The sequence below is a fragment of the Nonomuraea sp. NPDC049486 genome (assembly GCF_040676925.1).
In the GTDB taxonomy this organism is placed as follows: domain Bacteria; phylum Actinomycetota; class Actinomycetes; order Streptosporangiales; family Streptosporangiaceae; genus Nonomuraea; species Nonomuraea ferruginea.
Map to the genome: position 1 here is coordinate 1 of NZ_JBFAPV010000001.1, position 54,506 is coordinate 54,506.

At 69.2% G+C, this 54,506-nt stretch carries 68 protein-coding genes (1 of these 68 running past the window's edge); 56 read left to right on the top strand and 12 right to left on the bottom strand.

The window, feature by feature from the left end; all coding sequences use genetic code 11:
- The 40 genes from AB0K05_RS00005 to truA form a co-directional block, all read left to right on the top strand.
- Positions 1 to 208 (top strand): hypothetical protein (locus AB0K05_RS00005; protein WP_364225122.1); only part of this gene is annotated, 208 nt, incomplete at its 5' end.
- A gap of 17 nt (positions 209 to 225) precedes the next feature.
- Entirely contained in the window at positions 226 to 4,101 is a 3,876-nt protein-coding gene (locus tag AB0K05_RS00010) for a DNA-directed RNA polymerase subunit beta' (protein ID WP_271274679.1), read from the top strand.
- Between the two features lie 509 nt (positions 4,102 to 4,610).
- Positions 4,611 to 4,985 (top strand): 30S ribosomal protein S12, encoded by a 375-nt coding sequence (gene rpsL, locus AB0K05_RS00015; RefSeq protein ID WP_020542315.1) that lies wholly within the window; start codon positions 4,611 to 4,613, stop codon positions 4,983 to 4,985.
- 2 nt (positions 4,986 to 4,987) lie between these two features.
- On the top strand, positions 4,988 to 5,458 hold the full coding sequence (rpsG, locus tag AB0K05_RS00020) for a 30S ribosomal protein S7 (protein ID WP_055505082.1): 471 nt from the start codon (positions 4,988 to 4,990) through the stop codon (positions 5,456 to 5,458).
- A 39-nt stretch (positions 5,459 to 5,497) separates the two neighbouring features.
- The gene (gene fusA / locus AB0K05_RS00025) at positions 5,498 to 7,597 is read left to right on the top strand and encodes an elongation factor G (protein ID WP_148036776.1); all 2,100 of its coding nucleotides are present in this window, start codon (positions 5,498 to 5,500) and stop codon (positions 7,595 to 7,597) included.
- A gap of 110 nt (positions 7,598 to 7,707) precedes the next feature.
- A complete protein-coding gene (gene tuf, locus AB0K05_RS00030) occupies positions 7,708 to 8,901 on the top strand; it encodes an elongation factor Tu (protein WP_219545096.1) in 1,194 nt (397 codons plus the stop codon).
- Positions 8,902 to 9,162: 261 nt separating this feature from the next.
- Positions 9,163 to 9,471 carry a 30S ribosomal protein S10 gene (gene rpsJ / locus AB0K05_RS00035; RefSeq protein WP_030912931.1) on the top strand — a complete coding sequence of 103 codons (309 nt, stop codon included), beginning with the start codon at positions 9,163 to 9,165 and terminating at the stop codon, positions 9,469 to 9,471.
- 14 nt (positions 9,472 to 9,485) lie between these two features.
- On the top strand, positions 9,486 to 10,139 hold the full coding sequence (gene rplC / locus AB0K05_RS00040) for a 50S ribosomal protein L3 (RefSeq protein ID WP_148036778.1): 654 nt from the start codon (positions 9,486 to 9,488) through the stop codon (positions 10,137 to 10,139).
- Entirely contained in the window at positions 10,136 to 10,792 is a 657-nt protein-coding gene (gene rplD / locus AB0K05_RS00045; RefSeq protein ID WP_148036779.1) for a 50S ribosomal protein L4, read from the top strand. The genes rplC and rplD overlap by 4 nt, the downstream gene beginning before the upstream one ends.
- A gap of 38 nt (positions 10,793 to 10,830) precedes the next feature.
- Entirely contained in the window at positions 10,831 to 11,133 is a 303-nt protein-coding gene (gene rplW / locus AB0K05_RS00050) for a 50S ribosomal protein L23 (protein ID WP_148037290.1), read from the top strand.
- Positions 11,134 to 11,320: 187 nt separating this feature from the next.
- Positions 11,321 to 12,154: a 50S ribosomal protein L2 gene (gene rplB / locus AB0K05_RS00055; RefSeq protein WP_148036780.1), complete on the top strand. Its 834-nt coding sequence runs from the start codon at positions 11,321 to 11,323 to the stop codon at positions 12,152 to 12,154.
- Positions 12,155 to 12,165: 11 nt separating this feature from the next.
- Positions 12,166 to 12,444 (top strand): 30S ribosomal protein S19, encoded by a 279-nt coding sequence (rpsS, locus tag AB0K05_RS00060; RefSeq protein ID WP_030451498.1) that lies wholly within the window; start codon positions 12,166 to 12,168, stop codon positions 12,442 to 12,444.
- 29 nt (positions 12,445 to 12,473) lie between these two features.
- On the top strand, positions 12,474 to 12,827 hold the full coding sequence (gene rplV / locus AB0K05_RS00065) for a 50S ribosomal protein L22 (RefSeq protein ID WP_148036781.1): 354 nt from the start codon (positions 12,474 to 12,476) through the stop codon (positions 12,825 to 12,827).
- Positions 12,827 to 13,660, top strand: coding sequence for a 30S ribosomal protein S3 (gene rpsC, locus AB0K05_RS00070; protein ID WP_148036782.1), 834 nt, complete (start codon positions 12,827 to 12,829; stop codon positions 13,658 to 13,660). The genes rplV and rpsC overlap by 1 nt, the downstream gene beginning before the upstream one ends.
- Before the next feature lie 2 nt (positions 13,661 to 13,662).
- Entirely contained in the window at positions 13,663 to 14,082 is a 420-nt protein-coding gene (gene rplP, locus AB0K05_RS00075) for a 50S ribosomal protein L16 (protein WP_148036783.1), read from the top strand.
- Positions 14,082 to 14,318 carry a 50S ribosomal protein L29 gene (gene rpmC, locus AB0K05_RS00080; RefSeq protein WP_080047279.1) on the top strand — a complete coding sequence of 79 codons (237 nt, stop codon included), beginning with the start codon at positions 14,082 to 14,084 and terminating at the stop codon, positions 14,316 to 14,318. Before rplP ends, rpmC begins: the two co-directional genes overlap by 1 nt.
- Complete coding sequence (gene rpsQ / locus AB0K05_RS00085) at positions 14,311 to 14,610, top strand: 30S ribosomal protein S17 (protein ID WP_148036784.1); 300 nt, start codon at positions 14,311 to 14,313, stop codon at positions 14,608 to 14,610. Before rpmC ends, rpsQ begins: the two co-directional genes overlap by 8 nt.
- A 257-nt stretch (positions 14,611 to 14,867) precedes the next feature.
- Complete coding sequence (gene rplN, locus AB0K05_RS00090) at positions 14,868 to 15,239, top strand: 50S ribosomal protein L14 (protein WP_148036785.1); 372 nt, start codon at positions 14,868 to 14,870, stop codon at positions 15,237 to 15,239.
- Positions 15,240 to 15,247: 8 nt separating this feature from the next.
- On the top strand, positions 15,248 to 15,547 hold the full coding sequence (rplX, locus tag AB0K05_RS00095; RefSeq protein WP_219545196.1) for a 50S ribosomal protein L24: 300 nt from the start codon (positions 15,248 to 15,250) through the stop codon (positions 15,545 to 15,547).
- Positions 15,547 to 16,122 carry a 50S ribosomal protein L5 gene (gene rplE, locus AB0K05_RS00100; protein WP_148036787.1) on the top strand — a complete coding sequence of 192 codons (576 nt, stop codon included), beginning with the start codon at positions 15,547 to 15,549 and terminating at the stop codon, positions 16,120 to 16,122. The genes rplX and rplE overlap by 1 nt, the downstream gene beginning before the upstream one ends.
- A 5-nt stretch (positions 16,123 to 16,127) precedes the next feature.
- Positions 16,128 to 16,313 (top strand): type Z 30S ribosomal protein S14, encoded by a 186-nt coding sequence (locus tag AB0K05_RS00105; protein ID WP_132337023.1) that lies wholly within the window; start codon positions 16,128 to 16,130, stop codon positions 16,311 to 16,313.
- A gap of 186 nt (positions 16,314 to 16,499) precedes the next feature.
- Positions 16,500 to 16,898, top strand: coding sequence for a 30S ribosomal protein S8 (gene rpsH, locus AB0K05_RS00110; protein ID WP_148036788.1), 399 nt, complete (start codon positions 16,500 to 16,502; stop codon positions 16,896 to 16,898).
- A gap of 16 nt (positions 16,899 to 16,914) precedes the next feature.
- A complete protein-coding gene (gene rplF, locus AB0K05_RS00115; protein WP_148036789.1) occupies positions 16,915 to 17,457 on the top strand; it encodes a 50S ribosomal protein L6 in 543 nt (180 codons plus the stop codon).
- A gap of 2 nt (positions 17,458 to 17,459) precedes the next feature.
- Positions 17,460 to 17,843: a 50S ribosomal protein L18 gene (gene rplR, locus AB0K05_RS00120; RefSeq protein WP_148036790.1), complete on the top strand. Its 384-nt coding sequence runs from the start codon at positions 17,460 to 17,462 to the stop codon at positions 17,841 to 17,843.
- Between the two features lie 25 nt (positions 17,844 to 17,868).
- The gene (gene rpsE, locus AB0K05_RS00125) at positions 17,869 to 18,498 is read left to right on the top strand and encodes a 30S ribosomal protein S5 (protein ID WP_132509678.1); all 630 of its coding nucleotides are present in this window, start codon (positions 17,869 to 17,871) and stop codon (positions 18,496 to 18,498) included.
- Between the two features lie 2 nt (positions 18,499 to 18,500).
- Entirely contained in the window at positions 18,501 to 18,683 is a 183-nt protein-coding gene (gene rpmD / locus AB0K05_RS00130) for a 50S ribosomal protein L30 (protein ID WP_080043226.1), read from the top strand.
- A gap of 2 nt (positions 18,684 to 18,685) precedes the next feature.
- Complete coding sequence (rplO, locus tag AB0K05_RS00135) at positions 18,686 to 19,141, top strand: 50S ribosomal protein L15 (RefSeq protein ID WP_148036791.1); 456 nt, start codon at positions 18,686 to 18,688, stop codon at positions 19,139 to 19,141.
- A 167-nt stretch (positions 19,142 to 19,308) separates the two neighbouring features.
- Positions 19,309 to 20,619, top strand: coding sequence for a preprotein translocase subunit SecY (gene secY / locus AB0K05_RS00140; protein ID WP_148036792.1), 1,311 nt, complete (start codon positions 19,309 to 19,311; stop codon positions 20,617 to 20,619).
- A complete protein-coding gene (locus tag AB0K05_RS00145) occupies positions 20,619 to 21,269 on the top strand; it encodes an adenylate kinase (protein ID WP_148036793.1) in 651 nt (216 codons plus the stop codon). The genes secY and AB0K05_RS00145 overlap by 1 nt, the downstream gene beginning before the upstream one ends.
- Before the next feature lie 109 nt (positions 21,270 to 21,378).
- On the top strand, positions 21,379 to 22,182 hold the full coding sequence (gene map / locus AB0K05_RS00150) for a type I methionyl aminopeptidase (protein WP_364225142.1): 804 nt from the start codon (positions 21,379 to 21,381) through the stop codon (positions 22,180 to 22,182).
- Between the two features lie 20 nt (positions 22,183 to 22,202).
- The gene (locus AB0K05_RS00155) at positions 22,203 to 22,628 is read left to right on the top strand and encodes a DUF1707 domain-containing protein (RefSeq protein ID WP_219545098.1); all 426 of its coding nucleotides are present in this window, start codon (positions 22,203 to 22,205) and stop codon (positions 22,626 to 22,628) included.
- Positions 22,629 to 22,737: 109 nt separating this feature from the next.
- Complete coding sequence (locus AB0K05_RS00160) at positions 22,738 to 23,151, top strand: hypothetical protein (RefSeq protein ID WP_364225145.1); 414 nt, start codon at positions 22,738 to 22,740, stop codon at positions 23,149 to 23,151.
- Between the two features lie 310 nt (positions 23,152 to 23,461).
- A complete protein-coding gene (gene infA, locus AB0K05_RS00165) occupies positions 23,462 to 23,683 on the top strand; it encodes a translation initiation factor IF-1 (RefSeq protein ID WP_012887858.1) in 222 nt (73 codons plus the stop codon).
- A 23-nt stretch (positions 23,684 to 23,706) separates the two neighbouring features.
- Complete coding sequence (gene rpmJ / locus AB0K05_RS00170; RefSeq protein ID WP_003956441.1) at positions 23,707 to 23,820, top strand: 50S ribosomal protein L36; 114 nt, start codon at positions 23,707 to 23,709, stop codon at positions 23,818 to 23,820.
- A 218-nt stretch (positions 23,821 to 24,038) separates the two neighbouring features.
- Positions 24,039 to 24,419 (top strand): 30S ribosomal protein S13, encoded by a 381-nt coding sequence (rpsM, locus tag AB0K05_RS00175; protein WP_148036797.1) that lies wholly within the window; start codon positions 24,039 to 24,041, stop codon positions 24,417 to 24,419.
- Between the two features lie 43 nt (positions 24,420 to 24,462).
- On the top strand, positions 24,463 to 24,867 hold the full coding sequence (rpsK, locus tag AB0K05_RS00180) for a 30S ribosomal protein S11 (RefSeq protein ID WP_020542285.1): 405 nt from the start codon (positions 24,463 to 24,465) through the stop codon (positions 24,865 to 24,867).
- 23 nt (positions 24,868 to 24,890) lie between these two features.
- Positions 24,891 to 25,517, top strand: a complete 627-nt coding sequence (rpsD, locus tag AB0K05_RS00185) for a 30S ribosomal protein S4 (RefSeq protein ID WP_364225148.1) — start codon at positions 24,891 to 24,893, stop codon at positions 25,515 to 25,517.
- Positions 25,518 to 25,622: 105 nt separating this feature from the next.
- The gene (locus AB0K05_RS00190; protein WP_055506403.1) at positions 25,623 to 26,639 is read left to right on the top strand and encodes a DNA-directed RNA polymerase subunit alpha; all 1,017 of its coding nucleotides are present in this window, start codon (positions 25,623 to 25,625) and stop codon (positions 26,637 to 26,639) included.
- 181 nt (positions 26,640 to 26,820) lie between these two features.
- A complete protein-coding gene (gene rplQ / locus AB0K05_RS00195; RefSeq protein ID WP_148036799.1) occupies positions 26,821 to 27,345 on the top strand; it encodes a 50S ribosomal protein L17 in 525 nt (174 codons plus the stop codon).
- A gap of 67 nt (positions 27,346 to 27,412) precedes the next feature.
- Complete coding sequence (gene truA / locus AB0K05_RS00200; RefSeq protein WP_364225152.1) at positions 27,413 to 28,276, top strand: tRNA pseudouridine(38-40) synthase TruA; 864 nt, start codon at positions 27,413 to 27,415, stop codon at positions 28,274 to 28,276.
- Here truA and AB0K05_RS00205 read toward each other — a convergent pair whose 3' ends face one another.
- Positions 28,277 to 29,134 (bottom strand): hypothetical protein, encoded by an 858-nt coding sequence (locus AB0K05_RS00205; RefSeq protein ID WP_219545102.1) that lies wholly within the window; start codon positions 29,132 to 29,134, stop codon positions 28,277 to 28,279.
- A 1,783-nt stretch (positions 29,135 to 30,917) separates the two neighbouring features.
- Here AB0K05_RS00205 and AB0K05_RS00210 point away from each other — a divergent pair.
- The gene (locus tag AB0K05_RS00210) at positions 30,918 to 31,166 is read left to right on the top strand and encodes a hypothetical protein (RefSeq protein ID WP_148036801.1); all 249 of its coding nucleotides are present in this window, start codon (positions 30,918 to 30,920) and stop codon (positions 31,164 to 31,166) included.
- Positions 31,167 to 31,633: 467 nt separating this feature from the next.
- Here the strand turns inward: AB0K05_RS00210 and AB0K05_RS00215 are convergent, their stop codons facing one another.
- Positions 31,634 to 33,046: a hypothetical protein gene (locus AB0K05_RS00215; protein ID WP_364225157.1), complete on the bottom strand. Its 1,413-nt coding sequence runs from the start codon at positions 33,044 to 33,046 to the stop codon at positions 31,634 to 31,636.
- 24 nt (positions 33,047 to 33,070) lie between these two features.
- Positions 33,071 to 33,763, bottom strand: coding sequence for a CAP domain-containing protein (locus AB0K05_RS00220; protein ID WP_364225160.1), 693 nt, complete (start codon positions 33,761 to 33,763; stop codon positions 33,071 to 33,073).
- Between the two features lie 388 nt (positions 33,764 to 34,151).
- Here AB0K05_RS00220 and rplM point away from each other — a divergent pair, with 388 nt between their 5' ends.
- From rplM to glmM, 3 genes are all read left to right on the top strand, one after another.
- The gene (rplM, locus tag AB0K05_RS00225) at positions 34,152 to 34,595 is read left to right on the top strand and encodes a 50S ribosomal protein L13 (protein WP_148036804.1); all 444 of its coding nucleotides are present in this window, start codon (positions 34,152 to 34,154) and stop codon (positions 34,593 to 34,595) included.
- A gap of 119 nt (positions 34,596 to 34,714) precedes the next feature.
- The gene (gene rpsI / locus AB0K05_RS00230) at positions 34,715 to 35,236 is read left to right on the top strand and encodes a 30S ribosomal protein S9 (RefSeq protein ID WP_148036805.1); all 522 of its coding nucleotides are present in this window, start codon (positions 34,715 to 34,717) and stop codon (positions 35,234 to 35,236) included.
- Position 35,237: 1 nt separating this feature from the next.
- Positions 35,238 to 36,590, top strand: coding sequence for a phosphoglucosamine mutase (gene glmM / locus AB0K05_RS00235; RefSeq protein ID WP_148036806.1), 1,353 nt, complete (start codon positions 35,238 to 35,240; stop codon positions 36,588 to 36,590).
- A gap of 36 nt (positions 36,591 to 36,626) precedes the next feature.
- Here the strand turns inward: glmM and AB0K05_RS00240 are convergent, their stop codons facing one another.
- The 7 genes from AB0K05_RS00240 to coaA all read right to left on the bottom strand — a co-directional run bounded on the left by AB0K05_RS00240 (position 36,627) and on the right by coaA (position 42,905).
- Positions 36,627 to 37,094: a hypothetical protein gene (locus tag AB0K05_RS00240; protein ID WP_219545107.1), complete on the bottom strand. Its 468-nt coding sequence runs from the start codon at positions 37,092 to 37,094 to the stop codon at positions 36,627 to 36,629.
- Between the two features lie 2 nt (positions 37,095 to 37,096).
- Positions 37,097 to 38,452 carry an ATP-binding protein gene (locus AB0K05_RS00245; RefSeq protein WP_271274684.1) on the bottom strand — a complete coding sequence of 452 codons (1,356 nt, stop codon included), beginning with the start codon at positions 38,450 to 38,452 and terminating at the stop codon, positions 37,097 to 37,099.
- A 39-nt stretch (positions 38,453 to 38,491) separates the two neighbouring features.
- On the bottom strand, positions 38,492 to 39,208 hold the full coding sequence (locus tag AB0K05_RS00250; protein WP_148036808.1) for an ABC transporter permease: 717 nt from the start codon (positions 39,206 to 39,208) through the stop codon (positions 38,492 to 38,494).
- A 1-nt stretch (position 39,209) separates the two neighbouring features.
- Complete coding sequence (locus tag AB0K05_RS00255) at positions 39,210 to 40,124, bottom strand: ABC transporter ATP-binding protein (RefSeq protein ID WP_148036809.1); 915 nt, start codon at positions 40,122 to 40,124, stop codon at positions 39,210 to 39,212.
- A complete protein-coding gene (locus AB0K05_RS00260; RefSeq protein WP_364225167.1) occupies positions 40,121 to 40,978 on the bottom strand; it encodes an ABC transporter permease in 858 nt (285 codons plus the stop codon). The genes AB0K05_RS00255 and AB0K05_RS00260 overlap by 4 nt, the downstream gene beginning before the upstream one ends.
- The gene (locus AB0K05_RS00265) at positions 40,971 to 41,879 is read right to left on the bottom strand and encodes an ABC transporter ATP-binding protein (RefSeq protein WP_364225170.1); all 909 of its coding nucleotides are present in this window, start codon (positions 41,877 to 41,879) and stop codon (positions 40,971 to 40,973) included. Before AB0K05_RS00265 ends, AB0K05_RS00260 begins: the two co-directional genes overlap by 8 nt.
- 108 nt (positions 41,880 to 41,987) lie before the next feature.
- Positions 41,988 to 42,905 (bottom strand): type I pantothenate kinase, encoded by a 918-nt coding sequence (gene coaA, locus AB0K05_RS00270; protein ID WP_148036812.1) that lies wholly within the window; start codon positions 42,903 to 42,905, stop codon positions 41,988 to 41,990.
- A gap of 172 nt (positions 42,906 to 43,077) precedes the next feature.
- On the opposite strand from coaA, the gene AB0K05_RS00275 reads away from it, so the two are divergent.
- From AB0K05_RS00275 to tsaD, 12 genes are all read left to right on the top strand, one after another.
- Complete coding sequence (locus tag AB0K05_RS00275) at positions 43,078 to 44,490, top strand: alkaline phosphatase PhoX (protein ID WP_364225173.1); 1,413 nt, start codon at positions 43,078 to 43,080, stop codon at positions 44,488 to 44,490.
- Positions 44,491 to 44,530: 40 nt separating this feature from the next.
- Positions 44,531 to 44,881 (top strand): holo-ACP synthase, encoded by a 351-nt coding sequence (locus AB0K05_RS00280; RefSeq protein ID WP_148036814.1) that lies wholly within the window; start codon positions 44,531 to 44,533, stop codon positions 44,879 to 44,881.
- A gap of 10 nt (positions 44,882 to 44,891) precedes the next feature.
- Positions 44,892 to 46,379, top strand: coding sequence for an NAD(P)H-hydrate dehydratase (locus AB0K05_RS00285; protein ID WP_364225177.1), 1,488 nt, complete (start codon positions 44,892 to 44,894; stop codon positions 46,377 to 46,379).
- A gap of 100 nt (positions 46,380 to 46,479) precedes the next feature.
- Positions 46,480 to 47,610, top strand: coding sequence for an alanine racemase (gene alr, locus AB0K05_RS00290; protein WP_364226695.1), 1,131 nt, complete (start codon positions 46,480 to 46,482; stop codon positions 47,608 to 47,610).
- Positions 47,607 to 48,695: an alpha/beta hydrolase gene (locus AB0K05_RS00295; protein ID WP_364225180.1), complete on the top strand. Its 1,089-nt coding sequence runs from the start codon at positions 47,607 to 47,609 to the stop codon at positions 48,693 to 48,695. Before alr ends, AB0K05_RS00295 begins: the two co-directional genes overlap by 4 nt.
- Complete coding sequence (gene tsaE, locus AB0K05_RS00300; protein ID WP_148036817.1) at positions 48,692 to 49,150, top strand: tRNA (adenosine(37)-N6)-threonylcarbamoyltransferase complex ATPase subunit type 1 TsaE; 459 nt, start codon at positions 48,692 to 48,694, stop codon at positions 49,148 to 49,150. Before AB0K05_RS00295 ends, tsaE begins: the two co-directional genes overlap by 4 nt.
- 206 nt (positions 49,151 to 49,356) lie before the next feature.
- Positions 49,357 to 49,992, top strand: a complete 636-nt coding sequence (locus AB0K05_RS00305; RefSeq protein ID WP_364225184.1) for a hypothetical protein — start codon at positions 49,357 to 49,359, stop codon at positions 49,990 to 49,992.
- A 2-nt stretch (positions 49,993 to 49,994) separates the two neighbouring features.
- A complete protein-coding gene (locus AB0K05_RS00310; RefSeq protein WP_187281616.1) occupies positions 49,995 to 50,528 on the top strand; it encodes a class F sortase in 534 nt (177 codons plus the stop codon).
- Positions 50,529 to 50,559: 31 nt separating this feature from the next.
- Entirely contained in the window at positions 50,560 to 51,489 is a 930-nt protein-coding gene (locus AB0K05_RS00315; RefSeq protein WP_364225187.1) for a hypothetical protein, read from the top strand.
- 51 nt (positions 51,490 to 51,540) lie between these two features.
- Positions 51,541 to 52,185, top strand: coding sequence for a tRNA (adenosine(37)-N6)-threonylcarbamoyltransferase complex dimerization subunit type 1 TsaB (gene tsaB / locus AB0K05_RS00320; protein ID WP_148036821.1), 645 nt, complete (start codon positions 51,541 to 51,543; stop codon positions 52,183 to 52,185).
- 11 nt (positions 52,186 to 52,196) lie between these two features.
- Entirely contained in the window at positions 52,197 to 52,628 is a 432-nt protein-coding gene (rimI, locus tag AB0K05_RS00325; protein ID WP_271274761.1) for a ribosomal protein S18-alanine N-acetyltransferase, read from the top strand.
- Positions 52,621 to 53,652, top strand: a complete 1,032-nt coding sequence (gene tsaD, locus AB0K05_RS00330) for a tRNA (adenosine(37)-N6)-threonylcarbamoyltransferase complex transferase subunit TsaD (RefSeq protein WP_364225191.1) — start codon at positions 52,621 to 52,623, stop codon at positions 53,650 to 53,652. Before rimI ends, tsaD begins: the two co-directional genes overlap by 8 nt.
- A gap of 14 nt (positions 53,653 to 53,666) precedes the next feature.
- On the opposite strand, the gene AB0K05_RS00335 is transcribed toward tsaD, so the two are convergent.
- Together AB0K05_RS00335 and AB0K05_RS00340 are read right to left on the bottom strand one after the other, a co-directional pair.
- Positions 53,667 to 54,131: a tetratricopeptide repeat protein gene (locus tag AB0K05_RS00335; protein WP_364225194.1), complete on the bottom strand. Its 465-nt coding sequence runs from the start codon at positions 54,129 to 54,131 to the stop codon at positions 53,667 to 53,669.
- Between the two features lie 95 nt (positions 54,132 to 54,226).
- Positions 54,227 to 54,506, bottom strand: the 3' portion of a protein-coding gene (locus AB0K05_RS00340) for a hypothetical protein (RefSeq protein WP_364225197.1). 1,340 nt of this gene lie beyond the right edge of the window; only the last 280 of its 1,620 coding nucleotides appear in the window; the start codon falls outside the window, past its right edge; its stop codon occupies positions 54,227 to 54,229.

Below are 54,506 nucleotides of genomic sequence, written 5' to 3' on the forward strand. Positions count from 1 at the left end.
GGGCGAGAACATCCCCGAGCCCGGCATCCCGGAGTCCTTCAAGGTGCTGATCAAGGAGATGCAGTCGCTCTGCCTCAACGTCGAGGTGCTCTCCAGCGACGGCATGTCCATCGAGATGCGCGACACCGACGAGGACGTCTTCCGCGCCGCGGAGGAGCTCGGCATCGACCTGTCCCGGCGTGAGCCGAGCAGCGTGGAAGAAGTCTGAGGGGGAGATCGCACAAAATGCTAGACGTCAACTTCTTCGACGAGCTTCGGATCGGGCTGGCGACGGCCGACGACATCCGTCAGTGGTCGCACGGCGAGGTCAAGAAGCCCGAGACCATCAACTACCGGACCCTCAAGCCGGAAAAGGACGGGCTCTTCTGCGAGAAGATCTTCGGCCCGACCCGCGACTGGGAGTGCTACTGCGGTAAGTACAAGCGCGTCCGGTTCAAGGGCATCATCTGTGAGCGCTGCGGCGTCGAGGTGACCCGTGCCAAGGTGCGCCGTGAGCGGATGGGCCACATCGAGCTGGCCGCTCCGGTCACGCACATCTGGTACTTCAAGGGCGTTCCCTCGCGCCTCGGCTACCTGCTCGACCTGGCCCCGAAGGACCTGGAGAAGGTCATCTACTTCGCGGCCTACATGATCACGCAGGTCGACACCGAGATGCGTGAGCGTGACCTGCCCTCGCTGGAGGCGAAGATCTCCGTCGAGCGGCAGCACATCGAGCAGCGGCGAGACGCCGACATCGAGGCCAGGCAGAAGAAGCTCGAAGGCGACCTGGCCGAGCTGGAGGCCGCCGGCGCCAAGGGCGACCAGCGCCGCAAGGTCCGTGAGGGCGCCGAGCGCGAGATGCGCCAGCTCCGTGACCGGGCCCAGCGTGAGCTGGACCGGCTGGAGGAGGTCTGGAGCCGCTTCAAGAACCTCAAGGTCCAGGACCTCGAGGGCGACGAGCTGCTCTACCGCGAGATGCGCGACCGCTTCGGCCGCTACTTCAAGGGCGGCATGGGCGCGCAGGCCATCCAGGACCGGCTCGTCAGCTTCGACCTCGACGCCGAGGCCGAGAACCTGCGCGAGACCATCCGCAGCGGCAAGGGCCAGAAGAAGGCCCGTGCGCTCAAGCGGCTCAAGGTGGTGTCGGCGTTCCTCAACACCACCAACTCGCCGCGCGGCATGGTCCTCGACTGCATCCCGGTCATCCCGCCGGACCTGCGCCCGATGGTGCAGCTCGACGGTGGCCGGTTCGCGACCTCCGACCTGAACGACCTGTACCGCCGGGTCATCAACCGCAACAACCGCCTCAAGCGGCTTCTCGACCTCGGCGCGCCCGAGATCATCGTGAACAACGAGAAGCGGATGCTGCAGGAGGCCGTCGACGCGCTGTTCGACAACGGCCGTCGCGGCCGCCCGGTCACCGGTCCCGGCAACCGGCCACTCAAGTCCCTCAGCGACATGCTGAAGGGCAAGCAGGGTCGGTTCCGCCAGAACCTCCTGGGCAAGCGCGTCGACTACTCCGGCCGTTCGGTCATCGTCGTCGGCCCGCAGCTCAAGCTCCACCAGTGCGGCCTGCCCAAGCAGATGGCGCTGGAGCTGTTCAAGCCGTTCGTGATGAAGCGGCTGGTCGACCTCAACCACGCCCAGAACATCAAGTCCGCCAAGCGGATGGTCGAGCGCGCCCGCCCGGTCGTGTGGGACGTGCTCGAAGAGGTCATCACCGAGCACCCGGTGCTGCTCAACCGCGCGCCCACGCTCCACCGTCTGGGCATCCAGGCGTTCGAGCCGCAGCTCGTGGAGGGCAAGGCCATCCAGATCCACCCGCTCGTCTGCACCGCGTTCAACGCGGACTTCGACGGCGACCAGATGGCCGTGCACCTGCCGCTGTCGGCTGAGGCCCAGGCCGAGGCACGCATCCTGATGCTCTCGACCAACAACATCCTCAAGCCGGCCGACGGCAAGCCCGTGACGATGCCCACCCAGGACATGGTCATCGGCCTCTACTGGCTGACCACCATGAAGGAGGGCGCGCTGGGCGAGGGCCGCGTGTTCGGCTCCGTCGCCGAGGCGCAGATGGCTTTCGACCGCAGCGAGCTCGACATCCAGGCCAAGATTCAGATCAGGCTCAAGGATGTCCTGCCGCCGCGTGACTGGGTCGCGCCCGAGGGCTGGGAGCAGGGCGACCCGATCCGTCTGGAGACGACGTTCGGCCGCTGCCTGTTCAACCAGACGCTGCCGATGAGCTACCCGTTCGTCAACTTCCAGGTCGGCAAGAAGCAGCTGTCCACGATCGTCAACGAGCTGGCCGAGACCTACCCGAAGATCGAGGTCGCCAACTCGCTCGACGCGCTCAAGGACGCCGGCTTCCGCTGGGCGACCCGCTCCGGCGTCACGATCTCGATCGAGGACGTCGTCGCGCCGCCCAACAAGACCGACATCATGGAGAACTACGAGCGCCGCGCCGACAAGGTGCAGCGTGAGTACGAGCGCGGTCTGATCACCGACGAGGAGCGCCGCCAGGAGCTCATCGAGATCTGGACCCACGCCACGGCCGACGTCGAGACCGACATGGTCAACGCCTTCCCGGCGACCAACCCGGTCTGGATGATGGTCAACTCCGGCGCCCGCGGTAACAAGATGCAGGTGCGTCAGATCGCCGGCATCCGCGGCCTGGTGTCCAACACCAAGGGTGAGACGATCCCGCGGCCGATCAAGGCCTCGTTCCGCGAGGGCCTGTCGGTGCTGGAGTACTTCATCTCCACCCACGGACAGCGGAAGGGTCTGGCCGACACCGCGCTGCGCACCGCCGACTCGGGTTACCTCACCCGGCGTCTGGTGGACGTGGCGCAGGACGTCATCGTCCGCGAGATCGACTGCGGCACCGACCGTGCTGTCCCGCTGGCCGTCGGCGAGCGCGACATCTCGGGCAACCTGGTCAAGGCCGAGAACGCCGAGTCCAACGTGCACGGCCGCATCCTGGCCGAGGACGTCGAGGTCGACGGCAAGGTCGTCGTGGCGGCGGGTGTCGACATCAACGACATCCACGTCACCAAGCTGGTCGAGGCCGGCGTCGAGACCGTCCGCACCCGCAGCGCGCTCGTCTGCGAGGCGAAGATCGGTGTCTGCGCCACCTGCTACGGCCGCTCGCTGGCGACCGGCAAGCTCGTGGACGTCGGCGAGGCGGTCGGCATCATCGCCGCCCAGTCGATCGGTGAGCCCGGCACGCAGCTGACGATGCGTACCTTCCACACCGGTGGTGTGGCGGGCGCCGACATCACCCACGGTCTGCCCCGAGTCCAGGAGCTGTTCGAGGCGCGCATCCCCAAGGGTGTCGCCCCGATCTCCGAGGCGGAGGGCCGGGTCCGCATCGACGAGACCGACAAGGCGCGCAAGGTCGTCATCGTCCCGGACGACGGCTCCGAGGAGATCGCCTACCCGGTGTCGATGCGGTCGCGTCTGCTGGTCTCCGAGGGCGAGCGCGTCAAGGTCGGCCAGCAGCTGGTGGCCGGTGCGGTCAACCCCAACGAGGTGCTGCGCATCCTCGGCCCGCGGGCCGTGCAGCTGCACCTGGTGGCGGAGGTCCAGCAGGTCTACCGCTCGCAGGGTGTGTCGATCCACGACAAGCACATCGAGATCATCGTGCGGCAGATGCTCAAGCGCGTGAACGTGCTCGAGTCCGGTGACACCGACCTGCTGCCCGGAGAGCTCGTCGAGCGGCCGCGGTTCGAGCTCATCAACCGCGAGACCGTCGCCGAGGGCGGCGGCCCGGCGGCCGGACGCCCGGTGCTCATGGGCATCACCAAGGCGTCGCTGGCCACCGAGTCCTGGCTGTCGGCGGCCTCCTTCCAGGAGACCACCAGGGTCCTGACGGACGCGGCGATCCACGCCAAGTCCGACTCGCTCCTGGGCCTGAAGGAGAACGTCATCATCGGTAAGCTCATCCCGGCCGGCACGGGCATGCCCCAGTACCGCAACATCCGGGTCGAGCCGACCGAGGAGGCCAAGGCCGCCATGTACACCGTGGGCGGCTACGACGGCTCCGCGGCCGACTACACGTTCGGCACCGGCAGCGGCGAGGCAGTGCCGCTGGAGGAGTACGACTTCGGTCAGTACAACCGGTAACGAGCCACAGGCGAGCGCCCGGGCCCCTCGAAGGAGGGCCCGGGCGCTCGCTCGTTCCCGCCCTCTTCCCCCGCACGGAGGGTCGCGCGTACGGGGGAGCGCGAAGTCGTCATCTGCCCGTCGGGGGATGTTCTTGGTATGGTCGGCAGCAGACCAGATCTCGCTATATCATGAGGCGCGAGCAGTAGCCGGGCCTCTGGTGGGATGGACCGCGCGACACCCGGAGCGACAAGGCTTCCGAGCCTAGTCGCGGCGTTTTGACGTGTCGCGAGGTCCTGGTAACCTGGACCATCGTGCCCGTAGTTTGCGGGCTCTCGATCGTGCGCTCTTCAATGGCAGCGCAGGTCGGCTTCCTAGCTCGTAGTCCTCGTGGATGTGTCGGTGCGAACAGCGCGACACGCCCGAGCGCGGGGGCGTGGAGGCAAGGACAATTCGCAGGTCATGACACCGGCAGCACCTGCGAATTGCACAACTGACGTAACACCGGCCAGGCACGAAACGGAGTGGCAGTGCCCACTATTCAGCAGTTGGTCCGCAAGGGCCGGCAGGACAAGGTCTCCAAGACCAAGACTCCTGCCCTCAAGGGGAGTCCGCAGCGGCGCGGTGTGTGCCAGCGCGTTTACACCACGACCCCGAAGAAGCCCAACTCGGCCCTGCGCAAGGTGGCCCGTGTGCGGCTCACCAACGGCATCGAGGTCACGGCCTACATCCCCGGTGTGGGCCACAACCTGCAGGAGCACTCCATCGTGCTCGTGCGTGGCGGTCGTGTGAAGGACCTGCCGGGTGTTCGCTACAAGATCATCCGTGGTTCGCTCGACACCCAGGGTGTCCGCAACCGCAAGCAGGCCCGTAGCCGCTACGGCGCGAAGAAGGAGAAGAGCTAACTATGCCTCGCAAGGGTTCTCCTGGCCGCCGTCAGCTCATGGCTGACCCGGTTTACAGCTCCCCGCTGGTCACCGCCCTGATCAACAAGGTGCTTCTTGACGGCAAGCGCTCCATCGCGCAGTCGATCGTCTACGGCGCCCTTGAGGGCTGCAGGGACAAGACGGGCAACGACCCGGTCGTCACCCTCAAGCGTGCGCTCGACAACGTCAAGCCCACCCTCGAGGTTCGCAGCCGCCGCGTCGGTGGCGCGACCTACCAGGTGCCGGTCGAGGTGCGCGCCGCGCGCAGCACCACCCTGGCGCTGCGCTGGCTGGTGCAGTACTCCCGGGCCCGCCGCGAGAAGACCATGACCGAGCGCCTGATGAACGAGCTCCTCGATGCCAGCAACGGTCTCGGGGCGAGCGTGAAGAAGCGCGAGGACACCCACAAGATGGCCGAGTCCAACAAGGCCTTCGCCCACTACCGCTGGTAACCCCGGCGGGTTCGACGAGACGACGAGGACGCGAAGAAAGTGGCCACCACGACCGCACTTGACCTGGCCAAGGTCCGCAACATCGGGATCATGGCCCATATCGACGCGGGCAAGACCACCACGACCGAGCGCATCCTGTTCTACACCGGCATCAACTACAAGATCGGCGAGACCCACGAGGGCTCGGCGACGATGGACTGGATGGAGCAGGAGCAGGAGCGCGGCATCACGATCACGTCCGCCGCGACCACCTGTAGCTGGGACGGTCACACGATCAACATCATCGACACCCCGGGCCACGTCGACTTCACCATCGAGGTGGAGCGTTCGCTGCGTGTCCTCGACGGCGCCGTGGCCGTTTTCGACGGTGTCGCGGGTGTCGAGCCCCAGTCGGAGACGGTGTGGCGTCAGGCAGACGGCTACAACGTCCCCCGCATCTGTTTCGTGAACAAGATGGACCGCGTCGGCGCGGAGTTCCACCGCTGCGTCGACATGATGATCACCCGGCTGGCCGCGACGCCGGCCGTCGTCCAGCTTCCGTGGGGCGTCGAGGCCGACTTCAAGGGCGTCATCGACATCATCAGGATGAAGGGCCTCATCTGGAGCGCCGAGGCGGCCAAGGGCGAGATGTACGACACCGTCGACATCCCGGCCGACCACGCCGAGGCCGCTCGTGAGTGGCGCGACAAGCTGGTCGAGACCGTCGCGGAGAACGACGACGAGCTGATGGAGCTCTACCTCGAGGGCACCGAGCCCACCGAGGAGCAGCTGGTGGCGGCGCTGCGCCGCGCCACGCTGTCGGGCGCCGTCAACCCGGTGCTGTGCGGCACCGCGTTCAAGAACAAGGGCGTGCAGCCCCTGCTCGACGCGATCGTCGCCTACCTGCCGGCGCCGACCGACATCCCCGCCATCAAGGGCCACGCGGTCGGCGACGAGAGCACCGCGGTCGAGCGTCACGCCGACCCGAAGGAGCCGTTCTCGGCTCTGGCGTTCAAGATCGCCAGCGACCCGCACCTGGGGAAGATCACCTACATCCGCATCTACTCGGGCACGCTCGAGGCCGGTTCACAGGTCGTCAACTCTGTGAAGGGCAAGAAGGAGCGGATCGGCAAGATCTACCAGATGCACGCCAACAAGCGCGAGGAGCGCTCGTCGGCGATCGCCGGGCAGATCGTCGCGGTGATGGGCCTGAAGGACACCACCACCGGCGACACCCTGTCCGACCCGGTCAAGCAGGTCGTGCTCGAGTCGATGACGTTCCCGGCTCCGGTCATCAACGTCGCGATCGAGCCCAAGACCAAGGGCGACCAGGAGAAGCTGTCGACCGCGATCCAGCGGCTGGCCGAGGAGGACCCGTCCTTCCAGGTCCGCCGTGACGAGGAGACCGGCCAGACCGTCATCTGGGGGATGGGCGAGCTCCACCTCGAGATCCTGGTCGACCGGATGCGCCGCGAGTTCAAGGTCGAGGCGAACGTCGGCCGTCCGCAGGTCGCCTACCGCGAGACCATCCGCCGCAAGGTGGAGAAGGTCGACTACACCCACAAGAAGCAGACCGGTGGTTCCGGTCAGTTCGCGCGGGTCATCATCGACCTGGAGCCGCTGGGCGAGGGCAACGACGGTTACGAGTTCGAGAACAAGGTCACGGGTGGTCGCGTGCCGCGGGAGTACATCCCGTCGGTCGACGCGGGCGCCCAGGAGGCCGCCGAGTTCGGCGTGCTGGCCGGCTACCCGATGGTGGGCGTGAAGGTGACGCTCCAGGACGGTGCCGCGCACGACGTCGACTCCTCGGAGATGGCGTTCAAGATCGCCGGCTCGATGGCCTTCAAGGAGGCCGCGCGCAAGGCTGATGCCGTGCTCCTCGAGCCGATGATGGCCGTCGAGGTCACCACGCCCGAGGACTACATGGGTGACGTCATCGGTGACCTCAACGGTCGCCGGGGGCAGATCCAGGCGATGGACGAGCGGGCCGGCGCCCGCGTCGTCAAGGCGCTCGTGCCGCTGTCTGAGATGTTCGGCTACGTGGGTGACCTGCGTAGCAAGACGCAGGGGCGGGCGAGCTACAGCATGCAGTTCGACTCCTACTCGGAGGTGCCCCCGGGCATCGCCAAGGAGATCGTCGCGAAGGCCCGGGGCGAATAGTTCCCGGTCCCTGGCGGGACGGTGCGAGCCGTCCCGCCGCCTAGGGGTTCGGGAACACCCGGGCCCGAGTGTGCAGACGAAAGTCAGTCAGATTCTCAAGGAGAGAACCAGTGGGCAAGGCCAAGTTCGAGCGGACAAAGCCGCACATGAACATCGGCACCATTGGGCATATCGACCACGGTAAGACCACACTGACCGCGGCGATCACCAAGGTGCTCCACGACCGTTTCCCCGAGCTGAACGCCGCGACGCCGTTCGACAAGATCGACAAGGCGCCGGAGGAGAAGGCCCGCGGCATCACGATCTCGATCTCGCACGTCGAGTACCAGACCGAGAAGCGCCACTACGCGCACGTCGACTGCCCCGGTCACGCGGACTACGTGAAGAACATGATCACCGGTGCCGCTCAGATGGACGGCGCCATCCTCGTGGTCGCCGCCACCGACGGCCCGATGCCGCAGACGAAGGAGCACGTCCTCCTGGCCCGCCAGGTCGGCGTCCCCTACATCGTCGTGGCCCTCAACAAGTCCGACATGGTGGACGACGAGGAGATCCTGGAGCTCGTCGAGCTCGAGGTGCGCGAGCTCCTGTCCGCTCAGGAGTTCCCCGGCGACGACCTGCCCGTCATCCGCGTCTCCGCGCTCAAGGCTCTTGAGGGCGACGAGAAGTGGGCCGACAGCATCGTCGAGCTGATGAACGCCGTCGACGAGAACGTCCCCGAGCCCCCGCGTGAGACGGAGAAGCCGTTCCTCATGCCGGTCGAGGACGTCTTCTCGATCACCGGTCGCGGTACCGTCGTCACCGGTCGTATCGAGCGCGGCATCGTCAAGGTCAACGAGCAGGTCGACATCATCGGCATCAAGCCGGAGAAGACGACCACCACCGTCACCAGCATCGAGATGTTCAACAAGATGCTCGACGAGGGCCACGCCGGTGACAACGCCGCGCTGCTGCTCCGCGGCATCAAGCGCGACGACGTCGAGCGCGGCCAGTGCATCATCAAGCCGGGCACGACCACCCCGCACACCGAGTTCACCGGCCAGGTCTACATCCTGTCCAAGGACGAGGGCGGCCGCCACACGCCGTTCTTCAACAACTACCGCCCGCAGTTCTACTTCCGTACGACTGACGTGACCGGTGTGGTGAACCTCCCCGAGGGCACCGAGATGGTCATGCCGGGCGACAACACCGAAATGCGCGTTGAGCTGATCCAGCCCATCGCCATGGAGGAAGGCCTGAAGTTCGCGATCCGTGAGGGTGGCCGCACCGTCGGCGCCGGCCGGGTCGTGAAGATCATCAAGTAGCACGACCGCGGGGCGGCGGCCGGCCTCCTGGAGGGGCCGGCCGCCACACCACGAACGGGGCGGGCGGCCGCGAGGCGGCCCGGCCCGGGCACCACGGGAAAGCCGTGATTCAGCAGTGGCTTCGGGGCAACGACCGAAGTAACTGCCGGATCACGGAAGAAAAGGCAGATCACACGCGTCTGCTCGTGGGGCCACGCACTGAACAGCGGCACAAGCCGCACGATACTTTTTCTGACGACAGCGAAGGACACCGAGGCCACTATGGCGGGACAGAAGATCCGCATCCGGCTTAAGGCCTATGACCACGAGGTCATCGACGTTTCGGCCAAGAAGATCGTCGAGACGGTGACGCGGACTGGCGCGAAGGTCGCGGGCCCGGTGCCGCTGCCGACCGAGAAGAACGTGTACTGCGTCATCCGCTCGCCGCACAAGTACAAGGACAGCCGCGAGCACTTCGAGATGCGTACGCACAAGCGGTTGATTGACATCATCGACCCGACGCCCAAGACCGTCGACTCGCTCATGCGGCTCGACCTCCCCGCGGGCGTCGACATTTCGATCAAGCTCTGAGGGAACGCACTGACATGGCTAAGACGATCAAGGGCGTCCTGGGCAAGAAGCTCGGCATGACCCAGGTCTTCGACACGGACAACCGGCTGGTTCCGGTGACCGTGGTCGAGGCCGGTCCGTGCGTGGTGACCCGCGTCCGCAGCGCCGAGAAGGACGGCTACTCCGCCATCCAGCTCGGTTACGGGCAGGTCGACCCGCGGAAGGTCAACAAGCCGCTCGGCGACTACCTGCGTAAGCACGACATCACCCCGCGCCGTTACTTCGCGGAGATCCGCACCGACGACGCGAGCGACTACACCCTCGGCCAGGAGCTGCTGGCCGACACCTTCGAAGCCGGCCAGTTCGTCGACGTGACGGGCAAGAGCAAGGGCAAGGGCTTCGCCGGTGTGATGAAGCGTCACGGCTTCGGTGGTCTGGGCGCGTCGCACGGTACGCAGCGCAAGCACCGTTCGCCGGGTTCCATCGGTGGCTGCGCCACCCCGGGCCGTGTATTCAAGGGCCTGCGCATGGCGGGGCGGATGGGTAACGTCCGCACGACTGTGCAGAGCCTCAAGGTTCACGCCGTGGACGCCGAGAAGGGTCTCATCCTGATCAAGGGTGCGATTCCGGGCGCCAACGGCAGCCTGGTCCTCGTCCGCACCGCTGCCAAGAAGGGGGCCGCGAAGTGACCAGCATCGACGTGCTCGACGCGAGCGGCGCCAAGACCGGCTCCGTCGAGTTGCCTGACGAGATCTTCGGCGCGAAGGTCAACATCCCGCTGATCCACCAGGTCGTGGTGGCCCAGCAGGCGGCGCGCCGGCAGGGCACTCACAAGGCCAAGAGCCGCGGCGAGGTTCGCGGTGGCGGCAAGAAGCCGTACCGGCAGAAGGGCACCGGCCGCGCCCGTCAGGGCTCGACCCGTGCGCCGCAGTTCACCGGCGGTGGCGTCGTCCACGGTCCGGTGCCGCGCGACTACTCGCAGCGGACGCCCAAGAAGATGAAGGCCGCCGCGCTGCGTGGTGCCCTGTCCGACAGGGCGGCCGCGGGCCGCGTCCACGTGGTGAGCAGCCTGGTCGACGGCGAGACGCCGAAGACCAAGGCGGCCCTGCAGGCGCTGCGCGCCATCACCGAGGCCAGGTCCGTGCTCGTCGTGGTCGACGAGGACGACGAGATGACCTGGCTGAGCCTGCGCAACGCGCCGGAGGTCCACCTGCTGGACTCCGGGCAGCTCAACACCTACGACGTGCTCTGCAACGACGCCGTGGTCTTCACGCAGGAGGCGTACGACCAGGTCGTGGCCCGGCTGTCGGAGGGCGCTCGCACTGAGAAGGAAGACGCCTGATGGACAACACCGGTCAGCCGGTCGCCCGTAAGACGACCATGGAGCGGGTCTCCGACCCGCGCGACGTCATCATCAAGCCGGTGGTCTCCGAGAAGAGCTACGGCCTGATCGACGAGAACAACAAGTACACGTTCCTGGTGAGGAACACCGCGAACAAGACGCAGATCAAGATCGCGGTGGAGAAGATCTTCGGGGTCAAGGTCACCGGGGTGAACACGATCAACCGGCAGGGCAAGCGCAAGCGGACCCGCACCGGTTTCGGTAAGCGTCCCGACACCAAGCGCGCGATCGTGAGCTTGGCCGAGGGCGATCGGATCGACATCTTCGGTCAGATCGGCTGACCCGCGGGGGGCGCTGCTCCCCGCGATCCCCCCGGGGTCGCCGTCGGCGACGCGGGTGGGGTGCTCTGCACGTATCGCCGGTTCGAGACCCGCGGCTTCGAGGTTCGGGGCCGCGGGCGGGAACCGGCGGTGACACAAGAGATCCAGTTCTCTGGAGCTGGATTCCGACGAAGGATGAACGAAAAAGATGGGCATCCGTAAGTACAAGCCGACGACTCCGGGTCGCCGCGGGGCGAGTGTCTCGGACTTTTCCGAGATCACCCGCAGCACGCCCGAGAAGTCGCTGCTTGCACCCCTTCACGGTAAGGGCGGCCGTAACGTACACGGCCGGGTCACCGCTCGCCACCAGGGCGGCGGTCACAAGCGCGCCTACCGGATCATCGACTTCCGCAGGCATGACAAGGACGGCATTCCGGCCAAGGTCGCTCACATCGAGTACGACCCCAACCGCACCGCCAATATCGCGCTGCTGCACTACGCCGACGGCGAGAAGCGCTACATCATCGCGCCGACCGGCCTCAAGCAGGGCGACCGCATCGAGAACGGCCCCGGGGCCGACATCAAGCCGGGCAACTGCCTGCCGCTGCGCAACATCCCGACGGGTACTTTCATCCACGCGGTGGAGCTCCGTCCGGGCGGCGGCGCCAAGCTCGGCCGCTCCGCCGGCGCGCAGATCCAGCTGCTCGCCAAGGAGGGCCAGTACGCCACGCTGCGTATGCCCTCGGGCGAGATGCGCATGGTCGACGTGCGCTGCCGCGCGACGGTGGGTCAGGTCGGCAACGCCGAGCAGGCCAACATCAACTGGGGCAAGGCCGGCCGCATGCGGTGGAAGGGCAAGCGCCCGACCGTCCGCGGTGTCGCCATGAACCCCGTCGACCACCCGCACGGTGGTGGTGAGGGCAAGACCTCCGGTGGTCGCCACCCGGTGAACCCCAAGGGCAAGCCCGAGGGCCGCACCCGCCAGCCCAACAAGGCCAGCGACCGCCTGATCATTCGCCGGCGTAGCAAGAAGAAGCGGTAGGAGCAGCCAGAATGCCACGTAGCCTTAAGAAGGGTCCCTTCGTCGACGATCACCTTCAGAAGAAGGTGGACGCGCAGAACGAGAAGGGCACCAAGAACGTCATCAAGACGTGGTCGCGGCGCTCCATGATCGTTCCCGACATGCTCGGGCACACGATCGCCGTGCACGACGGCCGCAAGCACGTCCCGGTGTTCGTCACCGAGTCGATGATCGGCCACAAGCTCGGAGAGTTCGCCCCGACGCGGACCTTCCGCAGCCACGTCAAGGAAGACCGCCGCAGCCGGCGATAGACAGCCTTCAGAAGTCAGAGGAGTAAGCGATGGAAGCCAGGGCTCAGGCGCGGTTCGTCCGCGTCACGCCCCAGAAGGCCCGCCGCGTGGTGGACCTTATTCGCGGGCTGCCCGCTTCGGAGGCGCAGGCCGTGCTGCAGTTCGCTCCCCAGTCGGCGAGCGAGCCGATCTACAAGGTGCTCTCGAGCGCGGTGGCGAACGCGGAGCACAATTTCGATCTCGACCCTCAGACGCTGGTCGTCAGCCGCGCGTGGGTCGACGAGGGCCCGACGCTGAAGCGGTTCCGTCCGCGTGCTCAGGGTCGTGCCTATCGGATCAACAAGCGGACGAGCCACATCACCGTGATCGTGGAGTCCCGCGAGCCGAAGGGAAGGACCCGATAGTGGGCCAGAAGGTTAACCCGCACGGGTTCCGCCTCGGCATCACGACCGACTTCAAGAGCCGGTGGTACGCCGACAAGCTTTACAAGTCGTACGTGGCCGAGGACGTGGCGATCCGTCGCATGCTGCAGAAGGGCATGGAGCGGGCCGGCATCTCCAAGGTGGAGATCGAGCGTACGACCGACCGCGTCCAGGTCGACATCCACACCGCGCGTCCGGGCATCGTCATCGGCCGCCGCGGCGCGGAGGCCGACCGCATCCGCGGCGACCTGGAGAAGCTGACCAAGAAGCAGGTCCAGCTCAACATCCTCGAGGTGAAGAACCCCGAGACCGACGCCCAGCTCGTCGCGCAGGGCGTGGCCGAGCAGCTGTCCAGCCGCGTCTCGTTCCGTCGTGCCATGCGCAAGGCCATGCAGTCGGCGATGAAGAGCGGCGCCAAGGGCATCCGGGTGCAGTGCTCGGGCCGTCTCGGCGGTGCTGAGATGTCGAGGTCGGAGTTCTACCGCGAGGGCCGGGTGCCGCTGCACACGCTCCGCGCGGACATCGACTACGGCTTCTACGAGGCCCGTACCACCTTCGGCCGGATCGGCGTGAAGGTGTGGATCTACAAGGGCGAGGCGGCGACCAGTCGCGCCGAGCGTGAGGCCGCCGCTGCCGGCGCCCGCGCCGGTCAGCGCCGCGAGCGGGACGACCGCAGGGGCGGCGGCGACCGTCCGCGTCGTTCCGGTGGTGCCCGTCGCGGTGGCCGTGGCGACCGCGCCCCCAGGACTGAGGCGGCCGCGCAGGCTGCCCCCGAGACCGGCCCGGCCGCGCAGCCGGGTGCTGAAGGGAGCTGACCATGCTGATCCCGCGCAGGGTCAAGCACCGCAAGCAGCACCGGCCTGACCGCAGCGGAGCCGCCAAGGGCGGCACCAGGGTCGTGTTCGGCGAGTACGGCATTCAGGCGATTGAGCACTCTTACGTGACCAACCGCCAGATCGAGTCCGCTCGTATCGCCATGACCCGTCACATCCGCCGTGGTGGGAAGGTGTGGATCAACATCTACCCCGACCGTCCCCTCACCAAGAAGCCTGCCGAGACCCGCATGGGTTCCGGTAAGGGTTCGCCGGAGTGGTGGATCGCCAACGTCAAGCCCGGACGCGTGATGTTCGAGCTGTCCGGCGTGGGCGAGACGGTCGCGCGTGAGGCGCTTCAGCGCGCGATCCACAAGCTGCCGATGAAGTGCAAGATTGTTAAGCGTGAAGTGGGTGAGGCGTGATGGCTAAGGGCCTGACCGCCGGAGAGCTGCGTGTGGAGGACCAGGACACCCTGGTCCAGAAGCTGAAGGAGGCGAAGGAGGAACTGTTCAACCTCCGCTTCCAGGCGGCGACCGGTCAGTTGGAGAGCCACGGGCGGCTGCGTGCCGTCCGCCGCGAGATCGCCCGTATCTACACCGTGATGCGCGAGCGCGAGCTGGGCATCGTCACGGTCGAGAAGGAGACGAGCGATGGCTGAGACCGAGACCACCGGCACCACCGAGACGGACGCCGAGCGCGACCGCAACTTCCGTAAGGTCCGTGAGGGCCTGGTCGTCAGCGACAAGATGGACAAGACCGTCGTCGTCGCCGTCGAGGACCGGGTCAAGCACCGCCTGTACGGCAAGGTCATCCGCCGTACGACCAAGTACAAGGCGCACGACGAGTCCAACGCCTGCGGCGTGGGCGACCGTGTGCTTCTGATGGAGACCCGCCCCCTCTCCGCCACCAAGCGGTGGAGGGTCGTGGAGATCCTCGAGAAGGCCAAGTAGGTTTTCTCGGATATACCGCGCCTCGTGGGGGTCACTCCCCATGACGGCGTCCAAGGACGCGAGGCCGTCAGGCCTCGCGTCGCCTGCGGTGCGGCCCCAGGAGCGGCTGCTCCGGGCTTCTGAACCTGAGGGTTCAGGGGGTCCGGGGCGCGGCCCTGCGGGTTCGTGGCCGGGGGACCAAGACCATATCGGGTTCCGCCAGGCTCGGGCGGGGGCTTGCCTCCGTCCGAGAACCGGCGCGACTAACAGGAGTCAACGTGATCCAGCAGGAGTCGCGGCTCAAGGTCGCCGACAACACGGGTGCCAAGGAGATTCTCTGCATCCGTGTGCTCGGCGGCTCGGGCCGACGCTACGCCGGTATCGGCGACGTCATCGTCGCCACTGTCAAGGACGCCCTCCCGGGCAGCACGGGCGTCAAGAAGGGCGATGTCGTCAGGGCCGTCATCGTCCGCACCGCCAAGGAGCGCCGCCGGCCCGACGGCTCCTACATCCGCTTCGACGAGAACGCCGCCGTCATCATCAAGGACAGCGGCGACCCTCGTGGCACCCGTATCTTCGGCCCGGTCGGCCGTGAGCTGCGCGACAAGAAGTTCATGCGCATCATCTCGCTCGCTCCGGAGGTGCTGTAATGCCGAAGCTGCATGTGAAGAAGGGTGACCTCGTCGCCGTCATCGCCGGCAAGGACAAGGGCGCCAAGGGCCGGATCATCGCCACGCTCCCGCGCGAGGACCGTGTGGTGGTCGAGGGCGTCAACATGATCAAGAAGCACACCAAGGAGACCAACCAGGGTCCGCGTGGCGCCAAGTCTGGCGGCGTGCAGACCATGGAGGCTCCCATCCACGTGAGCAACGTGAAGAAGCTCAAGGACGACAGCCCGAAGGACAAGCCCGCCGACAAGAAGGCCGAGCAGGCCGACGAGACGGGTGAGGACAGCTGATGACTGCTACGACCACCGAGACCGAGCGCCCGACGCCGCGCCTCAAGACGAAGTACCGCGAGGAGATCGCGGCCAAGCTTCGCGAGGAGTTCGGCATCGAGAACGTCATGCAGATCCCCGGCCTGGTGAAGATCAAGGTCAACATGGGTGTCGGCGAGGCGGCCCGCGACTCGAAGCTGATCGAGGGCGCCGTCCGCGACCTGACCGTGATCACCGGCCAGAAGCCGGCCGTCGTCCGGGCCCGCAAGTCCATCGCCCAGTTCAAGCTGCGCGAGGGCATGCCGATCGGCGCGCACGTCACTCTCCGCGGTGACCGCATGTGGGAGTTCCTCGACCGGCTGCTGTCGCTGGCGCTGCCGCGCATCAGGGACTTCCGCGGCCTGTCGCCGAAGCAGTTCGACGGCAACGGCAACTACACGTTCGGCCTGACCGAGCAGGTCATGTTCCACGAGGTCGACCAGGACAAGGTCGACCGGCCCAGGGGCATGGACATCACGGTCGTGACCACCGCGAAGAACGACGACCAGGGCCGGGCGCTGCTCAAGCTTCTCGGCTTCCCCTTCAAGGAGGCCTGATCCAGATGGCGAAGAAGTCGCTGATCGCCAAGGCAGGGCGCAAGCCGAAGTTCCAGGTGCGCGCCTACACCCGCTGCTCGCGCTGCGGGCGTCCGCGCGCCGTCTACCGGAAGTTCGGCCTGTGCCGCGTGTGCTTCCGTGAGATGGCCCACCGGGGCGAGCTGCCTGGCATCACCAAGTCCAGCTGGTAGTTACCCTTGGGGGGCGGCGCGTGAGTCGCCCCCTTCGGGCGACCGCCCGCCGCACATATCTGTAAACATCAAAATCGGGAGCTCTCGCCGAGAGTTCCCATGACCACGCCGAAGGTCCACCGGCAGAGCAGTGCACTCCACTGACACTCGGCCGACTGGAAACCGCGGCGAGGAAGGCCACTGGCCATGACGATGACCGACCCGATCGCAGACATGCTCACACGTCTGCGTAATGCGAACTCGGCTTACCACGACAGCGTGTCGATGCCGTACTCGAAGATCAAGGCGCACATCGCCGAGATCCTCCAGCAGGAGGGCTACATCCAGGCCTGGAGCGTCGAAGACGCCAAGGTCGGCAAGAACCTCGTGGTGGAGCTCAAGTTCGGGCCGAGCCGTGAGCGTTCGCTGGCGGGCCTGCGCCGGGTTTCCAAGCCTGGCCTGCGGGTCTATGCGAAGAAGGACAACCTGCCTCGAGTCCTGGGCGGACTGGGCGTCGCGATCATCTCGACGTCCCACGGTCTCATGACCGACAAGCAGGCCGGCAAGCGTGGTGTGGGCGGGGAAGTCCTCGCCTACGTCTGGTAGAGGGGAGGAACACAGCATGTCACGTATCGGACGGCTGCCCATCCCTGTGCCCAGTGGCGTAGACATCACGATCGACGGCCAGGATGTCCAGGTCAAGGGCCCGAAGGGCACGCTCACTCACACGGTCGCGGAGCCCATCAAGGTGGGCCGCGACGACGACGGCGCCATCCAGGTCTCCCGTCCCAACGACGAGAACAAGGTCCGCGCTCTGCACGGGCTGTCGCGGACGCTGATCGCCAACATGGTGCAGGGCGTCACGCAGGGCTACTCCAAGTCCCTGGAGATCGTCGGCGTCGGTTACCGCGTCCAGGCCAAGGGCCCGACGCAGCTGGAGTTCTCGCTGGGCTTCAGCCACCCGGTCATCGTGGACGCCCCCCAGGGCGTCACCTTCCGCGTCGAGAAGCCGACCCTGTTCCACGTGGACGGCATCGACAAGCAGAAGGTCGGCGAGGTCGCCGCCAACATCCGCAAGCTGCGCAAGCCCGACCCGTACAAGGGCAAGGGCGTGCGCTACCAGGGCGAACAGATCCGCCGCAAGGTCGGAAAGGCTGGTAAGTAGGCATGGCTCCGAAGACTGCGTTCGGCAAGCACACGGCTGCCCGCACCGTCTCGCGGGCCCGCCGTCACCGCCGCGTCCGCAAGCAGGTCGTCGGTACGACCCAGCGTCCGCGCCTGGTCGTCAACCGCTCGACCCGCCACATGTTCGTCCAGATCGTGGACGACACCGTCGGGCACACGCTGGTGAGCGCGTCCACCATGGACCCCTCGCTGCGTGCGCTGGAGGCGGACAAGACCGAGAAGGCGAAGAAGGTCGGCGAGCTCCTCGCTCAGCGGGCCAAGGAAGCCGGGATCACCGCTGTCGTGTTCGACCGCGGTGGCAACCGCTACGCCGGCCGCATCGCGGCTCTGGCGGACAGCGCTCGCGAAGGCGGGCTCGAGTTCTGATGGCAACTGAGAAGAGGAACCACTGATGGCTGCAGCTCCGCGTCGCGGTGGCGGCACCGGTGGCGAGCGGCGGGACCGTCGTGACGACCGCCGCGGCGGCGCCGCCGACAAGGGCGTCTCGTACATCGAGCGCGTAGTGAAGATCAACCGAGTGGCCAAGGTCGTGAAGGGTGGTCGTCGCTTCAGCTTCACCGCCCTCGTCGTCGTCGGCGACGGCAACGGCATGGTCGGCGTCGGCTATGGCAAGGCCAAGGAAGTCCCGGCCGCCATCGCCAAGGGCGTCGAGGAGGCGAAGAAGCACTTCTTCAAGGTGCCTCGGATCCAGGGCACGATCCCGCACACGGTGCAGGGCGAGGAGGCGGCCGGTGTCGTCTTCCTGCGGCCGGCGTCCGCCGGTACCGGCGTCATCGCCGGTGGCCCGGTGCGCGCGGTCCTGGAGTGCGCCGGCATCCACGACGTGCTGTCGAAGTCGCTCGGCTCCGACAACCCGATCAACATCGTGCACGCCACCGTGGCGGCTCTGAAGGGCCTTTCCCGGCCCGAGGAGATCGCCGCCCGTCGTGGCCTGCCGATCGAGGACGTGGCTCCGGCTCGCATGCTCAAGGCCCAGCGCGAGGGTATCGCCGAGGCCGCGGCAGCGAAGGCGGTGAGCTAGTCGTGGCACGCCTGAAGATCACTCAGGTTCGCTCGAAGATCGGTGGCAAGCAGAACCAGCGTGACTCGCTGCGTTCGCTTGGCCTGAAGCGGATCGGCGACGTCGTCGTCAAGGAGGACAGGCCCGAGATTCGCGGCATGGTCTCCGTGGTGACGCACCTCGTCGAGGTGGAAGAGGTCGACTAGTCATGACTGACAAGGCTCCGCTCAAGATTCACGACCTGCGTCCTGCTCCCGGTGCCAACAAGCCGAAGACCCGCAAGGGCCGCGGCGAGGCGTCGAAGGGCAAGACCGCCGGTCGCGGCACCAAGGGCAGTCGCGCCCGCACGACCGTCCCCCTCGGTTTCGAGGGTGGTCAGGTGCCGCTGCAGAGGCGTCTGCCGAAGCTCAAGGGCTTCTCCAACGCCCTGTTCAAGACGACCTACCAGGTCGTCAACCTGGACAAGCTCGGTGAGCTGTTCCCCGAGGGTGGCGACGTCACCGTCGAGGCGCTGGTGGCCAAGGGCGCTGTCCGCAAGAACCAGCCGGTCAAGGTGCTGGGCACCGGGGAGATCTCGGTCGCGGTGAACGTGCAGGCGCATGCCTTCTCGAACACCGCGAAGGAGAAGATCGCCGCTGCCGGTGGCTCCGTGACCGAGCTGTAAGAGCAATTACGAGGCGTGGGGGCTCTGACAATGGGCCCCCACGCGCGTAGTGCGTTAGAGTTCGCGAGACGGCAGGATTCTGTCCTGCTCGATTGACCTGAGACTCAGATGGCAGACCCCCGCTCCATCGCATACTCACATCGCCTTATAGGCGCGCAGGAGGGACCGTGCTGACCGCGTTTACCCGGGCGTTCCGGACGCCGGACCTGCGCAAGAAGTTGCTCTTCACCCTGGGCATCATCGCGCTGTTCCGTCTCGGCTCGGTTCTTCCGACTCCGGGCGTTCACGTTCAGAATCTGGCGGCCTGCTTCGACCAGGCCCGTGAAGGCGCCAACGGAAACATCTACGGAATGGTGCAGCTGTTCAGCGGCGGCGCCCTTCTGAAACTTTCGGTGTTCGCTCTCGGCATCATGCCGTACATCACCGCGAGCATCATCCTGCAGCTGCTGGTGGTCGTGATCCCACGACTGGAAGCGCTGAAGAAGGAAGGCCAGTCAGGCCAGACGAAGATCACTCAGTACACCCGTTACCTGACCGTCGGTCTCGGTGTCCTGCAGTCGACCGCCTTCATCGCCCTGGCCCGCTCCGGTCAGCTGTTCCCGAACTGCCAGTCGAACGTCCTCATCAACCCCGACAACGTCTTCCAGATCGTGACCATGGTCCTCATCATGACCGCGGGCACGTCTGTGATCATGTGGCTGGGCGAGCTCATCACCGACCGCGGTGTCGGCAACGGCATGTCCGTGCTGATCTTCGCCTCGGTCGTCGCCATCTTCCCGTCGGAGATGGCCAACATCTTCCAGGCGAACAAGTTCACCTTCGCGGCCGTGCTCGTGATCGGTGTGTTCATCGTCGCCGCGGTCGTCTTCGTCGAGCAGGCGCAGCGCCGCATCCCGGTGCAGTACGCCAAGCGGATGGTCGGGCGCCGCATGTACGGCGGCACGTCCACCTACATCCCGCTGAAGGTCAACCAGGCCGGCATCATCCCGCTCATCTTCGCGTCCTCGCTGCTCTACCTGCCGCAGCTGGTCGTCTCGCTGTTCGCGAACGCGGAGGAGCCCAACACGGTCGTGCAGTGGATCTCGCAGAACCTCGCCACCGGCGACACGCCGATCTACATGGTGACGTTCTTCCTCCTGATCGTGTTCTTCACCTACTTCTACGTGTCCATCACCTTCAACCCCACTGAAGTGGCCGACAACATGAAGAAGTACGGTGGGTTCATTCCGGGCATCCGTCCGGGGAGGCCTACGGCCGAGTACCTCAACTTCGTGCTCAACCGTCTGACCACCCCCGGTGCGCTCTATCTGGGTCTGATCTCCATGATCCCGATCTTCGCGCTCGCGGTGTCCGGAGCGAGCCAGAACTTCCCGTTCGGAGGTGCGACCATTCTGATCATGGTTGGTGTCGGTCTGGACACGGTCAAGCAAATCGAGAGCCAGCTGCAGCAGCGTAATTACGAAGGCTTCCTGCGGTAGTGCGTCTCGTTCTAGTCGGGCCCCCTGGAGCGGGTAAAGGGACTCAGGCCCAGTTCATCGCATCTAACCTGTCCATCCCGAAGATTTCGACAGGTGACATCTTCCGTGCCAACGTCTCCGGGGGCACGGAGCTCGGCAAACTCGCCAAAACCTACATGGATCGTGGCGACCTGGTGCCTGACGAGGTCACCATCGCCATGGTCCGTGACCGCCTCTCGGAGGACGACGCGCAGGACGGGTTCCTGCTCGACGGCTTTCCGCGCAACGTGCCCCAGGCCGAGATTCTCAAGAAGATGCTCGCCGACTGGGGCCAGGGTCTCGACCTGGTGCTGGAGCTCGTGGTCGACGACGACGAGGTGGTCAGGCGGCTGGCGGGCCGGCGCACGTGCAGCCAGTGCGGGCGCATCTGGCATGTGGAGTTCGACGACAAGCAGGACGACTTGTGCGATGCCTGCGGTGGCACGCTGTTCCAGCGTGACGACGACAAAGAGGAGACCGTCAGGCACCGCCTGGAGGTCTATCAGGAGCAGACCGCTCCGCTGATCAACTTCTACGCCGACGAAGGCATCCTGGTCGGCGTGGACGCCACGGGCCCGGTCGAGGAGGTCACCCAGCGAGCCATGGACGCGATCCGTCCTTTCCTGGGGTAGCACCGCAGACCATTCGCGGAGGTGGCACGGTTGTCCGTGCCACCTCGCGGCTATTGTGGGGGGAATTGGGCTCCCATGTTGCCCGTTGAAGCCCTTGGGGGTGCCGTACGTGTTCAAACGAAACAAGCATGGAATTCAGGTCAAGTCCGCTGAGCAGCTGGAAAAGATGCGCGCTGCCGGCCTGGTGGTCGGGCGCACACTCGAACTGCTGAAGCGGACGGTCGAGCCGGGTATGACCCCGCTCGACCTGGATGTCATCGCCGAGAAGGCGATCAGGGACGAGGGCGCGATCCCGTCCTTCAAGGGCTACCAGGGCTTCCCCGCGACGATCTGCGCGTCGGTGAACAACGAGGTGGTCCACGGGATCCCCACCGAGGCCCGCAAGCTGCGCGAGGGCGACATCATCTCGATCGACTGCGGCGCCATCCTCGACGGCTGGCACGGCGACTCGGCCGTCACGGTCCCGGTGGGCGAGGTGGAGCCGAAGCTGCTGGAGCTGATCCGCATCACCGAGGAGGCGATGTGGGCCGGCATCAGGACGCTCAGCCCCGGCCGCCATCTCTCCGACATCGGCCACGCGATCGAGCGGTACGTCAAGTCGCAGGGCAGGTTCGGCATCCCGCCTGAGTACGGCGGCCATGGCATCGGCACCGAGATGCACATGGACCCGTGGATCGCCAACCACGGCAAGGCCGGCCGCGGCCCGGTCATGGAGGCCGGCATGTGCCTGGCCATCGAGCCCATGGTCAACCTGGGTTCGGAGCGCACCCGCGTGCTGGGCGACGACTGGACCGTGGTGACCGTCGACGGCAAGCCGTCCGCGCACTTCGAACACAGCGTCGCGGTGACACATAATGGTCCTTGGGTGCTCACTGCTCTTGATGGGGGCAAAGAGCGCCTTTCGCAGCCGTAGACCCGAGCCCGGGAGTGGGAATGGCGCAGAGCCCCGAGATGCGCGCGTCCGACGTCGACCGTGACCGGGTGGCAGCCCTGCTGCGCGAGCACACCGCACAGGGCCGCATCACCATGGACGAGTTCAACGAGCGGCTGGAGGAGCTCTACAAGAGCAGGACCTACGGCGACCTGGCCAAGCTGACCGCCGACCTGCCCGACGTCGACCTGCGCAACCTCCCCGCCAAGATCCCTCAGCAGGAGGTCCCCGCCCGCCGCATGCATCCCGGGATGATGGCCGCCTGGAGCGCGTGGGCCGCCGCCAGCTCGATCAACTGGGTCATCTGGCTCATCGTCAGCGTCACGTCGGGTGACTTCGTCTACCCGTGGCCGCTGTGGGTGATGGGTCCCTGGGGCGCGATTCTGCTGGTGAGCACGATTTTCGGAGACGGCAAGCAGCGGAAGTAGACGCCTCCATCTGTGCACTAGTGCGCTCTGCGTATTCGTCCACAGAACGAAACCGCGCGGATTCCTAACGTGAGCGGTGTCGAGAAACACCACTCACGGAGGAAACGAAATGCGCAAGATCTTTGCGGCAGCCGCTCTCGCCGGTTCGATGGCCCTAACCGGTCTCGCCCTCGCTCCCGCCGCCCAGGCGGCCTCGGCTCCGGCCACCACGCAGGCGGCCTCCGCCACCGCCGGCACGTGGGGCAAGTACTACTCCAGCAACAGGAAGGCCTACACCTACGGCCAGACCTGGAAGTCGGGCGGCAAGGTCTACACGAAGTGGTACGGCAAGGAGTCCACGTCCAAGCACGGCTACGTCTGGTTCCGCTACGAGTACAAGAGCGGCAAGATCGGCAAGCACTTCTACCGCTGGAACGGCTCCCACAAGCACATCTGGAGCAAGCGGGACATCAAGAAGCTCTACACCTACACCTGCTGGGGCGGCCCCACCAAGTACTGCGGCGCGGTGCACCGCATCTACTGACCGTGAGCCCAGGAAGGCCCGCCGCTCCCCGGCGGGCCTTCCGTCGTGCCGGGGGTCATCACGTACGGGCGCGCGGGGGGAAGACGGCCCGAGGCGGTAGGAGGGTCGGGTAGACTGGCGAGTGGTTGTGTCGGGACATCTGGCACGCGTTTTCGCGTTTTCCGCCATGGTGCCGTACACTTCTTTGTCGGCTCACTAAGACTGTCACGCGTCGGCGGCCCTTGCCGGTCGCCGCTCTCTCCGAAGCGTGAGGTCGCGGCTGCTAGTGAACCGGAGCCTCAGACGATCGATCAGTGAAACGCGAGGGATTTTGGCCAAGAAAGACGGCGCCATCGAGATCGAGGGCACTGTGGTTGAGTCGCTCCCGAACGCCATGTTCCGGGTGCAGCTCGACAACGGCCATAAGGTCCTGGCCCACATCAGCGGACGGATGCGGATGCACTACATCCGGATTCTGCCGGACGACCGGGTAGTCGTGGAACTGAGCCCCTATGACCTCAGTCGTGGGCGGATCGTCTACCGATACAAATAAGACGTCTGAGGACATAAAGGACAATGAAGGTAAAGCCGAGCGTCAAGAAGATCTGCGACAAGTGCAAGGTTATTCGTCGGCACGGTCGCGTCATGGTGATCTGCGACAACCTGCGCCACAAGCAGCGCCAGGGCTAGTCGCCGCAAGGCTTCTCCGAGTCCGCCCCGATCAGGGTGCGGGCTCGACGCATGAGAAGTCTGCAACGTAAGCGCGTGTCACACCCGGGCAGGCAGGTCTCGTCAGAGACCTGGACCACTCGGGAGACCCCCGGTCGGAGGCCGGGGCCCTCCACCCCGGGCATGGGGAGGGGAAGTGGCGCGCAAGACCTCCGCCACAACGAAGGAGAATGCCCGCCATGGCTCGCCTGGTTGGCGTCGACCTCCCCCGCGACAAGCGGCTGGAGATCGCTCTCACCTACATCTACGGCATCGGCCGCACCCGCGCCCAGGAGATTCTCCAGGCCACCGGTGTGAGCCCCGACCTCCGTGTGCACCAGCTCTCCGACCAAGAGCTCGTCCCGATGCGTGACTACATCGAGGCGAACTTCAAGATCGAGGGTGACCTGCGCCGCGAGGTCCAGGCCGACATCCGTCGCAAGATCGAAATCGGTTGCTACCAGGGCATTCGGCACCGCAAGGGCCTGCCCGTCCACGGTCAGCGCACGCAGACCAACGCGCGCACCCGCAAGGGCAAGAAGAAGACCGTGGCCGGCAAGAAGAAGCCTGGCAAGAAGTAGTCCACAGCCGCGGACCGAAGACCTCAGGAGTTGAAGGCAAGCAATGCCTCCTAAGAGCCGTCAGGGCGCGCCGAAGAAGGTGCGCCGCAAGGAAAAGAAGAACGTCGCTCACGGGCACGCCCACATCAAGAGCACGTTCAACAACACGATCGTCTCGATCACCGACCCCAACGGGAACGTGATCTCCTGGGCCAGCGCGGGCCACGTGGGTTTCAAGGGCTCCCGTAAGTCCACCCCGTTCGCCGCTCAGATGGCCGCCGAGAACGCCGCCCGCCGCGCCATGGAGCACGGCATGCGCAAGGTCGACGTCTTCGTGAAGGGTCCCGGCTCCGGCCGTGAGACCGCGATCCGCTCCCTCCAGGCCACCGGCCTCGAGGTGGGCTCGATCCAGGACGTCACCCCGGTTCCGCACAACGGTTGCCGGCCGCCGAAGCGCCGCCGCGTCTGAATTAGCCCAGGAGATACAGAGAAATGGCTCGTTACACGGGCGCGGACTGCAAGCTCTGCCGCCGGGAGAAGACCAAGCTCTTCCTCAAGGGCGGCAAGTGTGAGTCCGCCAAGTGCCCCATCGAGATCCGTCCTTACCCGCCGGGTGAGCACGGCCGCGGACGCCCCAAGGAGTCCGAGTACCAGCTTCAGCTTCGCGAGAAGCAGAAGACCCGCCGCATCTACGGCGTCCTCGAGAAGCAGTTCCGCAACTACTACGAGGAAGCCGCCGGCAAGAGCGGCAAGTCGGGCGAGAACCTCCTCCAGATCCTGGAGAGCCGCCTCGACAACGTCGTCTACCGCGCCGGTTTCGCGCAGTCGCGCGACGCCGCCCGCCAGCAGGTCCGCCACGGCCACGTCATGGTCAACGGCAAGAAGGTGGACATCCCGTCCTACCGCGTGCGCGAGCACGACATCGTCGAGGTGCGCGAGACCAAGCGCAACCTGATGCCGTACGAGGTGGCCCGCGCCACCGCCGGCGAGCGCACGGTCCCGGCCTGGCTGGGCGTCGTGCCCGACAAGCTCCGCATCCTGGTGCACCAGCTGCCCGTCCGGCAGCAGATCGACACCCAGGTGCAGGAGCAGCTGATCGTCGAGTACTACTCGAAGTAGTCACTCGCCTTCCTGGTTCTCGTACGGATCCCGTACGAGAACTAGGCTGTTTCATCGGGGTGGCGTCATATAGCGGGCGCCACACGAAAAAGGGGAGACCCGCACATGCTGATCGCTCAGCGCCCGACTCTTCTCGAAGAGTCCATCGACGAGACGCGCTCCCGGTTCGTGATCGAGCCGCTGGAGCCGGGCTTCGGTTACACCATCGGCAACTCGCTCCGCCGCACGCTGCTGTCGTCCATCCCGGGCGCGGCCGTGACGAGCATCCGGATCGAGGGAGTGCTGCACGAGTTCTCGACCGTTCCCGGGGTCAAGGAAGACGTCACCGACATCATCCTCAACCTCAAGGAGCTCGTCGTCTCCTCCGAGCACGACGAGCCGGTCGTGATGTACCTGCGCAAGCAGGGCCCGGGTGAGGTCACCGCCGCCGACATCGCGCCGCCCGCCGGTGTCGAGGTGCACAACCCCGAGCTGCGCATCGCCACGCTCAACAGCAAGGCGAAGCTCGAGATGGAGCTGACGGTCGAGCGCGGCCGCGGCTACGTCTCCGCCGCGCAGAACAAGCAGCCCGGCCAGGAGATCGGCCGCATCCCGATCGACTCCATCTACTCGCCGGTTCTCAAGGTCACCTACAAGGTCGAGGCGACCCGAGTCGAGCAGCGCACCGACTTCGACCGCCTCATCCTCGACGTCGAGACCAAGCCGGCCATGAAGCCCCGCGACGCGGTGGCCTCCGCCGGTAAGACCCTCGTCGAGCTCTTCGGCCTGGCCCGCGAGCTCAACGTCGAGGCCGAGGGCATCGACATCGGCCCGTCGCCGACCGACGCCGCCCTGGCCGCCGACCTGGCGCTGCCGATCGAGGAGCTCAACCTCACCGTCCGCTCGTACAACTGCCTCAAGCGCGAGGGCATCCACACCGTGGGCGAGCTGGTCGCGCGGAGCGAGCAGGACCTGCTCGACATCCGCAACTTCGGCGCCAAGTCGATAGAGGAAGTCAAGCAGAAGCTGCACGAGATGTCGCTGGCGCTCAAGGACTCCCCGCCCGGGTTCGACCCGAGCGCGGTGGCCGGCGGCGGCTACGACGACGACGACAGCGCGTACGTCGAGACTGAGCAGTACTGACCCGCGCGGGGTCCCCCGCTGGGGCCCTTCGCGGTTGGCGGGAATCACGGATGGTTTCCGTTGAGGGCGCGCCGGCGGATCTCGCCGGCGCGGCCTTCGCATCGCGGCAGGCCGCTGGTGGCCTTCCGCCCGACCCCGGTACCTGGCACGGCCGGGGCGGTTAACTCACAAGGAGAGAGCAATGCCCAAGCCCACCAAGGGCCGACGTCTTGGCGGCAGCCCGGCGCACGAGCGGCTGATCCTGGCCAACCTGGCCACCGATCTGTTCCGCCACGGCCGGATCCGCACCACGGTCACCAAGGCCAAGCGTCTTCGCCCGCTGGCGGAGCGCCTGATCACCAAGGCGAAGAAGGGCGACATCCACAACCGTCGCCAGGTGCTCACGGTCGTCAAGGACAAGGGCGTCGTCCACCACCTCTTCACGGAGATCGCGACGACGTTCGCCGAGCGTCCCGGCGGTTACACCCGCATCACCAAGATCGGCGCGCGTAAGGGCGACAACGCCCCGATGGCCGTCATCGAGCTGGTGAGCGAGCCGCTGAACACGGTCACGCGCACCGCCGCCCCGGCTGCTCCGGCCGCTCCCGCGGAGGAGCCTGCCGAGGCGAAGGCCGAGGAGAGCGCCGAGGTCTCCGCCGAGGCCAAGGGCGACGAGGCCGCCGAGGGTGCCGCCGAGGCGCCCGAGGCGAAGAAGGACGAGGCCTGAGACATCAGGCTTGACGGGCCCGGACCTCCTCATCGGGGTTCGGGCCCTTTTTCGTCCGCGTGTCTGCATGGAGGTGATCGTGGTACGGCTGCGGCTGGATCTCGGGTACGACGGGAGCGGCTTCTCAGGGTGGGCCCGTCAGCCCGCGCTGCGCACCGTACAGGGAGAGATCGAGCAGGCGCTCGGCCGGATCCTCCGGATCGCGGAGCCGGTGCTGACCGTCGCGGGGCGCACCGACGCGGGCGTGCACGCGCGCGGGCAGGTGGCGCACGTCGACGTGCCCGGCGAGGTGCTGGTGCAGCTTGACGGGAACCGGCCGCACGCGCTGGGGACGGACGAGAGGCTCTCTGTGCTCGTGCGGAGGCTTGGCGGGGTTCTCCCTCCAGATGTCCGTGTTTTTCGTGTCTCGGTGGCTCCTGAGGGCTTCGACGCCCGATTCTCCGCTCTGTCCCGGCGGTACGCGTACCGGGTGAGCGACGCCGCGGGCGGCTGCGACCCGCTGCGGCGGCACGAGGTGCTGTGGCACAACCGGCCGCTCGACCTGGACGCGCTGAACACCGCCGCCGCCCGGCTGCTCGGCGAGCACGACTTCGCGGCGTTCTGCAAGAAGCGCGAGGGCGCCACCACGATCAGGGAGCTGCAGCGGCTGGACTGGGCGCGCGAGCCCGGCGGGGTGCTGGTCGCGACCGTGGTGGCCGACGCGTTCTGCCACTCGATGGTACGGGCCCTCGTCGGCTCGCTCCTGGCCGCGGGCGACGGCCGGCGGCCGGTCGAGTGGCCCGGGCAGGTGCTCGCGGCGGGCGTACGCGACACAGGGGTGCATGTGGCGCCCGCGCACGGGCTCTGCCTGGAGGAGGTGCGCTACCCGGCCGACGCGGAGCTGGCGGACCGGGCGAGCGCCACCAGACGGGTGCGCACCTTGGAAGTCTGATCAGTTGTCGGTGATGCGGCGCTCCAGCACCTTGGCGGTCTCGTCGCGGAACTCGCTGCTCACCTTGACCAGGGTCTTCTCCTTGTCACCCGGGGTGTGGCCGTCGGCGTGGGTGGCGTAGCTGAAGACGATGTAGCGGCCCCACACCAGCCCGGCCGCGTAGCCGCCGGCGATGTGCACCCGGTCGCCACCGGACCCCTCAGGGCCGGCGAGGCCGCGGAACCACAGGTTGCGGCTCAGGTTCTTGGCCTGGTCGACCTCCAGGGCGGCGTCCTTGCTGGGCAGGACGGCGATGCCGGTGGTCACCGCGTACCGGCGCTTGCGGTCGACGTACGTGGCGCGCAGCACGCGGCTGCACTGCTGCTCCTTGAGCGCCTCGGCGAACGGACCCGACGCGGCGTCCTCGCAGTCGTCGGCCACGGTCGACTTGACCCTGGTGAAGGCGGCGCCCGCGGCGTCCACCTTCTTGTCCGGGAACGCCTCCTTGAGCGACAGCGTCTTCGGGTCGGTGATCTCCGAGTTGAGCATGGAGGTCCCGGACGGCTCGGCGGAAGGGGTGACGGACGGGGCGGAGGTGGGGCTCGCCGTGGGGGCGCTCGCGGCCGTGTTCGCCGGCGCCGCCGTGTTGGCGGACCGTACGGCGAAGAAGCCGCCCGTGGCGACCCCGGCGAGCACCAGCACGCCGAGCGTGGCGAACAGCGCCCGCTTGCTCTTCGGGGGCTCCTGGACCTGGATGGCCGCGAACGGCGGCTGCCTGAAGGGGCCACCGGACGGGGCCAGCTCCCCTTGGCGGGGCAGCCGTCCCGGGGGGTCCGCTTGGCTGGGGACCAGTGCGGCGGGGTCTCCGTGGCCGGGCATCCGTCTGCCGGGGTCTCCCTGTTGGGGGACCCGTCCGGCGGGGTCTGCTTGCTGGGGGACCCGTCCGGCGGGGTCTGCCGGGCTGGGGGACCGCCTGGTCAGGGGTGTGACGGGACCGCCGCGTGGTGGGCTCTGGGGTGGGACGAGGCCGCTCTGGGGCGGGCCCTGGGTGTCGTGCGGTCCGCCGCGTGCCGCGCCTTGAGCGGATCCGGTCGTGTATGGCGCGTTGCCTTGGGTCGGCTGGGGATTGCCGAAACCTCCCGGAGGCGGGACCGGCACTCCCTGGATCACGCTGCCCGGAGGGTGTGGCCCGGCGTCAGGTGGTGTGACACCTTCGGGTGTGTTCTGCGGAGCTGCTCCGGTCTGTGTCTCGGGGGTGGGGTCACTGCCTGGAGCGGTGGGTGGTTCCTCGCCCTGGGGGAGCCCGTCCTTGACCGGCTCCGCGGTCACCGGGCGCTCTTCGCGCCCTCCGGACGACGGGGTAACCGGGTGCTCCTGGCGTTCCCCGGGCGACGGGGTAACCGGGCGTTCCTCGCGCACCTCAGAGGACGCGGTCACTGGGCGTTCCTCACGCTCCGCGGAGGACGCGTGCCGACGGCCCCAGACCTCCGGGGCGAACGGCAGGTCGAGCTGGTCGCGCTCCGGCTCCTCGCGCTGCGGAGCGGGCGGCCACACGGGCACATCACTCGGTTCGGCCCGGCGGCCGGCATGCTCCCTGGGAGCGCCGGGCGGGCCACCCGTGCCATGAGCCCCGGCCGCGCCGGCAGGGGCGCCCTCGGCCCGAGGGCCACCTGCGGTGTGCGGAGTGTTGATGCCGTGAGAGGCGCTCTCGGCCCGGAGGCCTCCGGCGGTGTGCTGGTTGTCCGCGAGGTGAGGAGTGCCTTCGGCCTGAGGGCCACCTGCGGTGTGCGGAGTGTTGGTGCCGTGCGGAGTGCTCACGGCACGGGAGGCTCCGGTGGTGTGCGGATCGCCGCTGGCAGGGCTCGTGGGGTGGGTGCCGCTCGGGTTCTGGCTGGGGATTCCCGGGGGCCCGCTCTGGCTGGGGGGTCCCGGGGGGTGAGGGTTGCCGGTGATCGGAGGGCCTGCCGTCTCTGGGGCGGGGTTGGTGGTGCCTTGCTGGGCGGCGGGGGAGAGTTTGGGGTCGAACAGGGGTGCCGGCGGTCCCTTCGGGCCGGGTGACGGCACCGGCATGCCGGCGCCGAGTCCCGGCCCGCCCTTCCTGGCGAACGGGGGCACCTGGCCCGGGCGGGTGGGGCCCTCGACGTCGTCCGACTGTTCGCCGTACGTGGGGCGGGTCGGCTCCACGCCGTACGGAGGTCTCGGATCGTCCGTGGAGGACCCGTACGGAGACTGGCCTTCGCGTGCGGGAGGCGGAGGCGCATCGTGGTCGGCGGGCGTCGGCGCGCTGAGCGGGACGGGGCGCGGAGCCATGGTGTTCGGGTCGAAGTAGTGCGACGGACCTGATGCCACGGGCTCGGGACCCCAGCCATCGGCGAGGTCCGGCGACTCGGATCCGGCCGGTGGAGGCGTGGTCCGGTCTTCCGCGGAGGGTTGGGCGGGCCAGTGTCGCCACATGGGGTCGGAGTGCGTGGGGGGTGGTGTGGCCGGGAAGGCTCTGAGGCCTTCCGACGGGGGCTGGGCGGGCCAGTCTTGCCATGTGGGCTCGGACGACGGCGGGGTCGCTGATGCGGGCTCGGCGGGCCAGGACTCTGATGGCAGCGGAGGCTCGGACGGTCCCTCGGGCCGCGGGGGGTCGCCGTGCTCGCTGCGCTGGGGAGCGTGGGTGTCGTCGTCGGGCTCCAGTTCGCCGGTGGCGGCGGGCCACGGCGGCATGGCGGGGGAGCCGGTGACCGGGGCCGGCCACACCTGCATGCCGGCCGCCGCGGCGGTGAACGCCGGGGGAGGCTCCCAGCGGGGGGCGCCGGGGACGGCGGGCTCACCCCACGAGCTCTTCGGCGGCTGGGGCCAGGGGACGCCCGGCGGGGTGAAGGGCACGCCCGCCGGCTCGTCGTCCTCGGCGTACCAGTCGTAGGCCGCGCCGTCCGCGTCCTGCACCTCCCAGGGCTGCGCACCGGGGTAGACCGGGACAGGCTGCTCGCCGCTCGCGGGCTCTCGTACGTCCGAAGGACGCGCGGGGCGCGACGCGGCGAGATCGGGCCCGGACTCCTGGACGGAGAGCCAGTCCTCGGCGGGGGCGGCGCCTGCGGGTTGCCAGGCGTCGTCGCGGGGTGGCTCGCCTTCGACCGTGAGCCAGGCTTGTCCCGAGGGGTCGTCCGGGTATGCCGGTGGGCCCCCTTGCTCTTTGGGGGGCTGGCGACCGAAGCTCGGCGGGGGCGTCGGAGGTGCGCTGCCCGCTTCCCTGCGCTCGTGCTCTGACCCGGGTCCCTGGCCACGCATAAGGCGAGCGTAGCGAGTGTCTCTAGATCGTTCCCCCGGTATGAGTGTTCCCGCGCTGATCGATCGTCACTTTTGCGGGATTTTCGCGTACGAAGTGAGAATTCAGGCCGCGCGAGCGCCCGTCAGCGCACGAACGTCGAGGGCCTTGAAGACCGTCGCCTTGGTGATGTCCTCGGCCGCCTGGAAGAGTCGCTTGGATGCCGTCTTGTCGGGATCGGACCCGTCCTTGTTCTGGAACCAGACCAGGACGGCGTAGTGGCCGTGCGTCCACACCTTGGCGCCGCCGCTGCCCGAGCCGAGGAACTTGGTCACCTCGTCCTTGCCCGCGAGGGGTTTGACGTAGTTGGACTTGTCGCCGGCCTTGGCGACCCTGGCGGCGTTCTTGGTCGTGCTGAGGTTGGCGACGCCGACCGTGCCGATGGTCTCGCCCTTCTTGTCACGGAAGCTGGCTCGCATCATCTGTGTGCACTTGCCGGCCTTGAGGGCCTTCTTGAGCTTGTCGCCGAGCACGCCGTCGTCGCACTTCTTGTCCTTGCTGGTGATCGTCATCTCGTAGGCGCGGCCCGAGGCGGTGATCTTCTTGGACTTGAAGAGCTCCTTCACGGTGAGCGGCTCGGGGTCCGTGCTGCGGCTGCCCGCGTAGCCGAACTCGCCGGGGGGCGCCGACGGGAGCGGGGCGGAGGTGCGGCGCTCCGAGCTGGACACGGCGGCGGGGTCGTCGGCGTTGAACATCACCGCCAGGCCGCCGCCGAGCAGGGCCAGCACGCCGACGCCGGCGAGCGAGGCCCAGAGCGGGCCGCGGGAGCGGGGGCCCTCGTCGTAGGGGCTCCAGGTCTGCCGGGGGGCGGCGGTCTTCTCGGCGGATTTGTCGGGCTTCTCCGCCTGCTCTGCCTTGTCCGTCTTATCGGGCTTGCCGGACTTGGCCCTGCCGCGCCTGCCGCGGCCGGTCTCCTTGGCGGCCGGGTCGTCGCCGGGCGTGTCACCGGGAGGGCCGGACGGCGGCTGCGCGTTCGCGGCGGGCTGCGGGGCGCCGGGCGGGGGCTTCCTGTTGCTCGGCGTGAACGCGTCGGACGCTCCTGGGCCGCCGGGCGCTCCTGGGCCGGCGGCGAAGGGGTCGGACGGGTTCTGCGGGTCGGTGGAGAAGGGGTCCGCCGCCGCTTGCGGGCCGGTGCGCGGGCCCTGAGGGAAGGCGCCGGGCCCCTGCGGGCCGGTGGCGCGCGGGTCGGGCGTGCCCAGCGGGCCGGTCGGCGGGCCGGAGAAGGAGCCTGCCGCGCCCAACGGGCCCGTGGCGGGGCCGGAGGCGAACGGGTCGGACGAGCCCGGCCGGCCTGGCGCGCCCTGCTGGCGAGGGGTGAAAGCGTCGCCGGCCTGGGAGAACGGCCCCGATGGCGGTTGCCCGTCGGCACTCGGCTGGGCGGGTGTGAAGAAGCCGGAGTCGGTCTGGGGCTGGCGGTCTCTACGAGAACGACGCGGGGTGCCGTCCGTGCCGGTTTGCGGTTCCTCGGGAAAACCCATGCGGAGACATTACCGTGAAGGTGGTCACGAACGTCCGAAATCCTGCGTCCACCACGGCCCGCCGGGGCCGGACACGACGCCGACGCCGATGGCGTTGAAGTCGCAGTTGAGCATGTTGCGCCGGTGGTCGCGGCTGGCGAGCCAGCCCTGGACGGCCTCCTTGGCGGAGGCGTAGCCGCGGCCGATGTTCTCGGCGGTGCCGTTGACGTACCCGACCCGTTCCATCCGGTCCCAGGGTGAGGCGCCGTCGGGTGATTCGTGGGTGAACTGCCCGGAGCGGGCCATTTCCATGGAGTGGGTGCGGGCCGCCCGGGTGAGCCTGGCGTCGGTCCTGAGCGGGCGGCAGCCGTTCCTCGCCCTGGCGGCGTTGGTGAGCCGGACGACGTCGGCGGCCATGCCCGGCATGTTCCTGATCGACTGGCCGTCGTCGTCGTCGCCGAGCACCGAGACCGGGTCCTGGTCGGTGAAGCCGGCTATCTCGCCGGTGGGGCTCTTGGTGGGCCGGACGTCCGTCTTGCCGCGCGGCGTCGTGGTGACAACCTGCCGGGGGATCCGCTCGGCGTGCGGCTGGGCCTTCTGCGGCGTGGTCTTCGGGGCGGCCTGGGCCGTCGTGGGCGGCGTGGTCTCGTTCAGGAAGATGTGGTCGTCGGGCATCGAGTCGCCGGACACCCGGCCGAGCAGCACACCCGTGAGCAGGGCCGTCGCGAGCAGGCCCACGGCACCCAGGTGGTTTCGGCGCCGGATGGGCCGCTGGGTGTGCCGGGTGTGAGAACTCTGCCACATACCGCCACCAACGATAGAGATGTCGGGTCCTGGTAAAGAAGGGAATGCCGGGAACCGAAATCTATTCGTTCTGTGGTCAGGTAGAATCGCGACAGGTTATCGGTCTTTTGACTGCCCTCTCGGGGGCGGGTAACCTCTCGTTCGTTGTGTGCATAGGTCCGCGAGACCGATGCGCGGCGCGTCCGGCGTCATCTCCTATCACAGCCCTCTCGGGGCCGGGAGACGGAAGGTCCGGGCCGTCGTGTGCCCGCACCGACCGACCCCATAGCGCTGCCGTGTCCGGCGGCGCGCCGAAGACGCGAGCATAAAGAAGGCTACGACCGTGCGCACGTACTCACCGAAGCCCGCCGACGTCCAGCGTCAGTGGTACGTCATCGACGCGACCGATGTCGTCCTGGGCAGGCTGGCCAGCCACGTCGCGATCCTGCTCCGCGGCAAGCACAAGCCGATCTTCGCGAACCACGTCGACACCGGTGACTTCGTCATCGTCATCAACGCCGACAAGATCGCGCTGAGTGGCAACAAGCTTGAGCAGAAGAAGGCCTACCGCCACTCGGGTTACCCGGGCGGTCTGCGTTCCGTCAGCTACGGCGAGCTCATGGAGAAGCGGCCCGACAAGGCCGTCGAGAAGGCCGTCAAGGGCATGCTGCCGAAGAACTCCCTGGGCCGGAAGATGATCAAGAAGCTGAAGGTCTACGCGGGTCCCGAGCACCCGCACCAGGCCCAGCAGCCGGTGCCGTTCGAGATCACCCAGATCGCCCAGTAGACCTGCGGGGGGATGTCCCCCCGCATGCCCCTCAAGGGGCAGTGAACCGAGTTTGATTTTCGTGGGGAAACCCCACGCCTTGCCCCCGATGGGGCAAGCGAAAGATTCAGAGGAGAACCGTGGCTGAGCCCACCGGTGTCGAGACGGCTGTCGAGGCCGAGCAGGAGGACTTCTCCACCGAGGAGTTCCCGTCCGAGTACACCACCGAATCCGCCGCCAGCGCCGACGCTCCCGTGCGCAAGCCCGTCACCACGGGCAACTCGTACGGCACCGGCCGCCGCAAGGAGGCGATCGCCCGCGTGCGCATCGTCCCCGGCACCGGCAAGTGGACGATCAACGGTCGTTCGCTGGACACCTACTTCCCCAACAAGGTCCACCAGCAGATCGTCAACGAGCCCTTCGTGGTGCTCGGCGCCGAAGAGGCGTTCGACGTCATCGCGCGCATCGACGGCGGCGGCGTGACCGGCCAGGCCGGCGCGCTGCGCATGGGCCTGTCCCGCGCGCTCGCGCTCCTGGACGTGGAAGTCAACCGCCCGCCGCTGAAGAAGGCCGGCTTCCTCACCCGTGACGCCCGCGCCACGGAGCGGAAGAAGTACGGCCTCAAGAAGGCCCGTAAGGCTCCGCAGTACAGCAAGCGCTGACTTGGCGCGGCTGTTCGGCACCGACGGGGTGCGTGGGGTCGCCGGGCGCGACCTCACGGCCGAGCTCGCCATGGACCTTTCGGTCGCGGCGGCTCATGTCCTCGGCGATGCAGGCGTGTTCGCCACCGGCTCCAGCCGCAGGAGGCCGGTGGCGGTCGTAGGCCGGGACCCGCGAGCCTCGGGGGAGTTCCTCGAGGCCGCCGTGGTCGCCGGCCTCGCGTCGTCCGGAGTGGACGTGCTGCGCCTCGGCGTGCTGCCCACCCCGGCCGTCGCCCATCTCACGGCCGCGCTCGGCGCCGACCTCGGCGTCATGCTGTCGGCCTCGCACAACGCGGCGCCCGACAACGGGATCAAGTTCCTGGCCAGGGGCGGCTTCAAGCTCTCCGACGCGGTCGAGGACGAGATCGAGCGGCGGCTCGGCGAGGAGTGGAGCTTCCCCGTCGGCTCGTCCGTGGGACGGGTGCGCGACGCGTACGGCGAGGCCGACCGTTACATCAGCCATGCGCTCGACACCGTCAGCGCCCGGCTCGACGGGCTCCACGTCGTGGTCGACTGCGCCCACGGCGCGGCCCACATGGTGGCGCCCGAGGCGCTGCTGCGCGCCGGCGCGCGGGTGGAGGCCATCGGCGCCCGGCCCGACGGCCTCAACATCAACGACGGCTACGGCTCCACCCATCTCGACAAGCTGACGCAGGTCGTGGTCTCGCGCGGCGCCGACGTCGGCATCGCCTACGACGGCGACGCCGACCGCTGCCTGGCGGTCGACCACACCGGCGCGGTCGTCGACGGCGACCAGATCATGGCCATCCTGGCCGTGGACATGCACGAGCAGGGCTCGCTGGCCAAGGACACCGTGGTCGCGACCGTCATGTCCAACCTGGGCTTCAAGCTGGCCATGCGCGAGGCGGGCATCACCGTGATCGAGACCGCGGTGGGCGACCGTTACGTGCTGGAGCGGATGAAGGCCGAAGGCTACAACCTGGGCGGCGAGCAGTCGGGCCACGTCATCATGCTCGACCACGCCACCACGGGCGACGGCCTGCTCACCTCGCTCCACCTGCTGTCGGTGGTGGCCAGGTCCGGCCGGTCGCTGCGCGAGCTGGCGTCGGTGATGACCGCGCTGCCGCAGATCCTGATCAACGTCAAGGGCGTCGACCGGGGCAAGGCCGCCGCGCCGGAGCTCAAGTCGGCCGTGACCGAGGCCGAGGTCGAGCTGGGCGAGACGGGCCGGGTGCTGATCCGGCCCAGCGGGACCGAGCCGATGATCCGCGTCATGGTGGAGGCCTCCTCGGAGGAGGAAGCCTCCAAGGTCGCGGAGCGCCTCGCCGACGTGGTCCGCACCGTCTGCGCCTGAACGCGCCTCCGGGTACGGGATCGCCGTGCCCGGAGGTCAGGCGTGAGACCTGAGCTGGTCGTCGAGAGTCCAGATGCCTGCCTCGACCCCGCTCACCCGTCTCTGATAAAGCTCGCGCTCGGCGAGGATGCACAGATCACCCAACCCGAGCTTGCTCATGACGTGATCGGTCAGCGGGACTCCGGTTCCTGCCCCGTCGATGAGCGCTCGCAGGAACTCCGGCCCCCACTCCACGGAGTGAAGCACCCACGGCGCCTTGCCCTCGATGACCAGCCGCAGGAGCTGGGAGAGCTTGTCGGCATACTGGCGGCGCAGTCGGCCGTCGGCCAGTTGGGCGATGTGATTACCGGTCTCGATCACCGCTGTCACGGGGAGGATCAGCCTGCAGCGGCTGCGTTTGTCCGCAAGCTGGCCGGAGACCATCTCGCGGTCCTGGTTCTTCCCGGGGATGTCGAGAAGGTTGCAGAGGACTGAGGTGTCGACGAACTCGACCCGGCGGCTCATGGTCACCCAAGCCCCATCAGGCGGTCGAACTCGGTGTGGTCGTCGTTCTCAGGAGGACTCTGCTCCAGCAGCCCCGAGGTGATGACGGCTCCGAGGTCGCCTTGTGCCATCAGGCTCGGGTAACCAGCAAGATCCGGCAGCTTGGTGAGCCGGGAAAGACCTGTCTCGCGATCCCGGGTGCTGACCACCACGTTCCGGTGATCCTCTCGCGAAAGGGCCGACAGCAGCGCGGGGCTGTGTGTGGTGAACACCGTTTGGGCGGTGCGTTCCTCAGTAGCGCTCTTCACCAGCTTGAGGAGCTGCGAGGCCTGCGACGGATGCAGGCCGTTCTCCAGTTCCTCGATGACCAGCAAGGGGATCGCCGCTCCGTCCGTGGGCTCACGCCGGTTGAGGTCGAGGTCTCTGCCCTGGCGGAGCAGCGTCGTGGCGATGGCGATGAACCGCAGCAGACCGTCGCTCATCTCGCGGGCCGGTGTCGTGGCACCGTCTTCTCGCAGCGCGAGCATCAGGTCATCGAGCTCGGAGCGGATGAGCTCGATGCCGGATATCTCGTGGTCGACGAGAGCTTGGGCGTGTCGCAGCAGCCGCTCGTAGGCCGCGGGGTCGACGTGCTTGAGGTGCCCGACGACCGCGGAGATGTTCTCCGCGGTCCTGCGCAGGCGGATGTCCCGGCTGGGAACGTACTGGCGCATCAGATGCGGGACCGGGTCCAGATGGAAGACGCCGCGCAGAGTGTCCAGGACATCCTGCGCCGCTGCGGCCACATGACGCTCCGCATCAGTCGTCAGGTCCAGTCTGAGAGGCAGTTGCGCGGTCAGCAGCCGGGACGAGCGGAAGGTGGCCTTCGGATCGCGGCCCGGCCGCCCGTTGTAGTAGCGCGCTTCGATGCTTCCGCTTCCTTCGGAAGAGCTCACGCCATGCAGCAGCGTATGGAACGCACGCCCAGCCAGATCGTTGGTCCGCCGGAGCTTGCCGGAGAATCCTCGAAGCGATTCGCTGATGATCTCAGGCTCGGGGCGCACGCGGATCTCGACATCGAAAATGATCCCGACGTACGCGCCGTGTTCGACGCGATCAAAGTTGATCACCTGACAACCCAGCCGGAACGTGTCCTCTCCATGGGGAGGGCAGCCCGTGATGCCCCCCCGCAACGGGCCTTCGTCCCCCCGCCTGCTGTCGAGGGAGTCGACGATGTCGCCACCCTCTGCGAGCCGCGAGAGCACCTCCAGCCCGTCGAGAGCGTTGGATTTTCCGCTGCTGTTCCGGCCGATGAGCAACGTCATGTCACCCAGCGGGAGGCGAGCGTCGCGAAAGGTCTTGAAGCTCGTCAGACTCAGCTGGGCCAGGCGTGCGGGCATGGCACAACGTTACACGCGGGTCGATCAATCGCCTGGTCGCTATTCGTCGCCCGTCAGGGAGAAGACCCGCAGGCGGCGGCCGGCCCAGAAGACGGCGGCGACGGTGACGACGACCAGGGCGGGGACGGCGAAGGCCAGGGTGACCTCCGCCTCGAAGAACGGCGAGGTGACGACCTGGTCGGCGACCGTCTGGCCCCACTGCTGGATGGAGAAGCGCTTGGCCCCCGGCACCAGGCTGCCGACCAGCGACTCCCAGACGAGGGCGTAGATGATGCCGATCGTGACCGCGTGGCGGGTGACGACGCCGAGCAGAAGGAAGACGGCCGCGTAGGCGATGCCCGCGACGAGGGTGCCGAGGGCGAAGCCGGCGGCGATGCCGTCTTCGTTGCCCACGAGGATCCAGGCCGCCAGGTAGGTGGGCACGGCCGCGAACACGGCCACCAGCGAGGCCGCCACCGCGAACTTGGTCCACGCGACGAGCGGCCGGGAGATCGGCTTGGACATCAGGTGGATGATGGTGCCGTCGTCGATCTCGGGGGCGATCACTCCTGTGCCGGCGATGAGGCCGAGCAGCGGCAGGAGGGTGCCGATGGCGAAGTTCTGCATCAGCAGCACGGCCGTGCGCTGGTCGCCGCCGCCGAAGAAGCTGAACATGAGGGCCAGGGCGATCAGCGCCAGGGGCAGCAGGAGCAGCAGGACGACCCTGCGCCTGCCCAGCAGCGCCCGGTAGGTGATGCCTGCCACGACGGTGTTCATGTCAGCTGCTCCTGTTGATCAGGTAGGAGAAGACGCTCTCCAGGTCCTCGTCGGCGGGTGACACCTCGTGCAGGCGCACGCCCTGGTCGCGAGCCACGCGGGGGAGCAGCCTGGCGAACCGGCGGAACTCGGTGGCCTGCACCTCCAGGCCGTCGAGGCTGAGCGTGACGCCCCCGGCGGAGTCGTCGCGGATGAGGGCGGCGGCGAGCTTGCGGTCGTCGCTGGAGCGGATCCTGAACAGGTGGGGCCGGTCGGTCATGAGCCGGCGGATGTCGCGGAAGTTGCCCGAGGCGGCGTGGCGGCCCGAGACCAGCACCTCGATGTGCTGGGCGACCCGCTCGACCTCCTCCAGGATGTGGGAGCTGAACAGGATGGTCTTGCCTGCGGTGCCCATCGACCGGATGAGGTCCATCAGGTGGAGCCGCTGGCGTGGGTCCATGCCGTTGAAGGGCTCGTCGAGCAGCAGCACGCCGGGGTCGTGGACGAGCGCGGCGGCGACCTTGACCCGCTGGCGCATGCCCTTGGAGTAGGTCTCGACCCGGCGGTCCTTCGGCTCCTCCATCTCGACCGTGGCCAGGGCCTTGCGGGCGGCCTCCTCCGGGTTGGGCAGGCCGTGGAGCCTGGCCGCCGAGAGCACGAACTGCCAGCCGGTCAGGAAGCCGTAGACGCCCTCGCGCTCGGGCACCAGGCCGATGTCGCGGTAGACGTGGTGGTTCTTCCAGACGGCGGCGCCGTCGAGGGTGACGGTGCCGCCGGAGGGGGACAGGAACCCGGCCATCATGTGGAGGAGCGTCGACTTGCCGGCTCCGTTGGGCCCGAGCAGGCCGGTGACGCCGGGCCCGATCGTCATGGTGACGTCGTTGACCGCGACGACGTTGCCGTACCAGCGGGAGACCTGGGAGAGCTCGATCTTCACTGCGAGGCCGCCTTCCGGTAGCGCGCAGACAGGACCGCCACGGCGGCGGCGATGAGGGCCAGCACGATCAGGATCGGCGCCGGGCCCCCGGGGTAGGCGCCGTCGGGGACGTGGGCGGTGCTGCCGAACAGCCACACCTGCGCGGCGTCGACCAGCCAGAACGGGTTGATCAGCCAGCCCCAGGCGCCTTCCGACCGGTAACCGGACTCGTAGAGCGCGGCGTAGATCATCGGCGCCGCGCCGGTGGTCAGCAGGTAGACGGTGATCACCGAGGCGACGCCGAGCCCGCGCCGGGGCGTCAGCGCGGCCAGCGCCAGCCCCACGGTGGACAGCAGCACGGCCAGCACCGCGGCCATGGTCACCGCGCCGAGGTATTCGCCGGTGGGCGGCGGGCCGGGCATGTCGACGAGGAGGTCGCCGACGAACATCACCGTCAGCGGGACGGCCACCAGCAGGAACAGCGCCACGGTCATGGCCGCGACCTTGGCTCCGACGTACTCGGTGATGGTGACCGGGCGGGAGAGGTAGAGCGGCAGGACGCGGTGGCGCAGGTCGGGGGCGACCACGGTGGGCGCCTGGGAGGCCAGGAAGATGGCCACCACGGCCTGCATGACCACGGCGTAGCCGCTGTAGTCGCCGACCCGCTGCTGGATCATCGCCATCGTCGCGATCGACACCACGACGGGGAACATCATGATGGCGGCCAGCGAGAACGGCATGATCTTGGATCGGGCGGGCCGGCCGAGGCCGAAGACGCCGCGCAGGCTGTGGACCCCCAGCGCCAGCACGGTGTGGTGGCGGCCCAGCCGGGGGCCGTCGTAGTGGCGGTAGCCGATGTCGTAGATCTCAGACATGGGCGGCCTCCCCCCTGAAGACGTCCTCGATGCGGTTGCGGCCCTGCTCCAGGCGGATGAGGCACAGGTCGAGGTCGGCGGTGGCGTCGCGGACGGCGTCGTAGGTCTCGGGGCCGCGCACCTTGACGAGGAGCATGCGGCCGTGCGGAGTGACGGTCTGGCCCAGCTCGGCCAGCCGCCCGGCCAGCGCGTCGGAGCCCTCCTCGACCTCGACCGTGATGGTCTCGGTGGCCTGGGTGAACTCGGTGATGGCGGACGAGCGCAGCAGCCGGCCGGCGTCGATCACGATGACGTGGTCGCAGACCCGCTCCAGCTCGCCGAGCAGGTGGGAGGTGACGAGCACGCTGATGCCGAACTCGGTGCCGATGCGCCGGATCAGGGTCAGCATCTCGTCGCGGCCCCGGGGGTCGAGCCCGTTGGTCGGCTCGTCGAGGAAGATCAGCTTGGGGTCGTGGACGATCGCCTGGGCGAGCTTGACCCGCTGCTTCATGCCGGTGGAGTAGCCGCCGATCGGGCGGTAGCGCTCTTCGGCGAGGCCGACGTGGCGCAGCACGTCGGCGGCGCGCTCGCGGGCGGCGGTGCGCGGCAGCCCCGACATCCGCGCGAGGTGGACGACCAGCTCGGTCGCGGACACGTCGGGCGGCAGGCACTCGTGCTCCGGCATGTAGCCGACCAGCCTGCGGATCTCGGCGCTCTGGGTTAAGGCGTCGAGGCCGAGCACGGCGGCCCGGCCCTCGGACACCGGCAGCAGGCCGAGCAGGATCTTGATGAGCGTCGATTTGCCCGCGCCGTTCGCCCCGACGAGGCCGGTGACGCCGGGACCGACGGTGACCGTGAGCCGGTCGAGCGCCGTGACGGTGGGGAAGCGTTTGGTCAGCCCCTCGATGGCGAGGATGTGCATGCCCCGGACCCTACCGGCCGGGGATGCCGCGAATCGTCGTCCCAAGGGATGAATGGGTGTCATCCCTGAGTCCGGCATCGGGGCCCCGGCCAGGGTCCTCCTCAGGGATCAGGTCCTGCGCAGCACCACCCGCCGGACGGAGTGGTCGCGGCCCTTGTGCATGACCAGGTCGGCGCGGCCGCGGGTGGGGGCGATGTTGTCGATCAGGTTGCGTTCGTTGATGTCGCGCCAGACGTTGACGGCGAACTTCGTCGCCTCGTCGTACGGCATGTCCGCGATGTACTTGAAGTAGGACTTGGGGTCTTCGAAGGCGGTGCGGCGGAGCTTGTGGAAGCGGTCGACGTACCACGTGCGGACGTGTTCCACCTTGGCGTCGACGTAGATGGAGAAGTCGAAGTAGTCGTTGACGGCGAGGGAGGTGGGCGGGGCGGGCTGGAGGACGTTGAGCCCTTCCATGATGAGGATGTCTGGATTTTTCACGACCTGGGAGGCGCCGGGGACGATGTCGTACTCCAGATGGCTGTAGACCGGCGCGTGCACCTCGGCCGCCCCCGCCTTCACCTCCGCCACGAACCGCACCAGCGCCCGCCGGTCGTAGCTCTCGGGGAAGCCCTTGCGATGCATGATGCCCTTGGACTCCAGCACCGCGTTCGGATAGAGGAAGCTGTCCGTCGTCACCAACTCCACGTGCGGATGCTCCGGCCACCTCGCCAGCAGCGTGTGGAGCAGCCGCGCCGTCGTCGACTTGCCGACCGCGACGCTGCCCGCGATGCCCAGGACGTACGGCACGCGCCGCTCGTGATGCCCGAGGAAGGCGCTCAGCACGCTGCTGCGCTGCTTGGATCCGGTGAAATGGAGGTTGAGCAGCCGGGTCAGCGGCAGATAGATGTCGGTCACTTCGGTGAGGTCGATGGGGTCGTCAACGCCGCGCAGCTCTTCCAGCTCGTCCGCGGTGAGAGTCAAGGGCGTGTTCTTGCGGAGGTCGCTCCACTGCTCCCTGCTCAGTTCAACGTAACCGTTGTTCACCTTGGCAGCGTAACGACGCGGTCCAGCTCGCCCATCAGCCGGGGTATCCACAGGCTGTGGATGAAAACGGGGGATTACCGATAACCAGTTCGGGGAAGGATGCAGGATTCGCCGGAATGGTGGGGATACCTGGGGTTATCGTGCGGGTAGTCGTCGCCGTCTCGGAGGTCGTGTGGACCGTCGCAGCTTCCTGGCCAGGGCGGCCGTGCTGGCGGCCGGGCCGTTCGCGGGGGTCGCGTGCGCGGGCGCGCGCGACGGCGCCGTGCCCGTCACGGGGGACGGGCCGCGCGGAGGTTACGGGCGGCTGAGACCGGTGCGCGACCTGGCCGACGGCGAGGTCCGGCTGCACCTGCCCGAGGGCTTCCGCTACCGCTCGTTCGGCGCGGCCGGTGAGCGGTTACCCGGCGGCGGCGTGGTGCCGGGCAGCCACGACGGCATGGCCGCGTTCCGTGGCCCGCGCGACACCGCGATCCTCGTCCGCAACCACGAGGTCGGCGGCCCCGTCAGCGCGTTCGGCGACCCTGGTCTCGCCTACGACAGGATGGCCGGCGGCGGCGCCTTCACCCTGCGGGTCACCCGCGAAGGCGAGGTGCTCAAGAGCGGCCCGTCACTCAGCGGCACACTGCGGAACTGCTCCGGCGGCCCCATGCCGTGGGGCGCCTGGATCAGCTGCGAGGAGACCGTGGACGGCCCCGACGTGGCAGGCGCCGGCAACGACCGGCTGACCAGGAAGCACGGCTACGTCTTCGAGGTCCCCCTGAAGGGCGCCGCCAGCGGCCGGCCGATCAGGGCCGCGGGACGGTTCGCGCACGAGTCCGCCGCCTTCGACCCCGCCACCGGCACCCTCTATCTCACCGAGGACAACTACCACCATCCCTCGGGTTTCTACCGGTACGTCGCGCCGGAGCACCCGATGCGGGCCGGGAGGCTGCTCGACGGCGGCAAGCTGCAGATGCTCGCGGTCAAGGGCGAGCCGCGCGCCGACCTGTCCGTGGGACACCGCACCGGCGGCACGTTCGCCACCACCTGGGTGGACATCGAGGAGCCCGACCCCGCACTGCCCGCCGGGACGTCCAGGGCCCAGGCAGGGAAGGCCGTCGGCGGGCAGGGCAGGGCAGCGGGCGCGGCGGTCTTCGCCAGGCTCGAAGGCGCCGTCCACCACCGGGGCACCATCTACTTCGTCTCCACGCAGGGCGGCGACGCGGCCCCGGACGACGACCCGCCCGACGGCTTCGGCGACGGGCGCGGCCAGGTCTGGGCGTACGAGACGTGGAGCGGCACGCTCAGGCTCGTCTACCAGTCGCCCCGCGCCGCCGCCCTCGACCTGCCCGACAACGTGACGGTCAGCGGCCGCGGCACGCTCGTGCTCTGCGAGGACGGCGACGGCGACAACTACCTGCGCGGGCTCACCAGGAACGGGGAGATCTTCGACTTCTGCCGCCTGGAGCCCATCCCGGGCGATCCCGGCGCCGAGTTCGCCGGCACCACGTTCGGGCCCGGCGGGCACACCCTGTACGTGAACGTCCAGGCGGAGCGGGGCCGCACGATCGCCATCTGGGGTCCCTGGGCACGAGGCGCCTTCTGACGTCCCCGTCGAGCGGATCTTCTGGGGGTAACCTGGGGCGATGATCCTCGGCATCGGGGTCGACGTGGTCGACATCGCACGCTTCCGCGACGCTCTGGAGCGCACACCCGCGCTGCGCGAGAGGCTGTTCACCGAGGTCGAGCGGGATCTCGCGATCCAGTCGCTGGCCGCCAGGTTCGCCGCCAAGGAGGCCGTGGCCAAGGCGCTCGGCGCGCCGCGCGGGCTGAGCCACCTGGAGGCCGAGGTGCGCCGCGACCGCAGCGGCAGGCCCGAGCTGTGCGTCACCGGCGAGGCCGCCGAGGTCGCCCGCCGGCTGGGGGTCCAGCGCTGGCACGTCTCGCTGAGCCACGACGGCGGCGTCGCGATGGCTTACGTGATCGCCGAAGGATAGTTTGGTCAGGGTGTTCACCGCCTACACCGCCGACCAGATCAGGACCGCCGAGCGCGCGCTGATGGCCACCCTGCCGCAGGGCACGCTCATGCTGCGCGCCGCGACCGGGCTGGCCGCCGTCTGCGCCGCCATGCTTCCCCGCGTGTACGGGAGCTGCGTCGTGCTGCTCGTGGGCAGCGGCGACAACGGCGGCGACGCCCTCCACGCCGGGGCGGTCCTCGCCAGGCGCGGCGCGGGGGTGACGGCGGTGCTCGCCGGCTCCCGCGTCCACGAGGCGGGCCTGGCCGCGCTCCTGGCCGCGGGCGGGGTGTCCCGGAAGCCCGGTGACGGCGACGACGTCCGCCGTGCCGTCGAGGGCGCAGACCTGATCGTCGACGGGCTGGTCGGGATCGGGGCGTCGGGGGCGTTGCGCGAGCCGTACGCCGGGCTGGCCGAGACGGCCGGTCACGCCGCCGCGCCGGTCGTCGCCGTGGACGTGCCCAGCGGCGTCGACGCCTCCACCGGCAGGGTCGAGGGGGGCGCGGTCCGGGCGGCGGTCACGGTCACGATGGGGGCGCTCAAGACCGGCCTGCTGGTCGACCCGGGCGCCGCACACGCGGGCCGGGTGGAGCTGATCGACATCGGGCTCGGCCCGTACCTGCCAGGCCCTGACGTCACCGCGCTCACCCGCGCGTCCGTACGGGCCACGCTGCCGCGCCCGGCGGCCGCCTCCGACAAGTACCGCAGGGGAGTGGTCGGCGTCGTCGCGGGCAGCGACCAGTACACCGGCGCCGCGGTGCTCGCCGTCGGCGGCGCGCTGCACGCAGGGGCGGGCATGGTCCGCTACGCCGGGCCCTCCCGGCCGGTCGGACAGGTGCGGGCCCGCTGGCCCGAGGCGGTCGTGACCGAGCTGGACGAGCCGTCGATCGACGACGTGGGCCGGGTGCAGGCGTGGGTGCTCGGGCCCGGGCTCGGCACCGGCCGATGGGCCCGCGAGCTGGTCCTGCGGGTGCTCGCCACCGACGTGCCCGTGCTGGTGGACGCCGACGGCCTGAACGTCGTGGCCCACGACGTCTCGCTGCTCCGCCGTACCGCGCCGGTCCTGATCACCCCGCACGCGGGCGAGCTGGCGCGGCTGACCGGGGCGGCGCGCGGTGACATCGAGGCGGCGCCGCTCGCGCACGCGCGGGCGGCGGCGGCCGAGCTGGGCGTCACCGTGCTGCTCAAGGGGTCCACCACGGTCGTCGCCGAGGAGGGCGAGCCGGCCCGGGTCAACGGCACGGGCACGCCGTGGCTGGCCACCGGCGGCACCGGCGACGTGCTGTCCGGCATCGCGGGATCGCTGCTCGCCCAGGGGCTCGGCGCGCGGGACGCCGGCTCGTGCGCCGCCTACCTGCACGGCCTGGCCGGGAGGATCGCCGCCGACGGAGCGCCGCTCACAGCCGCCGCGGTGGCCGAGGCGCTCCCCGCCGCCATCCGGGCGCTGGACGAAGAAAGCCCGCGGAGCCGGGTGCCGTGAGCGGCGAGATCGTGGGCCCTGCCGTCATCGGGGTTCTGAGCGGCGGAAATCGCGCTCGACCACGTTCAGGAGCTGCCAAACTAGAAGGATGAGCTCCCCGATGGCGACGCCCGCGGAGGCGCGGGTAGACCTGACCGCGATCAGGCACAACGTGGCGCTGCTGCGCGAGCGGGCGTCCGGCGCCGAGCTGATGACCGCCGTCAAGGCCGACGCCTACGGGCACGGGCTGGTGCCCGCCTCCGAGGCCATGCTGGAGGCCGGCGCGGGCCGGCTCGGCACCGCGTTCGTCCAGGAGGCGCTCGACCTGCGCGCCGCCGGCGTCACCGCGCCGATCCTGGCCTGGCTCATCACGCCCGGCGAGCCGATAGGCGAGGCGATCGGGGCCGACGTCGAGGTGTCGGCCTCAGACGAGCGGCTGCTCGGCGAGATCGCCGCCGCCGCCCGCGCCACCGGCGTCACCGCCCGCGTCCACCTGGAGGCCGACACCGGCATGAGCAGGGGCGGCGCGCCGCTCGCCGCCTGGCCTGGCCTGCTGCGCAAGGCGCTGGAACTGCAGGCGGAAGGCGCCGTCGAGGTCGTCGGCATCTGGTCACACTTCGCCTGCGCCGACATCCCCGGCCATCCAGCCGTCGAATCCCAGACCGACGCCTTCGAGACCGCGCTCAAACTGGCCGAGCAGGCGGGCTTGGCCGGCTCCCACGTGATCAGGCACCTCGCCAACTCGGCCGCCGTGATGACCCTGCCCAGGACGCACTTCGACATGGTGCGCGCCGGCATCGCCGTCTACGGCCTGAGCCCCGTCCCCGAGCTGGGCGACTTCGGGCTGCGCCAGGCCATGACGCTCGTCGCGCGCCTCGCCATGGTCAAACGGGTGGCGGAGGGCTCGGGGGTGTCCTATGGGCACCTCTACGTGACCGGCCGCGAGACCACGCTCGGCCTGGTCCCGCTCGGCTACGCCGACGGGATCCTGCGTCACGCGACCGACCGCGCGGAGGTGCTGGCCGGCGGCAGGCGAAGGCGGGTGGCCGGCCGCGTGTGCATGGACCAGTTCATGATCGATGTGGGTGACGACCCGTTGCGGGCAGGCGACGAGGTCGTCCTGTTCGGACCGGGAGACCAGGGCGAGCCGACCGCTCAGGAGTGGGCGGATACCCTCGGCACGATCACGCATGAGATCGTGACGAGGATCGGGGCGCGCGTGCCGAGGGTCTACGAGGGACAGAGGACATGACGACGACAACACGCCGCAGGTTCGGGATCGCCGGCGCGCTCGTCGGCGCGGCGTCCGCGGGCATCGCGGCCGCGGCCATGGCCAAGCGCTACGCGGTCGGCCGCATCCGCCTCCGCCCCGACCTGGAGGCCAGCGAGCCCTTCGGCGAGCTGGGCGGCAGCTCCCACACGCTCATCACCTCCGACGGCGTGGCCCTGCACGTCGAGGTCGACGGGCCGGAGGAGCGAAGGCCCCAGGAGGAAGGCGGCGACGACGGACACGACGCGCCGCTGACCGTCGTGCTGTGCCATGGCTACTGTCTCAGTCTCGAATCGTGGCACTACCAGCGCAGGGACCTGCGCGAGCACCACCGCGTCGTGGTGTGGGACCAGCGCTCGCACGGCCGCTCCCAGCGCGCCGTCTCCGGCGACACCTCGATCGACCGGCTCGGCGACGACCTGGCCGAGGTGCTCGACCAGTTCGTGCCGGGGCCGTGCGTGCTCGTCGGCCACTCCATGGGCGGCATGACGATCATGGCGCTCGCCGACCGCCACCCGGAGCTGTTCGGCGACCGGGTGCGCGGCGTCGCCCTCATCGCCACCTCCGCGGGCAAGCTGGCCGAGCTGACGCTCGGGCTGCCCGCGCTGGTGTCCAAGGCCGTCCACAAGGTCGCCCCGACCACGGTGTCGATGCTCGGCCGCCGGGGCTCGCTCGTCGACCGCACCCGCCACGCGGGCAGCGACATCGCCTTCCTGCTGACCCGCTACATGGCCTTCGGCGACTCCAAGAACGTCAGCCCCACCCTCGTCGACTTCGCCGAGTCCATGATCAGGGCGACCCCGACCGAGGTGGTCGCCGACTTCTATCCCGCGCTGATGAACCACGACAAGCTGTCCGCGCTGCACGTGCTCGACCCGGTGCCGACCGCGATCATGGTCGGTGACCAGGACTGGCTGACTCCCCCTGACCACAGCCGCGCCATGGCCGAGGCGCTGCCCAAGGCCCAGTTCATCGAGGTGCCCGACACCTCGCACCTGATCCAGCTCGAACGTCCCGGCGCCGTCACCGACGCGCTCCGCGACCTGATCAAGAGGGTGGGCGTGTGAGGCTGCGCACCGCCGAGGAGACGCGCGCGTACGGCACGCGCTTGGCATCCCTGCTGCGCCCCGGCGACCTGCTGGTCCTGTCGGGCCCGCTCGGCGCCGGCAAGACCACGCTCGTGCAGGGCATCGCCGAAGGGCTCAAGGTGCGGGGGCCGATCACCTCGCCCACGTTCGTCATCGCCCGGGTGCACCCGTCGCTGTGCGGCGGCCCCGCGCTGGTCCACGCCGACGCCTACCGGCTCGGCGGCGACCTGGAGGTGGACGACCTCGACCTCGACGCCTCGCTGGAGGAGTCGGTGACGGTCGTCGAGTGGGGCGAGGGCTTGGTCGAAGGGCTCGCCGAAGACCGCCTGGAGATCCACATCGACCGCGAGTCGGGCGACGACGCCCGCACCGTGACCCTGCGCGGCGTCGGCCCGCGCTGGGCCGACACGCCGACTGACGCCGCACAAGAGTAAAACCCGCACCAACTCCGGGTCATGCTGACACCCTTGACGTACCTTCGCCATGACGAGAAACATGATCATTGGTAAGGGTTGGCCCAGAAAATCTGGGTATCAGGAGGGCGGTATCCACGAAACCGGTGGATGCTAGGAAAAGAGCGGCGGAGTGGGGTGCGGCGGTGCTCAGGGTCAGGCGAGTCGCTTATGCGGGGGCCATCCTCATGATCGGCCTCATGGGCTGCGCGGCGGAGGCGCAGACACCGGCGGAGAGCTCCACGCCGACCGGCAGCCCGACAGGCACGGGCCAGCCGACCGCCACGACCACCGCAACCACGACGGCCACGGCGACCGCCACTCCGGCGGTCTCCTCCATCTCGGTCCAGCTCAACCCCGACCGCGTCACCGCGGGCGAGAGCTCCACCGTGTGGATCCTGGCCAACTGCCCGGCGCCGCAGGGCGGGCCCGCCCACACCGGCACCGCCACGTCCAGGGCGTTCGTCAGCGGGGTCACGCTCAACCCGACCACCTCGGGCGGCACGCCCAGCCCGACCGGCAACGCCGGGGGCGACTGGGTGCGCGGTCAGGCGCAGATCTCCGGAACGGTCCGGCGCGGCTCGTACCGCGTGGACGTCAAGTGCGACGGCACCAACCACTCGGGCCGCGCCACCCTGCGCGTGGCCCGCGCGGAACCGCTGCCCAGCGACGTGCCCACCAGGGCGCCCAGGGCGGGCGGCGGCGGCACGTTCGGCAAGGAAGTCGACGAGGGCACGCCGATCCCGCTCGGCGGCGTCGGCGCGGCCATCGGGCTGGCGCTCGCCGTCGGCGTCGGCGTGGCGGTCAAGCGCCGCCGGTCCTAGTCATGGCGAGTTCCGGACGGGTGGTGCTCGCGGGCGCCGTCACGGGCCTGGTGCTGGTCGCCTTCGGTCAGAGCATGCAGCAGCCCGAGCAGGCCGCGGCCGCGGTCGTGCCCGAGACCATCGGCATCCCGTCGATCGACGTCGAGGCGCCGCTGATGAAGCTCGGCGTGAAGAACGGCGAGGTCGAGCTGCCGCCCTACGAGAAGCCCGAGATGGCGGGCTGGTACACCGGCAGCGTGGTGCCCGGCGAGAAGGGCGCCTCGGTGATCATCGGCCACGTCGACACCAAGACCGCTCCCGCCGTGTTCTACAAGCTCCGCCACCTGCGCAAGGGCTCGAAGGTACGGGTCGAGCGGAGCGACGGCAAGACCGTCACGTACAAGGTCGACGCCGTCGAGCAGGTGCACAAGGACGAGTTCCCGCTCAGGAAGGTGTACGTCGAGGACGGGCTCAAGCTCGTGACCTGCGGCGGAAGGTTCGACGCGGCCCAGGGCGAGTACGTCGACAACATCATCGTGTACGCGTCGCGCGCCTAAAACCGGTTGCCCCGCACCCGATCATGGACGCATGAGCACTCGGACGAACCCGCCGGCGACCGGCGTGCGCGTGCCCTGGCAGGACGTCCACGCCGGCGTGCGCGCCGCCGTCGAGGAGTTCCTCGGCGGCCGGGTGGCCGAGGCGGTCACCCAGGACGGCGGCTTCTCCCCGGCCGCGGCGGTGCGGCTGCGCACCGACGGGGGCCGCCGGGCCTTCGTCAAGACCGTGAGCCCGGAGCGGAACCCCGACTCCGTCCTCATCTACCGGGCGGAGGCCGCGATCTCCGCCGCGCTGCCCGCCGCCGTGCCCGCTCCCCGGCTGCTCACCTCCTTCGAGCTCGACGGCTGGGTGACGCTGGTGTTCGAGGACATCGAGGGGCGCCATCCGGTGACGCCGTGGCGCCGCGACGAGCTGGACCTGGTGCTGGCCGCCGTGCGCCGGATGGGCGCCGAGCTGACGCCGTCGCCGATCGACGCGCCGCCCATCGCGGAGCGGTTCGGTGACGCGTTCCGCGGCTGGCGCAGGCTGCTGGGCGAGGACACCGCCGGGCTCGACCCGTGGGCGCTGCGCCATCTCGCCGCGCTGGCCGAGCTGGAGTCCGGCTGGGCCGAGGGGGCCGCGGGCGACACGCTGCTCCACTCCGACCTGCGCGCCGACAACCTGCTGGTGGCCGGTGACCGGGTGTACGTCGTCGACTGGCCGTGGGCGTGCACGGGAGCCGCCTGGTTCGACCTCATGGCCATGCTGCCGTCGGTGGCCATGCAGGGCGGACCGCCGCCGCAGGAGCTGCTGCCCGACCCGGCCCCGGCCATCACCGCCGCGCTGGCCGGGCTGACCGGCTTCTTCCTGCGGCAGAGCCGTCAGCCGGCCCCGCCGGGGCTGCCCACCCTGCGCGCCTTCCAGCACGCGCAGGGCGTCGAGGCGCTGGAGTGGCTGCGCCACCGCACGGGCTGGGCCTGAGGAGCGCGTACGGGCGCGGTGGGGTGTGAGCCGCGGGTAGGCTAAACAGTCGTGCTGGTCCTGGCCTTTGACACCGCGACGCCCGCCGTCACCGCCGCTGTCCACGACGGCGAGCGGGTGCTCGCCGAATCCACGACGATCGACGCGCGCCGCCACGGCGAGCTGTTGGCGCCGGCCGTCGAGCGGGTGCTCGCCGAGGCGGGCGTGCCGCTGCGCGAGGTGACGGCCGTCGTCGCGGGCCGCGGCCCCGGCCCCTACACCGGCCTGCGCGTCGGGCTGATGACCGCGCAGGCGCTGGCGGCCACGCTCGGCGTGCCCGCCCACGGCATCTGCACCCTCGACGCGCTGGCGTACGGCAGCGGCCTCGACGAGCCGTTCCTGGTGGCGACCGACGCGCGGCGCAAGGAGGTCTTCTGGGCCCGCTACGCCGACCGGCGCACCAGGCTCGACGGCCCCTCCGTCGACAAGCCCGCCGAGGTGCCCGTCGAGGGCCTGCCGGTGGTCGGCGCCGGAGCCGGTCTCTACCCCGGCGCGCTCGGCCCGGCCCGCGAGCCCGCCTACCCGCACGCCGGGTTCCTGGCCGCGCTGGCGGCCGAGCGCATCGCGGCGGGCGTGCCGCTCGACGAGGCCCGCCCGATCTACCTGCGCCGCCCCGACGCGGCCGTGCCGGGCGCGCCCAAGCGGGTGACGGCGTGAGGCTGCGCCAGATGACCGAGGGCGACCTGCCGGAGGTCATGGCGATCGAGCGCGCCACGTTCCCGCTCGACGCGTGGAGCGAGGGCATGATGCGCGGCGAGCTGGCCGACCAGCCGCGCACCAGACACTACGTGGTGGCCGTGGTCGACGACGTGATCATCGGCTACGCCGGAGTCGCGGTCGCCGCCGACCAGGCCGACGTGCAGACGATCGCGGTGCTGCCGGCCCACCGCGGCACCGGCGTCGGCGCCGCCATGCTCACCGAGCTGCTGGCCGAGGCGCGCCGCCGCGGGGCTCGCGAGATCTTCCTGGAGGTGCGGGAGGACAACCCGGTGGCGCGCGGCCTCTACGAGCGATTCGGGTTCGAGAGCATCGGCACCCGCCGCCGCTACTACGACGACGGCACCGACGCGATCATGATGAGAAGGAAGCAGGATGGCTGACGTACCCCTGGTCCTGGGCATCGAGACGTCCTGTGACGAGACCGGCATCGGCCTCGTCAGGGGCCACACGCTGCTGGCCAACACCATCGCCTCCAGCATGGACGAGCACGCCCGCTACGGCGGCGTGGTGCCCGAGGTCGCCTCGCGCGCCCACCTGGAGGCCATGACGCCCACCGTGGACGCGGCGCTGGCCGCGGCCGGGGTGAAGCTCTCCGACGTCGACGCGGTGGCCGTCACCGCCGGGCCGGGGCTGGCCGGGGCGCTGCTGGTCGGCGTGGCCGCCGCCAAGTCGTACGCCCTCGGCCTGGGCGTCCCGCTCTACGGCGTCAACCACCTGGCCGCGCACGTCGCCGTCGACCAGCTCGAACACGGGCCGCTGCCCAAGCCGTGCATCGCCCTGCTGGTGTCCGGGGGCCACTCCTCGCTGCTGCTGGTGCCCGACGTCGCCGCGGACGTGATCTCGCTCGGGTCCACCGTGGACGACGCGGCGGGGGAGGCGTTCGACAAGGTGGCGCGGGTGCTCGGGCTGCCGTTCCCCGGCGGCCCGTACATCGACAAGGCGGCCCGCGACGGCTCCGGCACGGCCGTCGCCTTCCCTCGCGGCAAGATCGACGACGGCACGCTCGACTTCTCCTTCTCCGGGCTCAAGACCGCCGTCGCACGCTGGGTGGAGGCCCGCGAGGCCGCGGGCGAGCGCATCCACGTGCCCGACGTGGCGGCCTCGTTCCAGGAGGCGGTCGTCGACGTGCTGACCCGCAAGGCGTTGCAGGCGTGCCGGAAGTACGACGTGCACGACCTGCTCATCGGCGGCGGGGTGGCGGCCAACTCACGGCTGCGCGCCCTGGCCCAGGAGCGGTGCGACGCGGCGGGCGTGCGGCTGCGCGTGCCCCGCCCGGGGTTGTGCACCGACAACGGCGCCATGGTGGCCGCGCTCGGCTCCGACCTGGTGGCTGCCGGGATCGCGCCCTCCGCGCTGGACATCCCCGCCGACTCGTCCCTGCCGATCACGACCGTCAACGTCTGACCGCGCGGGCGCGCTCAGACGGTCTCGTCCAGCTGTTCGGCCAGCCGCTCCAGCCCGCCCTTGATGAGCCGGCCGTAGCCGTCGTCGCCGAGTGCGCCGATCTCGGCCCGCGCCTGCTGGAGGTGCTCGCGGGCGCGGCCGAGATCGCCCAGCTTCCGGTAGCACTCACCCAAGTTCAGATGCAACGACGGATACAGGCCGGCCACCGATAGCGGCACCCCGGCCTCGGCCACCCGCTCGTCGGTGACCTGGCCGACGGCGGCGAGCGCCCGCAGGTCCCACGTCAGTTCCTCGTGCACGTCGTCCTGCACGTCGGCCATCGAGTGGGCGAGGACGCAGACATGCAGCGGGTCGCCCTGCTCGCCGCCGATGTCGTCCCAGATCTGCGCGAACAGGTCACGAGCGGCATCACGCTGCCCTTGCTGGTGATGTAACTCCACTCCCTGGGCGATCCGGGCCATCGTGGGGTCGGTGGTCATGAGCGGCTCCTCCACTGTCGCTGGCGATCATGGTGAGCCTACTCGCCGTGCGTCGCTCAGCGCCCTTCCGCCGGCTCGCGTACGGGGGAGCCGGGTCAGTCCTTGGCGCGGCTCGGTCGCAGCAGTGCTTCGGCGAGCGCCAGCATGGTCTCCTCCAGGGCGCCCAGGCGCTTGTTGAGGTCGGTGGTGGCGGGCTGGACGATGTCCGAGACGGTCTCGGCGAGCGTGTCGCGGTCGGGGCGGGAGCGGACGATCTCGGCGAGCGAGGCGGCCGCCTCGGTCAGCCGTTCGCCGTGGGTGTCGAGCAGCTCGCCGATGCCGAGGGCGGCGGGCAGGCCGTCGATGCGGCGGCCGACCGCCTCCAGGGTCTCGCCG

Coding starts and splice junctions, on each gene's coding strand:
- AB0K05_RS00260 (WP_364225167.1), bottom strand. CDS start 40,978: ATGTCTGAGATCTACGACATCGGCTACCGCCACTACGACGGCCCCCGG.
- AB0K05_RS00250 (WP_148036808.1), bottom strand. CDS start 39,208: ATGAACACCGTCGTGGCAGGCATCACCTACCGGGCGCTGCTGGGCAGG.
- rplR (WP_148036790.1), top strand. CDS start 17,460: ATGGCTCCGAAGACTGCGTTCGGCAAGCACACGGCTGCCCGCACCGTC.
- AB0K05_RS00160 (WP_364225145.1), top strand. CDS start 22,738: ATGCGCAAGATCTTTGCGGCAGCCGCTCTCGCCGGTTCGATGGCCCTA.
- rpsG (WP_055505082.1), top strand. CDS start 4,988: ATGCCTCGCAAGGGTTCTCCTGGCCGCCGTCAGCTCATGGCTGACCCG.
- rplW (WP_148037290.1), top strand. CDS start 10,831: ATGGAGCGGGTCTCCGACCCGCGCGACGTCATCATCAAGCCGGTGGTC.
- rplV (WP_148036781.1), top strand. CDS start 12,474: ATGGAAGCCAGGGCTCAGGCGCGGTTCGTCCGCGTCACGCCCCAGAAG.
- AB0K05_RS00240 (WP_219545107.1), bottom strand. CDS start 37,094: ATGAGCCGCCGGGTCGAGTTCGTCGACACCTCAGTCCTCTGCAACCTT.
- AB0K05_RS00215 (WP_364225157.1), bottom strand. CDS start 33,046: ATGGGTTTTCCCGAGGAACCGCAAACCGGCACGGACGGCACCCCGCGT.
- AB0K05_RS00155 (WP_219545098.1), top strand. CDS start 22,203: ATGGCGCAGAGCCCCGAGATGCGCGCGTCCGACGTCGACCGTGACCGG.
- rplE (WP_148036787.1), top strand. CDS start 15,547: ATGACTGCTACGACCACCGAGACCGAGCGCCCGACGCCGCGCCTCAAG.
- rpmC (WP_080047279.1), top strand. CDS start 14,082: ATGGCTAAGGGCCTGACCGCCGGAGAGCTGCGTGTGGAGGACCAGGAC.
- rpsH (WP_148036788.1), top strand. CDS start 16,500: ATGACGATGACCGACCCGATCGCAGACATGCTCACACGTCTGCGTAAT.
- AB0K05_RS00105 (WP_132337023.1), top strand. CDS start 16,128: ATGGCGAAGAAGTCGCTGATCGCCAAGGCAGGGCGCAAGCCGAAGTTC.
- AB0K05_RS00010 (WP_271274679.1), top strand. CDS start 226: ATGCTAGACGTCAACTTCTTCGACGAGCTTCGGATCGGGCTGGCGACG.
- AB0K05_RS00280 (WP_148036814.1), top strand. CDS start 44,531: ATGATCCTCGGCATCGGGGTCGACGTGGTCGACATCGCACGCTTCCGC.
- rplC (WP_148036778.1), top strand. CDS start 9,486: ATGGCTAAGACGATCAAGGGCGTCCTGGGCAAGAAGCTCGGCATGACC.
- rpsJ (WP_030912931.1), top strand. CDS start 9,163: ATGGCGGGACAGAAGATCCGCATCCGGCTTAAGGCCTATGACCACGAG.
- tsaD (WP_364225191.1), top strand. CDS start 52,621: ATGGCTGACGTACCCCTGGTCCTGGGCATCGAGACGTCCTGTGACGAG.
- AB0K05_RS00315 (WP_364225187.1), top strand. CDS start 50,560: ATGAGCACTCGGACGAACCCGCCGGCGACCGGCGTGCGCGTGCCCTGG.
- rplP (WP_148036783.1), top strand. CDS start 13,663: ATGCTGATCCCGCGCAGGGTCAAGCACCGCAAGCAGCACCGGCCTGAC.
- rpsK (WP_020542285.1), top strand. CDS start 24,463: ATGCCTCCTAAGAGCCGTCAGGGCGCGCCGAAGAAGGTGCGCCGCAAG.
- AB0K05_RS00310 (WP_187281616.1), top strand. CDS start 49,995: ATGGCGAGTTCCGGACGGGTGGTGCTCGCGGGCGCCGTCACGGGCCTG.
- AB0K05_RS00295 (WP_364225180.1), top strand. CDS start 47,607: ATGACGACGACAACACGCCGCAGGTTCGGGATCGCCGGCGCGCTCGTC.
- rpsM (WP_148036797.1), top strand. CDS start 24,039: ATGGCTCGCCTGGTTGGCGTCGACCTCCCCCGCGACAAGCGGCTGGAG.
- rpmJ (WP_003956441.1), top strand. CDS start 23,707: ATGAAGGTAAAGCCGAGCGTCAAGAAGATCTGCGACAAGTGCAAGGTT.
- AB0K05_RS00335 (WP_364225194.1), bottom strand. CDS start 54,131: ATGACCACCGACCCCACGATGGCCCGGATCGCCCAGGGAGTGGAGTTA.
- truA (WP_364225152.1), top strand. CDS start 27,413: ATGGAGGTGATCGTGGTACGGCTGCGGCTGGATCTCGGGTACGACGGG.
- AB0K05_RS00205 (WP_219545102.1), bottom strand. CDS start 29,134: ATGCCCGGCCACGGAGACCCCGCCGCACTGGTCCCCAGCCAAGCGGAC.
- rplO (WP_148036791.1), top strand. CDS start 18,686: ATGACTGACAAGGCTCCGCTCAAGATTCACGACCTGCGTCCTGCTCCC.
- rpsE (WP_132509678.1), top strand. CDS start 17,869: ATGGCTGCAGCTCCGCGTCGCGGTGGCGGCACCGGTGGCGAGCGGCGG.
- rpsD (WP_364225148.1), top strand. CDS start 24,891: ATGGCTCGTTACACGGGCGCGGACTGCAAGCTCTGCCGCCGGGAGAAG.
- AB0K05_RS00305 (WP_364225184.1), top strand. CDS start 49,357: ATGATCGGCCTCATGGGCTGCGCGGCGGAGGCGCAGACACCGGCGGAG.
- rpsS (WP_030451498.1), top strand. CDS start 12,166: ATGCCACGTAGCCTTAAGAAGGGTCCCTTCGTCGACGATCACCTTCAG.
- AB0K05_RS00265 (WP_364225170.1), bottom strand. CDS start 41,879: ATGCACATCCTCGCCATCGAGGGGCTGACCAAACGCTTCCCCACCGTC.
- rpsQ (WP_148036784.1), top strand. CDS start 14,311: ATGGCTGAGACCGAGACCACCGGCACCACCGAGACGGACGCCGAGCGC.
- rplB (WP_148036780.1), top strand. CDS start 11,321: ATGGGCATCCGTAAGTACAAGCCGACGACTCCGGGTCGCCGCGGGGCG.
- AB0K05_RS00245 (WP_271274684.1), bottom strand. CDS start 38,452: ATGCCCGCACGCCTGGCCCAGCTGAGTCTGACGAGCTTCAAGACCTTT.
- rplQ (WP_148036799.1), top strand. CDS start 26,821: ATGCCCAAGCCCACCAAGGGCCGACGTCTTGGCGGCAGCCCGGCGCAC.
- alr (WP_364226695.1), top strand. CDS start 46,480: ATGGCGACGCCCGCGGAGGCGCGGGTAGACCTGACCGCGATCAGGCAC.
- AB0K05_RS00190 (WP_055506403.1), top strand. CDS start 25,623: ATGCTGATCGCTCAGCGCCCGACTCTTCTCGAAGAGTCCATCGACGAG.
- rimI (WP_271274761.1), top strand. CDS start 52,197: ATGACCGAGGGCGACCTGCCGGAGGTCATGGCGATCGAGCGCGCCACG.
- rplF (WP_148036789.1), top strand. CDS start 16,915: ATGTCACGTATCGGACGGCTGCCCATCCCTGTGCCCAGTGGCGTAGAC.